The following is a 57,344-nucleotide window of genomic DNA, read 5'->3' on the forward strand; positions in this document are numbered from 1 at the left end:
GCCCGGGGCCGCCGCGGAAGGCCTCAGCTGGCGGTGCGCAGGTTCGCCTCGACCCAGCTCACCACGTCCTGGGTGGGGGTGCCGGGGGTGAAGATGTCGGCGACGCCGAGGGACTTCAGCTCGGCGATGTCGCCGTCCGGGATGATCCCGCCGCAGAAGACCTTGATGTCGGCCGCGTCGCGCTCCTTGAGCAGCTCGATCACCTTGGCGCAGAGCGTCATGTGCGCGCCGGACAGGATGGACAGGCCGATGCCGTCCGCGTCCTCCTGGATCGCCGTGTCGACGATCTGCTCGGGGGTCTGGTGGAGGCCGGTGTAAATGACCTCCATGCCGGCGTCGCGCAGCGCCCGCGCGATGACCTTGGCGCCCCGGTCGTGCCCGTCGAGACCGGGCTTGGCGACCACCACTCGGATCGGCCCTGACACAACCATCACTGCCTCCTGGACCACGTCGTCCACCACCCGGCCGACCTCGTGGCGGGGGCGTGTTAACCACTTTTAACAGATCTGAGGGGAGGGTAGCGGCCCGGCGGGGCCGCCGTCCTTTCCCACCGGCCAAGAAGAAAGGAAAATCACAGCCCACCGGCTCCGTCGGCCTCGCCCGCCGCCGCGCCACGCCCGCTGAAATGCACGCTTTGTCCGCTCTGTCGCCGCCCCGCTACAGTCTCGACCGGTTCTTGCCGTACGTCCCCGAGCCGCCGCGAGGTGACAGCCGTGGTCCCCAGCAGCCGTGCCGCCGCCCGTGCCGAGCGCCGGGCGCGGGCCCGCAGCGCCACCAGGACGGCGGTGCTGGCGGTCGCGCTGCCCTCGGTGGCGGCGCTCGGCGTGTTCGCGGCCGCCGTGGTCACCGTGCACCCGGCGCCGCACCGCCCGGTGGGCGCGGCCCCGCGCCCCGGCGAGCCGACCCTGCGGGGCGCCCCCCGCCCGGGGCCGGAGCACACCGAGCGCGCCGACCGCGCGGAGCGTCAAACCCCTGACGCGGCAGCCGGGTTGGCGATCCGCCAGGCGGCGGAGCGGCGCTTCTCGCTGCCGGTGGCGCGGCCCGGCCTGAGCGCGGTGTTCGGCCAGCCCGGCGCGCACTGGGCGACGCGGCACACCGGCATCGACTTCCCCGTCCCGTCCGGCACCCCGGTGCTGGCGGTCACCGACGGCACCGTCAGCACGCACTGGCACCCGGCGTACGGCCGCATGGCGACGGTCACCGCCCCCGACGGCACCCGCACCGTGTACGGGCACCTGCGCTCGTACCGGACCGTGCACGGGCAGGTCCGGGCCGGCGAGGTGATCGGCTGGTCGGGCAGCACCGGCAACAGCACCGGGCCGCACCTGCACTTCGAGGTGCGGCCCGACGGCGACGTCCCCGTCGACCCGGTGCCGTGGCTGCTCGAACGCGGGCTCGACCCGCGCTGACCGACCGCCGGGGCCCCCGTCGGAGCTTCCCGTCAGAGTGTCAGAGCTTCTCGACGGGGGCGTAGCGCAGCAGCAGTTCCTTGCGCCCGGCGGTGCCGAAGTCGACGGTGGCACGGGCCTTGTCGCCGACGCCCTGGGTGGCGACGACGGTCCCCAGGCCGAAGCTGTCGTGGCTGACCCGGTCGCCGACGGTGAGCGCCACCACCTCCCGGTCCACCACGGTGCGCGCCGACTTGCCCCAGCCCGCCTTCGGCGAGGCACCCGCCGAGAAGCTGCTGCCGCCGCCACTGCTGCGCGCACTCGAGGACGAGGAGAAGCGCGAGGCGGGCACGGCCGCCGCGCCGGTGCGCTTCCACTGGATCAGGTTCTCCGGGATCTCCTCCAGGAACCGGGACGCCGGGTTGTACGACGGCTGCCCCCAGGCGCTGCGCAGCACCGACCTGGTCAGGTAGAGCCGCTGCCGGGCCCGGGTGAGGCCGACGTAGGCGAGCCGCCGTTCCTCCTCCAGTTCCTTGACCTTGTTCAGCGCCCGCATGTGCGGGAAGATCCCGTCCTCCATGCCGGTGAGGAACACCACCGGGAACTCCAGGCCCTTGGCGGTGTGCAGGGTCATCATCGTGATCACCCCGGCGCCGTCCCCCTCCTCGTCGGCATCCGGGATCTGGTCGGAGTCGGCGACCAGCGCGACCCGCTCCAGGAAGTCGGCGAGCGAGCCGACCGGCGGGCCCTCGTCGCCCTCGGGCCGCTCTCCCGGGTCCTTCTCGTACTCCAGCGCCACGGACGCGAGCTCCTGGAGGTTCTCCACCCGGGTCTCGTCCTGCGGATCGGTGGACGCCTGGAGTTCGGCCAGGTACCCGGTCTCCTCCAGGACGGCCTCCAGTACCGCGGCCGGCCCGGCCCCGGACTCGACGACCTGACGCAGCCCGGCCAGCAGATCGTTGAACTTCTTCACCGCGTTGGCGGAGCGCGCGGCCATTCCGTACGCCTCGTCGACCCGGTTCAGCGCCTGCGCGAAGGAGATCCGCTCGCGGGCGGCGAGCGCGTCGATCATCGCCTCGGCGCGTTCGCCGATGCCACGCTTGGGCACGTTGAGGATCCGGCGCAGCGGCACGGTGTCCTCCGGGTTGGACAGCACCCGCAGGTACGCGAGGACGTCCTTGACCTCCTTGCGCTCGTAGAAGCGCACCCCGCCGACCACCTTGTACGGCAGGCCGACCCGGATGAACACCTCCTCGAACACCCGGGACTGCGCGTTGGTGCGGTAGAAGATCGCCACGTCGCCGGGGCGGGCGTGGCCGGCGTCGGTGAGCCGGTCGATCTCGTCGGCGATGAACTGGGCCTCGCCGTGTTCGTCGTCGGCGACGTAGCCGACCACCTGTTCGCCCTGGTCGCCTGCCGTCCACAGGTTCTTCTTGCGGCGGTTGGTGTTCCGTTCGATCACCGAGTTCGCGGCGGTCAGGATGGTCTGCGTGGAGCGGTAGTTCTGCTCCAGCAGGATCGTGGTCGCGTTCGGGTAGTCCTCCTCGAACGCGAGGATGTTGCGGATCGTCGCGCCGCGGAAGGCGTAGATCGACTGGTCGGCGTCACCGACCACGCACAGCTCGGCGGGCGCGATCTGCGCCAGCCTGGCCTCCGTCGGGTCGACGAAGTCGCCGTCCGCGGTCATCCGCGGGGCGTGCGCGGCCGAGCCGCCGGACAGCTCCCGCACCAGCGTGTACTGGGCGTGGTTGGTGTCCTGGTACTCGTCGACCAGGATGTGCCGGAACCTGCGCCGGTAGTGCTCGGCGACCTCCGGGAACGCCTGCAGCAGGTTGACGGTGGTCATGATGATGTCGTCGAAGTCCAGCGCGTTGGCCTCGCGCAGGCGCCGCTGGTACAGGAAGTACGCCTCGGCGAGCTTCTTCTCCATCGGGTTCGCCGCCTGGTCGGCGTACGTCTCCTCGTCGATCAGCTCGTTCTTGAGGTTGCTGACCTTCGCGGTGAACGACTTCGGCGGGAACTGCTTCGGGTCGAGGTCCAGATCCCGGCAGACCAGCGCCATCAGGCGCTGCGAGTCCGCCGAGTCGTAGATCGAGAAGCTGGAGCTCATGTTCAGCAGCTTCGCCTCGCGGCGCAGGATGCGGACGCACGCGCTGTGGAACGTCGACACCCACATCGCCTTGGCGCGCGGGCCGACCAGTGCCTCGACCCGCTCGCGCATCTCGCCGGCGGCCTTGTTGGTGAAGGTGATCGCCAGGATCTCGCCGGGCTGCACGCCGCGCGCGGCCAGCAGGTGGGCGATCCGGTGGGTGAGCACCCGGGTCTTGCCGGAGCCCGCGCCGGCCACGATCAGCAGCGGCGAGCCGTGGTGCAGCACCGCCTCGCGCTGCGGGTCGTTCATGCCCTCCAGCAGCTGCGCCGGGTCGACCACGGTGCGCTCCGCGCCGTTGCGGTACCAGGCGTCACGGGCGCTCTCGGCCGCGTGGTCGGTTTCGAACAGCCCGTCCGGGATGCTCTCCTCCGCGCCGTACCCGGGGTCGTACGGCGGCTCGTCGTACGGCTCCTCGTACGACTCGTCCGCGGGCGGTGCCTCGTCCTCCGGCCACAGCGTCAGGGGCGGCTGCTGCACCGCTTCGGGGCGGCGGCTCGACCCGACGGCAGGACGCTCGAAGCCGGGGAGCGGGAGGTCATCGAAGAGGCTAGTCATGGCCCTTCGAGTCTATGGCTACCCGCCGACATCCCCGGCCGGTCACAGAATTCCGGCCGGGCTCCCGCTCACGGGGAGTTGTTGTAGACGAAGACCACGTACCCGCCGTACAGGGCGGAGCAGACCGCCGCGGCAACGAGCATGCTCGGCACCACTCCCCTGGTCCGTACCCGGACCAGCCCGGTCGCCAGCGGCAGCAGCAGCGCGAACGCGGGGATCAGGAACCGCGCGCGGGAGTTGAAGTACGCGGCGTCGCCGATGGCGAGCAGCAGCATCATCGCGCTGTACGCGACCAGCGCCAGTGGCTGACGCTGCAGCCCGGAAACCATGAACATCAGGATGTAGCCGACCAGGGTGAGGGTCACCACGACGTCGGTGAGCCAGATCGTGTCCGGCACGGTGATCATCTCGCGGATGACGTGTGCGGTGGACCGGCCGAAGTCGAAGTGCGACTGCCAGGCGTCCTGCACCCGGAAGTAGCCGTCCCAGCGGCCCTTCTGCACACCCACCCAGGCGACGAACGACAGGAAGCCGAGCGGGGCCAGCGCGCAGCCGATCAACGGGCGCAGCCACAGCGCACGCCGTTCCCGCACCTCGCCGGCCCGCCTGGCCTGCCGCCACTGGGTGAACGCCGCCCACACCGCCCCGACGCCGACCCCGACCACCACCGCGACGCCGGTCGGCCGGGTCAGGCCGGCGAGTGAGCACAGCACCCCGGCCCACACCCAGCGGCGGGTCACCGCGGCGTACATCGTCCAGGCGGCGAAGGCCGTGAAGACCAGCTCGGAATAGGCCATGCTCTCGACCACCGCGTACGGCAGCACACCCCAGAGCACCGCGGCGATGACGCCCACCCGGCGGCCGTGCAGCCGGGCCGCGACGGCGAAGATCCCCCACGCGGCGGCCAGCGATCCGGCCCAGGCCACCAGCAGCGCGGCGTAGTGCACCGGCAGCGGCAGGATCCACCAGACCGCCCGCAGCAACATCGGGTAGATGGGAAAGAACGCGTACGCCTCGTAGGGCCCGTGCGGGCCGGGCACCGGCTCGGAGCCCGCGTAGCCGTGCACCGCGATGTCCTGGTACCAGTAGGCGTCCCACATGGTGGCAACGCGGTACAGCGCGCTGGTACCGTGCTGTCCCTCCCACAGCATCAGAACGGCGACGCCGAGCGCTCGTACCAGCAGGTAGCCGAGCAGGGCGGGTGTCGCGTATCGTACGGCCGCACGCAGTCGCGGGAGCAGACCACTCAGCCCTGCCGAGCGTCCATGCGGCCGTCCGGCAGGCGTTTCGGCGTCCTCGCGCGGAACCGGGTCACCGGTTCCAAGCCTGACGGTCACTGCTGCTCTCCCCCACGGGCGTCGCGCTTGTGGTGTCATGCACCGGAACGAAGATCACTGCGACCTCACCGTCGCCGGTCTCGTCGCACAAGAAACCGTGGCCCGTCCGGGACTGGTGCCGGGCAACAGTGTAGCCGCGGTCGACCGGCCGGATACGGAGCGCGCGGACGCGTGAGCCGGCCCGGTGGGGGCCGGGCCGGCTCGGCGGGAAGCGGCTGTCAGCGCTCCATCAGGGTGACCACGGTGTTCGGCACCTGGGTGACGGTCTGCTTCGGGAAAGTCTTGACCAGCACGTCCTTCTCCTCCGGCGAGAAGCCCTGGAAGGGGTCGTGCCAGCCGATCGTCACCACCCAGATCCGCTTGGTGTCGCCGATGCAGGCCGCCAGGTCGGGGCACATCTTCGGGTACAGGTCGCCGCGCTCGATCGCGCTCTCCTGGACGAAGACGTCCTTCAGCCGGTCCTCTTCCGGGAGGTAGAAGTCCAGCGCGCTGACCACCCCGCTGAAGATGGCGTTGCCGTTGCGCAGCGGCGCCACCGCGTCGCCCGGCTGGTAGCCGGCGGCGATGACCTTCGCCGCGGCGGCGCCGTCCCAGCCCGCGTGCGAGTAGCGCTGCCGCACCGCGCGCTGGTCCTGGGCGCCCAGCACCAGCACCGCGACCAGGCCGACCACGGTGAGCGCCCGGGGCCGCAGGGCCGCCAGCCCGGCGCCGGCGAGCACCGCCCAGGCGGGCAGCGTGAAGAGCAGGTAGCGGTCCAGGAAGTACGAGGTCTGGCCGTGCGAGATGATCCACAGCAGCGGGATCGGCAGCACGGCGATCATGCCGATCTCCACCGCCGGACGCCGTCCGCGCGACCACGCGAGCGGCAGCACCGCCAGCGCGACCATGCAGAGGCTGATCCAGTTCGAGGCGAACAGGCCGTGCCAGAAACCGTTGGCGACGTACTGCAGGCTCGGCTTGCTCAGCCAGTTCAGCTGTCGGCCGACCTGCCGCTGCCCGAGCAGGATCAGCGGCACCAGCGGCAGCACCCCGGCCACCGCCGCCACCGGGAAGCCGATCAGCACGCCGCGCGAACGGTCGCTCCACCAGCGCCACCCGGCCACCAGGGCGTGCGGCACCAGGAAGACCAGCGAGATCATGTGGAACGCGCCCGCGCCGATCACGGTGAACGCGTAGAGGGCCCAGCGCAGGACGCCCGGCTTCTCCAGCGCCCGCAGCAGCAGGAAGGTCGCCGCCGCGGCGAACATCACCACGAACGCGTAGCCGCGCACCTCCTGCCCGTAGCGGGACACCGAGGGGATGAGCGCGAAAAGCAGGCCCGCGACCAGGCCGGTGGTGGTGTTGAAGAGCTTGCGGCCGATGAGCGTGACGAAGGCCGCTGCGCCGGCCATGGCCAGCACGGACGGCATCCTGATCACCATCAGCGAGTGGCCGAAGGCCTCCGTCCAGAAGTGGATCAGCAGGTAGTAGACGCCGATCACCGCGTCCACGTTCTGCAGCAGGTGGAGGATCTCCCGCGGCGAGCGGTCCACCGCGTTCCAGGTCGCCAGCTCGTCGGCCCACAGCAACGGCCGCCCGGAACCGTACGTGCCGATGCCGAAGGTGAGCAGGGCCGGCCACAGCCAGACGAAGCCGCGCGTCCGCGCCGCGATCGCCCTCAGTCCGCGCCCGCCCCCGGGACCCGACGATGCGGCCGCGTCCGCACCGGATGGTGCGGAGCTACTGGTCGCGCTGACGCTCATATGGGGATGCCTCTCCGATTTCACTCATCGCTGATCGGAGCGAGCCTAGCGGGAACGCGCGAACGGATTGTGACCGGTCGAGCCGCTCCGCCCGCCCGCCCGCGCCCGACCGGTGTCCGGCCCCACCGGCGGGCTCTGCGAAGGAGCGCCCGGACAGTACGCATCGGGACGGGTGTGAGCTAGCCTCATCGGCTGTGACCGCGATTGAACATCAGCCAGCCCCGGCCGCCAGGGGCGCCACCACTGCGGCCGGCGTCGGCAGGCCGCCCATTCGTCTCGGCTGGCTCGACGGCCTGCGCGGGATCGCCGCGCTCCTCGTCGCCGTGCACCACTTCGGACTGCTGAGCTGGTACTCCTGGGGTCCGGCCGTCGAGGAGAAATTCGACCTCGGCATCTTCGCCGTCATGCTGTTCTTCCTGGTCAGCGGATACATCGTGCCCGCCTCCCTGGAACGGCGCGGCGACGTCCGGGGCTTCTGGATCGGCCGGATGTTCCGGATCTACCCGCTGATAATCGTGACCGTGGCGCTCTCGCTGGCGCTGCTGCCGGCGAAGTACTCGGCGGTGCCGGAGGTGGTCACCGACCGGCCGTTCTGGTCGTACCTGGCGAACCTGACACTGCTGCACGAGATGACCAACATCGCGAGCGCGCTCGGCGCGATGTGGACGCTCTGCTACGAGATGATCTTCTACTTCCTGGTCAGCGCGCTGTTCGTGAAGAACTGGCACCGGCAGAGCGCGCCGATCTCGCTGTTCTTCGCCGGCGCCGCGCTGCTGCTCGGCGCCTGGTGGAAGCCTCAGCTGCTGACCCCGAAGGCGGTCTCGGCGGTGCCGACCACCACCCACCACCTGATCATCGCCACCGTGCTGATCATGGCGACCGGCCTGCTGCTGATCCTGATCGGCCGCCCCGAGCTGATCCGGATCGGCGCACTGACGCTCGGCGCGCTCGGTGCGGTGCTGCTGTTCCTGAACGCCCGGTCGATGTTCTTCGAGAGCATGATGATCCTGGCCACGATGTTCGCCGGCACCGCGATCTTCCGCGCCGAGAAGGGGCAGATCGACCGGGCCCTGGCCGCCGTCTGCTGCGCGTTCGTGCTCGCCGCGGGCTTCCTCTCCGGCTACATGTACAACCACGGCCAAGCCGCGCTGGACCGCACCTGGACGAAGAGCTGGGAGGGCTTCTCGCTGCCGTACGCGCTGGCCTGGGTGGTCTTCGGGCTCGGCATGCTGCTGCGCAACCGCCGCTGGCCGCGGGTGCTGACCTGGCTCGGCGCGGTCAGCTACTCGGTGTACGTGGTGCACATCCCGGTGCTGTGGGCCACCTGGTGGTTCAAGGACAACCTGGTCACCTACCCGATCACCGGATGGGGCCGCTGGCTGCTGCCACTGACCTTCTTCGCGGCGGTCCTGATCGCCAGCCAGCTGACCTACAAACTGATCGAGATGCCCGGCCAGAAGCTCGGCAAGAAGGTCGCGAAGGCGCTCGACCGCCGCTCGGCGGCCCGGGCCGCAGCGGCCGCGCCAAAGCCGGAGCGGGAGCCCGCGCCGCTCGGCTGACCCCGTCCCCGTACGCACCTGGGCCCGGCCCCCTCGCGGGGGCCGGGCCCTTCGCATGCGCCCCGGCGCGCGGATCAGACCAGGCGACGGGCCGTGGCCCAGCGGGTCAGCTCGTGCCGGTTGGACAACTGGAGCTTGCGCAGCACCGCGGAGACGTGGCTCTCCACCGTCTTCACCGAGATGAACAGCTGCTTGGCGATCTCCTTGTACGCGTAGCCACGGGCGATCAGCCGCAGCACCTCGCGCTCGCGCTGGGTGAGCCGGTCGAGGTCCTCGTCGACCGGCGGGGTGTCGGTGGCGGCGAACGCGTCGAGCACGAAGCCGGCCAGCCGCGGCGAGAACACCGCGTCGCCGTCGGAGATCCGGAAGATCGCGTTGACCAGGTCGGTGCCGGTGATGGTCTTGGTGACGTAGCCGCGGGCGCCGCCGCGGATCACGCCGATGACGTCCTCGGCGGCGTCGGAGACCGACAGCGCGAGGAAGCGCACCCCCTCCACGCCCGCCGAGCGGCGCAGCACCTCGACGCCGCCGCCGCCGGGCAGGTGGACGTCGAGCAGCACCACATCGGGCCGGGTCTCGGCGACCACCCGGACCGCGGACTCCACGTCGTCGGCCTCGCCGACCACGTCGATGCCGGTCTCCTCGGTGCGCCCGATCTCGGCGCGCACGCCGGTACGGAACATCCGGTGGTCGTCCACCAGGAGCACCCGGGCACGCCTCTCGGGTGCCGCTGCCTCAGTCATCTGCCGCCCTCTCCATCTCCAGCTCGACCTCGGTCCCGCCGTCCGGCGCGGGCCGCACCCGCGCGGTGCCCCCGTTGCGCCGCATCCGGCCGATGATCGATTCGCGTACGCCCATCCGGTCCTCGGGGAGGTCCTCGGGGTCGAAGCCGGGGCCGTGGTCGCGCACGAACACCGACACCGTCCTCCCCTCCACCTCCGCGTAGACCTGGACCGGTCCCCCGCCACCGTACTTGGCGGCATTCACCATGGCTTCCCTGGCCGCCTGCATCTGCGAGGCGATCTTCTCGTCCATCGGGCAGTCGCCGACGCAGACCAGCTCGATGTGGACGCCGTGCCGGTCCTCGACCTCGGCGACGATCGCCCGCAGGTGCTCGGCGAGGGTGTCGGGCGCGGCCTCGGCGGCGGCCTCGGGGCGGTACAGCCACAGGCGCAGTTCGCGTTCCTGGGCGCGGGCCAGGCGCAGCACCTCCTTGGGGTCCTCGGCGCGGCGCTGGATCAGCGTCAGGGTGTGCAGCACCGAGTCGTGGATGTGCGCGGCGATCTCGGCCCGCTCCTGGGCGCGGATGCGGGCGGTGCGCTCGGCGCCGAGGTCCTGCCACATCCGCAGCATGGAGGGGCCGGCCAGCACCAGCACACCGGCCACCACGGCCAGCGAGGACTCGATCACCAGGGCGATCGGCGAGTCGACGCCCTGGGTCACGAAGTAGCCGACGATGCCGGCCACCACCAGCAGCACCCCGGAGGAGACCCGCAGGTAGGCGCCCTTGCGGCTGCCGGGCTCCAGGCCGAACCAGTTCTGCCAGCGCGAGTCGTCGGCCTGCCGCCACACCAGGGCGACACCGACGCCGACCGCGAGCAGCGGCCACACGTACGGCTTGGCGGTCTGGATGCCGAGCGCGGACAGCAGCGCCATCACGCCGATGACCAGGCCGATCAGCGCGAACAGCTGGCCGAGGCTGCCGGCCCGCTGCCCGGCGCCGGCCGGGGCGGTCGCCGGGCGGTCCTGCGGGTCGGCGGGGAAGGTGCCGGGGGCGCCGTCCTCGCCGTGGAAGGTGCGCTCCAGCAGCTCGCGCAGCCGCCCGAACCGGCCGCCCGGCGCGGCGGGCGGGCCGGTGCGGGCGGCGCCGGGGGCGGCCTCGCCGATGCCGAGCGGCACCACCACCCAGAACGCGGCGTACAGCAGGGTGCCGATGCCCTCGGAGAAGAACAGCACGATGAACGCCAGCCGCACCCAGGTGACGGGCACCCCGAGGTGCACCGACAGGCCCTGGCAGACACCGCCGAGGATCCGGCCGTGCGGGCTGCGGTAGAGCCGCCGGTAGGGCGGCGCGCCGGCCGGGGTGTCGGTCGGCGCGGGCGGGGCGGTCTCGGTGGTTCTGGTGTCGGGTGCTGCCACGGCACCGATGGTCGCAGGTGCCCGGTCGGTGGCGCATCAGGGTCCGGCCCGGAGCCCGCCTCAGGGACAGTTCAGGGTCGCTCCGGGGCTCCGGACGGTTGGGCGGGGCCTCGCGGCCCGGAAGGATGGGAGGCATGACGGACGACCAGATCCCGGGAGACGCACCGGACGCCCCCACCGAGCCGCGCCCGGCGCTGACCCGCTCCTCCCGGCACCGGGTGGTGGCGGGCGTGTGCGGCGGGCTCGGCCGCTACCTGGACATCGACCCGGTGGTGTTCCGGGTGGTGATCGCGGTGCTCGGCCTGACCGGCGGGCTCGGGTTGTTCCTGTACGGCCTGGCCTGGCTGGTGGTGCCGCGCGAGGCGACCGACGGCGAGGGCGGCCGCACCGAACTCCAGCGGGTGCTGACCGGCCGGGTGGACGGCCAGTCGATCGGCGCGGTGCTGCTGACGGTGATCGGCACCGGGGTGTTCTTCTCCTCGATGAACGAAGGCGACCAGCTGTTCCCGCTGCTGCTGCTGGCCGCGCTGGTGTTCCTGGCGCTGCGCTACGACCCGGAGCGCCGGCGCCGGTTCAGCGGCGACGAGGCCGCGGGCCCCGAGCGGACCGGCGGCCCGTACGACCGGCTGGACTCCTCCGGCACCTTCGCGGACTGGAAGACCTGGGGCGAGGCGATGAGCCGCGACCTGCGCGGCGAGTGGCAGGCCCGCACCGCCGACCTGCACGAGCGGATCGGTGGCCCGGGCCTGTCGAACGCCGAGCAGGCGGCCGGTGCCGCCCCCGCGGACACGCCCCCGGCCGGCCCGTCCGGCTACCTGTGGGACCCGCGGCACCCGGAGCGCAACCCGTACGGCGCGACGCCGCCGCCCGGCGCGCCCGCCCAGCCCTGGTGGCAGCGCACCGATCTCCCGGAGGGCGACCCGCTGCGCAAGGAGCCCGCCGGGCCGCCGAGCCACCAGGAGCGCATGGAACAGAACATGGCGCGGTACCGGGAGCGGGCCGAGCAGCGCCACCAGGCGCAGCGCGAGGCGATGGAGCGGCACCGGGAGAGCATGGCGCGCCACCGCGAGTGGAAGGCCGCGCGGCGCGCGGAGCGCGGGCGTTCGGTCCTGGGGGCGTCGGCGGTGCTGCTGGCGCTGGGCGCGTCCTGGGCGGTGGCGGTGGACCACCACGGCCACCACCGCTGGTCGGCGGTGCTGGCGGTGGCGCTGCTGCCGCTGGGCCTGGCGATGATCCTCAGCGCCCGCTGGGGGCGCACCCGCGGGCTGACCTTCCTGTCGCTGCTGCTGACGGCGGGCCTGGTGTTCGCGGGCGGCAGCTCGATGACGGTCGCGGACACCGTCGGCGACCGCCACTGGACGGCCACCTCGGACAACCTGCACTCGCGGTACACGGCGGGCGTCGGCGACGTCCGGCTCGACCTGTCGTCGCTGGACCCGAAGGGCGGCACCCTCGGCACCGAGCTGCGGGTCGGCATGGGCACCGCGGTGGTGCAGGTGCCCAGTGGTGTGGAGCTGCGGCTGAAGCTGCGCGACGGGGTGGGCTCGGCGAGCCTGCCGGACGGTCAGGAGTACGGCGGCCCGGTCGTCAACGAGGACGTGGTGATCGAGGTCCCCCAGGGCCGGCCGTCCAAGGGAGTGCTGGAACTGACGGTGACCATGGGCATCGGTGACATCAGGGTGGAACGGTAATGAGGAAGCATCAGTTCGATCTGTACGCGCTGGTCGCGGGCGGCCTGTTCACGGCGCTGGCGGTGCTGTACCTGGTGGCGTCGGTGAACGACCAGGAGGTGAACAGCCGGTTCGTCCTTCCGCTGGCGCTGATCGTGCTCGGCGCGGGCGGCCTCGGCGGCGCGCTGGTGGCGGTCTCCAGGCGCGGCCGGGGCGGGGCCCGCGACGACGATCACACGCTGGGCTAGCCAGGGCCTGTCCGGCCGATCCTGCCGGACAGGCCCTATGCCTGCTGCTGCGGGCCGAGTTCGAGCTGCTCGCCGTTCCTGGTGACGGCGTAGGTGGGCAGCGGCTTGGTGGCCGGCCCGTTCAGCACCGCGCCGGTGGCGGCGTCGAACTTGGAGCCGTGGCAGGGGCAGTACAGCTGGCCGTCCTTGGGCGGGTTGACGGCGCAGCCGGAGTGGGTGCACACCGAGGACAGGCCGGCGTACTTCCCGGCGGTCGGCTGGACGATGTACACGGCGTCGCCGCTGGCCGGGTCCTTGACGGTGGCGCAGCCGCCGACCGGGACCTGCGCGGCGGGGACGCCCACCGCCGGCGCGGCGGACTGCGCTCCCCCGGACTGCGGGTTCGTGGACTGCGGAGCAGCACCGGTGGCGGCGGGCGCGATCTCCTCGCGGCCGAAGGCGGCGGTGAGCGAGCCGGACAGCAGGCCGGCGCCGCCGAGCGCGACGGCCGCGATGCCGCCGTCCAGCAGGGCGCGGCGGCGCACCGCGTCCTCGGCGAGGCCGCGGGCGCGGTCCCGGGCGGCCCGGGCGGCGAGGTAGCCGTCCACCGACAGGTAGGGGGTGCCGGCCAGCAGCAGCGGCGTCCAGGCCATCAGGTAGGCCAGGTCGTTGCCCAGGTAGTACGGGGTGGTGTGGAAGCTGACGGTCAGCCAGAGGGTGGCGCTGAGCAGCGCGCCGCCGGCGGCGGCGACCCGGCCCCACAGGCCGAACAGGGTGCCCAGGCCCACCGCGAGCTCGCCGAAGGCGATCAGCAGGCCGAAGAAGGTGGGCGCGTCCAGGGCCGGGGCGAGCGCCCAGCCGACCGGGCTGCCGGCCTTGGCGGCCTGCGTCTGCGCGTAGAAGGAGGCGGCGTCGCCGGCGCCGGCCAGGTAGTGCGGGTCGGAGAGCTTGTCGAAGGCGGCGTAGACGAAGGTCGCCCCCAGGAACAGTCGCAGCGGCAGCAGGGCGAGGCGCGAGGCGGTCGCCTTCCACTGCCCGGTCCGTGTCTCCGTGCTCCGGCCCTCGTCCAGGCCTGTGCCCGTGCCCGTCGCCATCGCTGTCGCCCTCTCCCTCGCGCCGTCTGCCGACCGCCGGCAGGACCGGGTCCGATTGTGCCGGGTGCCGCCCGGACATGACGGCGCCGCCACTCCCCCGGTCGGGGAGCGGCGGCGCGGTCACACGGTTGCCGGGGGTGGGATCACTCCCACTCGATGGTGCCCGGCGGCTTGGAGGTGACGTCCAGCACGACCCGGTTGACGTCCTTGACCTCGTTGGTGATCCGGGTGGAGATCTTCGCCAGCACCTCGTAGGGCAGGCGCGACCAGTCGGCGGTCATGGCGTCCTCGGAGGAGACCGGGCGCAGCACGATCGGGTGACCGTAGGTGCGGCCGTCGCCCTGCACGCCGACCGAGCGGACGTCGGCCAGCAGCACCACGGGGCACTGCCAGATCTCGCTGTCCAGGCCGGCCAGGGTCAGCTCCTCGCGGGCGATGGCGTCGGCCTCGCGGAGCAGGTCCAGGCGCTCCTTGGTGACGTCGCCGACGATCCGGATGCCGAGGCCGGGGCCGGGGAACGGCTGGCGCTGGACGATCTCGGCGGGCAGGCCGAGCTCCTGGCCGACCATCCGGACCTCGTCCTTGAACAGCTTGCGCAGCGGCTCGACCAGCTGGAACTCGAGGTCCTCGGGCAGGCCGCCGACGTTGTGGTGGGACTTGATGTTGGCGGTGCCGGTGCCGCCGCCGGACTCCACCACGTCCGGGTACAGGGTGCCCTGGACCAGGAACTCCACGGCAGGGCCCTCGTCGGCGATGATGTCGGCCTGGGCCTGCTCGAAGACCCGGATGAACTCGCGGCCGATGATCTTGCGCTTGGTCTCGGGGTCGGAGACGCCCTTCAGCGCGGTCAGGAAGCGCTCCTCGGCGTCGACCACGACCAGCTTGACGCCGGTGGCCGCGACGAAGTCCTTCTCGACCTGCTCGGTCTCGCCCTTGCGCATCAGACCGTGGTCGACGTAGACGCAGGTCAGCCGGTCGCCGATGGCGCGCTGCACCAGGGCGGCGGCGACCGCGGAGTCCACGCCGCCGGACAGGCCGCAGATGGCGCGCTTGTCGCCGACCTGCTCGCGGATCAGCGCGACCTGCTCCTCGACCACGTTGGTGGTGGTCCAGTTCGGGGCGATGCCGGCGCCGCGGTACAGGAAGTGCTCCAGCACCTGCTGGCCGTGCTCGGAGTGCATCACCTCGGGGTGGTACTGCACGCCGTACAGCCTGCGCTCGTCGTTCTCGAACGCGGCGACCGGCACCACGTCGGTGGAGGCGGTGACGGTGAAGCCCTCGGGCGCGGCCGAGCAGGCGTCGCCGTGCGACATCCACACCGCGTGCTTGTCCGGGACGCCCTCGAACAGGGTGGAGCCGGAGCGGGTGACGGTCAGCGGGGTGCGGCCGTACTCACGGGCGCCGCTGTTGTCGACGGTGCCGCCGAGGACGGTGGCCATCAGCTGGAAGCCGTAGCACATGCCGAACACCGGCACCCCGGCCTCGAAGATCGCACGGTCGAGCTGCGGTGCGCCCTCCTCGTACACCGACGACGGACCGCCGGAGAGGATGATCGCCCTGGGGTTCTTGGCGAGCATCTCGGCGACCGGCATGGAGCTCGGCACGATCTCGCTGTAGACCCGCGCCTCACGCACCCGACGGGCGATGAGCTGGGCGTACTGGGCGCCGAAGTCGACGACCAGGACGGTGTCGTTCTCCGGTGGGGACTGGGGGTGTACAGAGGACACGGACGGCCTTCCGGCGGCGGTACAAAAGGGGTGTCGCCACCGAGTCTACCGGGAGCGTTTCACCCGACTGCCAGCCGAGCCGCCCGTGACCGCACCGGGTGGCGAATCGTTGCACCGGGAGACCGTACGAGACGCCGGCATCCTCCAGGTGCGGGCGGCGCGTGCGGTGGACCACGCGTGGATCTTCTCCGGTCCACCGGTGCGCGTGGCGGGCACGGGCCCGCCGTGGGACCGCGCCCCGGTGCCGCGGTCGGGTCAGCAGGGGACAGCGAACCCGTCCGCGACCGGGCGGACCCGGGTGTGGCGGCCGGTACCGGTGCCGGCCGCCGCACATCGGCCGCCCGCTCCGGCGTACGCCCCGGTACGCCCCGCAAGCCAGTATCACGGACAGTCACCATCCGGGCCGGTCGGTTCCGGCGCTCCCCGGCGCCGTGTCCTGTTCCGGCCTCCCCCGAATTTGCGTCGAATCGCTTGCACAGCACGGCCCTCGTCCAGGACGATGACTGCAGGACGGGGGCCACCACACACTCCCGCCGCAGGCTCGGACCGTTGGCGCGAACGGCCCGACTCTCACGCTCCGTGAGGCCCATCGGCCTCGGGGGCGCTCCGAACCATCTCCCCCGACGGCGCTCCTCCCCCGGCGCCGTCACCCAGCACCGGCGCGGCCCTGACGCCGAGTGCTGGCCGACAAAGGGCCCCGTTCCCCCGCGGGGCCCTTTGCCCTGTCCGGTCCCCCGCGGGGCCCTTTGCCCTGTCCGGGCTCAGCCGGCGTCGGGCCGCCGGTAGGCGGCGTGCGAGTCCAGCACGTCGACCCGTCCGGCCGGCGTCCGCTCCTCGGCGACCAGTTCGACCAGCCCGGCGCTCCCCTCGGGCTCCGGCTCGCCCGCCGGTGCGGGCAGCGGGGCGGACACCGGCACCGGCGTGCGGCGCACCGCGTCGAGCGCGGCCGGGACCAGCAGCGCGCCGAACACCGCCCAGGCCGCGGCGGCGATCAGCACCGAGGTCACCGACCAGCCGAGCAGTTCGATCCGGGCCTCGTGGACCTGGCCCTTGATGGTGCTGCTCCCGCTCATCCAGATCGAGGTGCCGAGCACCAGCGCCGCCGTCAGCCCCGCGTACAGCGCGGCCAGCCGGGCCCGGTCCAGCTGGGTCAGCCGCCCCCGGTGCGCGGACCAGCCGAGCGCCAGCGCCGCCAGCAGCACCGGCACCACCGCCAGCCACCACTGGCCGCCGTGCGCGCCCAGGTCGTACAGCGCGAAGGAATCCTCGGGCCCGCCACGCAGACCGCCCACCTCGGCCCGGGCGCCGCTGCCGACGCCGAACAGGTACACGCCGCCGTTGACGGTCAGCGCCCGGAACGTGGACTGCGGGAACGGCTGGTCGACCAGCACCTGCATCACCACCGACACCACGGTGAGCAGCACCAGCAGCCCCCCGACCACCCGCGCCGCGTGCTGCCACGCCAGCAGCCAGCCGCCCAGCCACCGGCGCCGGGCGGCCTCCGCGCGCAGCGCGCCCTGCCCGTCCACGGACAGCACCACCGCGGCCGCGGCCAGGAACCCGGACACCCCGAGCGGCAGCATCGCCGGACCAGTGGTGACCTGCATGCTCAGCGAGAACGATGCCTCGTCGACGTGCGAGCTGCCGGTGGAGAGCCACCCCAGCAGCAGCACCCCGGCCGCCGACAGCGCTCCGGTGCGCAGCGCCTGCGCGCCGGCCGCCAGCCCGGTCGGTTCGGCGGCGCCGGCCGCGGCGCGGGCCCGGGCGGCGAGCCGCTGGCCGAGCCAGAGCAGCGCCAGCCAGCCGAGCGCGATCGCGTACGGCAGCACGTGGACGCCGGAGGTGGAGGCGCCGAAGCTGCTGGAGTTGCTGCTGCGCCAGGGCGCGCCGAACGCGGTCAGCGTCAGCTGGAGCCACATCTGGAAGGTGCGGACGGTCCAGCGCACCGCCGGGTCGTCGTCCACGCCGGCGCCGCCGCGCGCGAGGGTGCTGCCGAGCGCGGCCAGCACCACCAGCAGGGCGGTCGGGGCGAGCAGCACCCGGCCGGCGGTCAGCCAGCCCCGGGACGGCACGGGCCACTGCCGGCCCTGGTGTATCCGGCCGGCGCCCCACGGGGAGGCGCCGGGCGCGGCGGTGTCCTCCGCCACCACTTCCCCGATCGCGGGCGGCGGCACGAGCGGGGGCCCGGTGGGGCGTCCGCAGTTCGCGCAGGTCGCCACGGCACCGGCGACAGCCGCTCCGCAGGACGGGCAGATGGGCATGGCGGTCCCCCCGGGGGTGGTTCGTGGTCGGGTGCCCGTTTATCCCATCGGCTGTCGGGGGATGTCAATCGGCTTCATTCGGCCCTGCGCGGCACCTTCGGCATGGCCAGCAGCGGCAGCCGAAGCGCCCCGAACGCCCCCTCGGGGACCGCGGGCTGAACGGGGGTCACCGCCTGGACGGGCCGGTAGCCGGCGCCCTGTTCGGGGCGCGGGTCGGCCTCGCCGCGGTTGGGCCACATCGACATGGCCCGCTCGGCCTGCGCGGTGATCGTCAGCGACGGGTTGACGCCGAGGTTGGCGGAGACCGCGGAGCCGTCGACCACGCTGATCCCCGGGTAGCCGTACAGCCGGTGGTACGGGTCGACCACGCCGGTCTCGGCGCTGTCGCCGATCGGGCAGCCGCCGAGGAAGTGCGCGGTCAGCGGGATGTCGAAGATCTCGCCGACGGTGGAGCCGGGGAAGCCGTTGATGGACGCGGCCAGCGCCCGCGCCCCCTCCTCCGCGGCCGGGATCCAGCTCGGGTTGGGCGCGCCGTGGCCCTGGCGCGAGGTCAGTTTCCCGTTCTTCAGGGACACCGTCAGCGAGTTGTCCAGCGACTGCATCACCAGGCCGATGATCGTCTTCTCCGACCAGCGGTGCTGGTTCATCGACTGCGCGAAGATCCACGGGTGCCGGCCGACCGACCCGAGGTAGCGCAGCCAGCGCGGCCCGCGCCCGGCCCCGCTGACCTGCTGGATCGACAGCGCGCCCATCGCGTTCGAGCCCCGGCCGTAGCGGACCGGCTCGATGTGGGTGTTCTCGTCGGGGTGCACGGACGAGGTGATGGCCACGCCGCGGGTGAAGTCGGGCCGCTCCCCGTAGCGCCGGTCGGAGGTCTGCGCGCCCACCAGCGCCTCGGAGTTGGTGCGGGTCAGGTGGCCCAGCTTGGCGGAGATCCGGGGCAGCAGCCCGCCCTCGCGCATCCGGTGCAGCAGCGTCTGGGTGCCGTAGGTGCCGGCCGCCATTACCACCCGCTCGGCGGTGATGGTGCGGGCCCCGGCCTTCTTCGCCCGCCGGGTGCGGGCGTCGGTGGGCAGCACGTCCACCGCGTAGCCCTCGCCGTACGGGCGCAGCCGCTTCACGGTGGTCAGCGGCAGGATCTCGGCGCCGGCCCGCTCCGCCAGGTACAGGTAGTTCTCGGTGAGCATGTTCTTCGCGCCGTGCCGGCAGCCCGTCATGCACTCCCCGCACTCGGTGCACGCCTTGCGCTTCGGGCCGGCCCCGCCGAAGTACGGGTCCTCGACCTCGCTGCCGGGCGCGGCCTTGGCCTCGCCGGTGCCGTCCTGGCCGTCGCCGAAGAACACCCCGACGGGCGCCAGGTGGAAGGTGTCGCCGCAGCCCATCGCCTCGGCGGCGGCCTTCAGGTGCACGTCCGAGGGCGTCATGGTCGGGTTGAGCCGGACCCCGAGCATCCGCTGCGCCTGGTCGTAGAACGGGGCGAGTTCGGCCTGCCAGTCGGTGATGTGCCGCCACTGCCGGTCCTCGAAGAACGGCTTCGGCGGCACGTACAGGGTGTTGGCGTAGTTCAGCGAGCCGCCGCCGACGCCCGCCCCGGCCAGGATCAGCACGTTGCGCAGCAGGTGGATGCGCTGGATGCCGTACAGGCCGACGGCGGGTGCCCACAGGTAGTCGCGGGTGTCCCAGGACGTGGTGGGCAGCTCGTCGCGGCCGAACCTGCGCCCGGCCTCCAGGACGGCGACCCGGTACCCCTTCTCGGTCAGCCGCAGCGCGGCGACCGAGCCACCGAAGCCCGAACCGACCACCACGACGTCGTAGTCGAACGACACTGCCCCTCCTCGGCAAGCGACGGCAACTGCCCTGCTACTTCAGGCGGAACGCCTTCATGACCTTCAGGCCGGTGGTGAAGAACTCGGCGAACTTCCGGTCGTCCATGCCCATCGACGGGCCGATCGGCAGCAGCCGCTGCACGGCGATGGTCTGCGCCTCGGTGTAGCGCAGGATGCCTTCCGCGCCGTGCCGCCGGCCGAGCCCCGAATCACCCATGCCGCCCATCGGCGACGCCACCGACCCGTACGCGGCGGCGTACGCCTCGTTCACGTTGACGGTGCCGGTGCGCAGCCGGGCCGCGACCTTGCGGCCCCGGCCGGTGTCCCTGGTCCACACGCTGGAGTTCAGGCCGTACGGGGTGGCGTTGGCGGCGGCGACCGCCTCGTCCTCGGTGTCGAAGCGGTAGACCGACACCACCGGCCCGAAGGTCTCCTCCGCGCACACCGCCATCTCGGGGGTGACGCCGTCCAGGATGGTCGGCTCGAAGAACAGCGGCCCCAGGTCCGGCCTGGCCTGCCCACCGGCCACCACCGTCGCCCCGGCCTTCACCGCCTCCTCGACGTGCCGGGTCACCGTCTCCAGCTGACGGCCCGACACCAGCGAGCCCATGTCCGCGCCGTACGCCAGGCCGCCGCCCAGGCGCAGCGCCGAGGTCTTCTCGGCGAACTTCGCCAGGAACGCGTCCGCCACCGACCGGTGCACGTACAGCCGCTCGATCGAGATGCACAACTGCCCGGCGGAGGAGAAGCAGGCCCGCACCGCGCCCGCCGCCGCCTTGTCCAGGTCGGCGTCGGACAGCACCAGCATGGCGTTCTTGCCGCCCAGCTCCAGCGAGGCGCCGACCAGCCGCTCGGCGGCCCGCCGGGCCACGTCCCGGCCGGTCCGGGTGGAGCCGGTGAACGCCACGTAGTCGGCGCGCTCCACCACCTCAGGCCCCACCACCGGGCCGTCGCCCAGCACGATCTGCCACACCTGCGGCGGCAGCCCCGCCTCGACGAACAGCTCCCGCGCCCACAGCGCGGTCAGCGCGGTCTGGGTGTCCGGCTTGTTCACCACCGCGTTGCCCGCGACCAGCGCCGGCAGCGCGTCGCCGACGGACAGCTCCAGCGGGTAGTTCCACGGCGAGATCTGCCCGACCACACCCTTGGGCCGACGCGCCTCCACGGCACTGGTCAGCCCCGGCACCGCACCGCCACGACGGCGGTCCTTCAGGTACGAGGACGCCGTCCGCCCGTAGTGCCGGGCCGCCGACGCGACCGCCATGACCTCCTCGAAGGCGTGCAGCCGGGCCTTGCCGGTCTCCGCCTGAATGAGGTCCAGCACCTCGTCCTGCCGCCGCAACAACAGATCGTGGAACCGCAGCAGCACACCCGCCCGGTGCCGCACCGACAGCGCCGCCCACCCGGGCTGCGCCCGCCGGGCCTCCCGGAACGCCCGGTCCACATCCGCCGTCCCCGACACCGGCAGCGCCGCCAGCACCTCCCCGGTCAACGGCGCGAGGGTCTGCGCGACGCCCTCCCCGGACGCGGTGACCCCCTTCGCCAGCCGCGCCACCAGCGCCGCCGGCACCGCAGAAGCAACCGTCCGCCCCGCACCCTTGGCCGCAGGATTGCGCCGGCCCTGGCTCGTGCTCTCCGTCATGCGGGCAGCCTAGGCGCTCGACGCCCACTTGTGTACCCGCCAGTAACAGTCATTCGAGAGCGAGCCGCGCCCCGGGAGATGCGCCCCCGGGGGCACGGGGAACCGCGCGAAGCGGGAGATCCCCCTCCGCGAGATCGCGCCACGAGCAGCGACTCGCACGTGGCCGCGACCTCGCCACCGTCTCACTTCGTCGGCGTGAACATGTTGAGCACCGTCGTGAAGCGCCGCAGGCTCTGCGTCCAGTCCTTCTCCGGCCCCGACACGTACACCGAGTACGACGTCCCGTCACTGCGCCGGAACTCCGCCTCCTTCGCGTGCCGGCGGACACCGCTCGGCGAGGTGAAGCTGAACTCCCACACCGCGCCTTCCTGGTCGTTGATCCGCACGGAGGCCAGGCTGCTGGTCTGGAAGTCCTTCTGGCTCTTGCTGAGCGAGGCCTCCAACTGCAGCAGGTGCTCCTGCGGCGACAGCGGCTGACCGACCGTCACCGCGAACTGCAGGTAGTGGTCACGGCCGTCGGGCGAGTAGTAGATCTGGGTGCCCTCCTCGCTGCGCACCCACTGACCGTCGGTGGGCAGCAGGAAGCGGAACCCGGCCGGGTCCTCCTGCCACCTGTAGCCGGTGGGAGGCGGCGACAGCGCGGGGTCGGCGCCGGAGGGCGACACCTCGCCGACCGGACCCCGGTGCCGGTGGTCCAGGTAGTAGTACCCGCCACCTCCGGCTGCGGCCAGCACCAGAACGGCGACCAGCACCGCGAGCACCCGTCGCTTCCGGCCGCCCCGGGCCGCCGCAGCCGGGGCCGCCGCCGGAGCCACGGTCTCCGTCGGCCCTCCCTGCGCCGGCACCCGCCCGGGCTTCTCCGGCTCCGCCACGGCAGGCGTCTCGGCCGGCTCGACCCGGTCCGCCAGCGGCACCGCCTGGGTGGGCTGCCGTTCCTCGCCGGCCTGCGCCGGCACGCGGATGCTGACGGTGTGTCCGGCGGCGACCTCGCGGAGCATCTTCGCGGCCTCGTCGGCGCCGGGCCGCTCCGCCGGGTCCTTGGCCATCAGCGCGGCCAGCACCGGCCCGAGTCCGGCCGCCCGCCGGGACTCCGGCAGCGGCTCGTCGACGACCGCGGCGAGGGTGCCGAGCGGGCTGTCGCGGCGGAACGGCGACTGGCCCTCGACGGCGTGGAACAGCGTCGCGCCGAGCGCCCACAGGTCGGAGGCCGGCCCGGGCCGCTGACCCTGGGCCCGCTCGGGGGCCAGGTAGTCGGGCGAGCCGACCAGGTCGCCGGGGCGGGTGATCTCCATCGCGCCCTCGAACTTGGCGATGCCGAAGTCGGTCAGCACGACCCGTCCGGTGCCGTGTTCGATCAGTACGTTGGCGGGTTTGACGTCCCGGTGCAGCACCCCGAGCTGGTGGCCGCGGTGCAGGGCGGCGAGCACCTGGAGGCCGACCTCGGCGGCCTCACGCGGGGTCAGGGTGCCGTCCTGGCTGATCACTTCGGACAGCGCGCGGCCGTCGACGAGTTCCATCACGATCCACGGCCGCCCGTCCTGTTCGAGCACGTCGTGGATGGTGATGACGCCCGGGTGCTTGATCCGGGCGGCGGCCCGGGCCTCGCGCTTCATCCGGGACTGGAGTATCTCCAGGTCCTCCTCCGAGAGGTGGCTGACCGTCAATTCCTTGACGGCTATCTCCCGGTCCAGCATTTCGTCCCTGGCCCGCCAGACGGTCCCCATCCCGCCCCGCCCCAGGCGCTCGCCGAGCGCGTACCGCCCGGCCAGCAGACGGCCGGTCGACTGGTCCTGTGCGCCCATGACCGTCCCCCCCTTCTGACCCCCCACCGCCGGTCGGACGAGGTCGTGGCACCTCGTGTGCCTGCTCGCACCGACGGTTCGAAGGCAAGCCTAGGCTGCGAGGGGCCGCGCGGGAATCACACCCCGGCCTGCGAATCGCACGGTGACCGACCGCTTTCAGCCTGCGACCAGAACGATCCCGGCGAGCGCCGCGACCATCAGCACCAGCACCGCCACCACCACCAGCGGACCGAGCAGTCGCGCGGGTATCCGCGGCGGACGCCCGGCGGGGGCGGCGCTCTGACGGGCCGTCGGCGGCCGCTTCCCCGGGCGGGCGCCGCGCGGCCGCCGGGCCGCCGGCGGCGCGGTTTCGGTGCGGGGCGCCGGCAGCGGCGGGGCGGGCGGGCCGTCCAGGTACGGCTCGGGCGCGAACACCAGCAGCTCGCGCAACTCCCGCTGGACGGCGGCCGCGTCGGGCCGGGCCGCGGCGTCCGGGCGCAGCAGCCGCTCCACCAGCGACCGCAGCGGGCCGCACCCTTCGGCAGGGTGGTGGCGTCCGTCGCGGACGGCGGCCAGCAGGGTCGGCAGGTCGTGCTCGGGGTACGGGCCGTGGCCGGTGAGCAGGCGGTACAGCAGCACGCCGAGCGCCCAGGTGTCGGCGGGTGCGCCCGCGTCGATCGCCCAGCGCTCGGCGAGCGGTCCGAGCATGAGCGCGCGCGTCTCGTACACCCGGCGCGGCACCTCGCCGCCGAGCGCCGCGCACAGTTCCTCCTCGGCGGCGCCCAGCAGCAGGCCGCCGAGCATCGCCGCGCCGTCCTCGCAGATCAGCACGGTGCGGGCGGTGACGTTGCCGTGGGTGAGCCCGGTGCCGTGCACGGCCCGCAGCGCCCCGGCCAGGTCGGCGCCGATCTCCGCGACCCGGTACGGCGACAGCGGCCCGTCGCCCATCAGCCGCTCCAGCGGCACGCCGGCCACCGACTCCTCGGCGACCCACAGCAGTTCGCCCTCGGGCCCGGCGGCGAGTCCGCGCAGCAGCCGCGGGTGGGTGGGCGCGGCGGCCGCGACCTGCGCCACCCGGGCGGTCAGCTGCGGTCCGTAAGCGGGCGCGGCACCGCCGAGCACCGCCGGCGCGGGCAGTTCCAGGGCGAACAGCCGCACCCGGGCGCCGCTGGGCCCGTCCACCGCGGGCACGCCGACCTCATCGTCCGGACGGTCCGTCACCCGGTACCGCCCGGCCACCACCTGCCCCGGGGCCGTTCGCATGCCTGTTCCTCACGCCGTAGTGCCGCCAGCCTACGGCCCCCGGCCGCGCCCGCCACCTCCCGGTGCGGCCTTTCAACTCCCTTGCGCCCGAATGCCCCAGACGCCCTGTCCGGTCATGGCGCGGGCTGGAAGCTCTCGAAGGAGATCCGCCGGGCCAGCGAGCCGTCCGGCGCGGACCACACGGACTCCGGCATGGTCCAGTAGATCGCGTAGCCGTACTTGCCGTTGCCGGTGACGAAGCCGCGGTTCAGCGAGTGCAGCAGGGTGCCGGTCTTGCCGGTGTACGTCCACTCCCAGTCGGCGGCGTTGCTCCAGCCCCGGTAGGCGACCGACTCGACCCGGATCCGGCGGTAGTCCTTCATCCTGGCGGACTGGTCGGACGCCTGCCAGTCCTTGAGCGCGCTGTCCCCGGCGGGCGACTGCCAGTCGACCACCAGCCGCAGCCCGTTGCCCTCGAACTGCCGGCTGGTGGAGCGGTAGTCCGCACCCTTGTCGGCCATCCACTCCGGCAGCGTGATGCTGAAACCGGACGGGTCCTTGTACACCCGGTACCCGTCCGGCACCTGACCGGGCGTCAGCGTCGGCCCGGGAGACTCGCTCGACTCCGCCGACGCACTGGCACTCGGGCTCGCGCTCGGACTCGCCGACGGCGAAGCACTCGCGGACGGCTGCCCGGCCGCCACCGGAGTGCTCCCGCCGCCGTCCTCGGCGCTCGCCCCGCCGCCCTTCTCGGTGGGCCACAGCACCACCAGCGCGGCGACCAGCGCCAGCACGGCGGCCACCGCGGCGACGGTCAGCAGCGTGCGCCGGCGGGACGCGCCGCCGCGCGCCACCACCGCGGTGTCCGCGCCGGCGGCGGGGTCGGCGGGCAGTGCCCTGGTCGCGGTCTCGGCGGCGACGGGCTCGGCCGGCTTCGCGGCGGCGACGGGCTTCGGCGCGGGCAGCGCCTTCCCGGCGACGATCCGCTCCATCAGCTCGCGGGCGGTGTCCGCGTCCATCCGCTTCGCGGGGTCCTTCTCCAGCAGCCCCTCGATGACCGGCAGCAGCGGCCCGGCGTGCGGGGGCGGCGGCAGTTCCTCGGTCATCACGGCGGTCAGCGTGGCCAGCGCGGAGCCCCGGTCGTACGGCGGGACGCCCTCGACCATCGCGTACAGGGTGCCGCCGAGCGACCACAGGTCGGACGGCGGGCCGGGCCGCTGCCCGCGGGCCCGCTCGGGCGCGATGTAGGAAGGCGCGCCGACCAGCATGCCGGTGGAGGTGATCGAGGTGTCACCCTCGACGCTGGCGATGCCGAAGTCGGTGAGCACGGTCCGCCCGTCCTCGCCGATCAGTACGTTGGACGGCTTCACGTCACGGTGCAGCACGCCCTGGCTGTGCGCGGCGCCGAGCACCCCGAGCAGGTCCAGCCCGATCCGGGCGGCCCGTTCCGGCGTCAGCGTGCCGTCCTCGCGGACCACGTCGGCCAGCGAGCGGCCGTCGACGAGTTCCATCACGATCCACGGCCGCCCGTCCTCCTCGACCACGTCGAAGACGGTGACGGCGGCGGTGTGCCGGATCCGGGCGGTGGCCTTGGCCTCGCGCAGGGTGCGGACGATCAGCCGGTGCTTTTCGGCCTCGTCGACGGCCCCGGTCATCCGGAGCTCCTTCACCGCGACGATCCGGCCGAGCATCTCGTCCTCGGCCCGCCACACGGTGCCCATGCCACCGCGGCCGAGCACCTCGCCGAGCCGGTAGCGGTCCGCCAGCAGTCGGCCGGTCGGTTCCTGCGGCTGCGTCATCGGTGCGCTCTCCCCATGGTGTTGCGGCCCTCGCCGGGCGCCCGGCCGGGACCTGACGGCTTGTCGGACCACCGCGGGCGGCGGCCGCACGCCGGGGCACCATCATCCCCTGTCTCCGCCCTTCCCGACCACCCACCCCCACCAGGCCCGCGCCCCGTGCGCCCCCGGTGTCCCTTCCGCACCACCCCACCGACCGAAAACGATCGCTCCCGCCCGCGAACGACCGGTTCGGACCCCCGCGCAATACCGCTGTCCAACCGTCCTTATGCCCTGCTAACCTCTGCGCGCTCTTCACATCATCACTTCGGGGGACACCGACATGACCACGCCCGACCCGAACAACCCCTACGCCGGCCCGCCGCAGACCCCGCCCGCGCCCAACCCGTACGCCGGCCAGCCGCAGACCCCGGCCACGCCCAACCCGTACGCCGGCCAGCCGCAGACCCCGCCCGGCGCGCCGCTCCCCCCGCCCGCGCCCGGCACGCAGGAGTGGGGCGGCGGCACCGTCGCCCCGCCGGTGGCGCCGAAGGTCCCGGTGGTCAAGAACGTGCCGCTGGCGGTCCTGGCCGGCATCGGTGCGGCACTGGCCGCCGCCCTGCTCTATGGCTTCATCGTCAAGGCCCTGGAGCGCGAGCTCTCCGTCATGGCGATCGGCATCGGTGCCGCGGTCGGCTTCGCGGTCGGCAAGGTCGGCGGCGCGCACCGGGCGCTGCCGCCGGTCGCCGCGGTGATCACCCTGCTCGGCGTGTTCTTCGGCGAGCTGTTCGGTCTCGCGCTGATGGTCCATGAGAAGCTCGGCGCCGACGTCGTCCCGCTCTTCACCGAGCACTTCGACCTGCTGTTCGAGGGCTGGAAGGCCGACTTCGACCTCCTGTCGGTGCTGTTCCTGGGCCTCGGCGCGTTCTTCGGCGCCAGCGCCGCCAAGAAGCTCGGCGAGTCCTGACGGACCATCGGAAAGGGCCCCCGCCGGTACGGCAGGGGCCCTTTCCGATGATCGGGGTCAGCGGGCGGAGTTGACCGTGACCTCGACCCGCTGGAACTCCTTGAGCTCGGTGTAGCCGGTGGTGGCCATCGCCCGGCGCAGCGCACCGAACAGGTTCATGGTGCCGTCGGGGGTGTGCGACGGGCCGGTCAGGATCTGCTCGGTGGAGCCGACGGTGCCCAGGTGCACCCGCTTGCCGCGCGGCAGCTCCTCGTGGACGGCCTCCATGCCCCAGTGGTAGCCCTGGCCGGGCGCGTCGGTGGCGCGGGCCAGCGCGGCACCGATCATCACCGCGTCCGCGCCGCAGGCGACGGCCTTCGGGATGTCGCCGCTGTAGCCGACGCCGCCGTCCGCGATCACGTGCACGTAGCGGCCACCGGACTCGTCCATGTAGTCGCGACGGGCCGCCGCGACGTCGGCCACCGCGGTCGCCATCGGCACCTGGATGCCCAGCACGTTGCGCGTGGTGTGCGCGGCGCCGCCGCCGAAGCCGACCAGCACGCCGGCCGCGCCGGTGCGCATCAGGTGCAGCGCGGCGGTGTAGGTGGCGCAGCCGCCGACGATCACCGGGACGTCCAGCTCGTAGATGAACTGCTTCAGGTTCAGCGGCTCGGCCGCGCCCGACACGTGCTCGGCGGAGACGGTGGTGCCACGGATCACGAACACGTCGACGCCGGCGTCCACCACGGCCTTGGAGAACTCGGCGGTGCGCTGCGGCGAGAGCGCCGCGGCGGTGACCACACCCGAGTCACGGACCTCCTTGATCCGCTCCTTGATCAGCTCGGCCTTGATCGGCGCGGAGTACACCTCCTGCAGGCGCCGGGTCGCGTCCGCCTCGTCGGCGATCGACGCGATCTCCTCCAGCAGCGGCCGCGGGTCCTCGTACCGCGTCCACAGGCCTTCCAGGTTCAGCACGCCCAGGCCGCCCAGCTGACCGATCGCGATGGCCTGCTGCGGCGACACCACGCTGTCCATCGGCGCCGCCAGGAACGGCAGTTCGAACCGGTAGGCGTCGATCTGCCAAGCGATCGAGACCTCCTTCGGGTCACGCGTACGGCGGCTGGGGACGACGGCGATGTCGTCGAAGGAGTACGCCCGGCGGCCGCGCTTGCCTCGCCCGATCTCGATCTCAGTCACTTCGAGCCCTTCTGCTGCTTTCCATCTCCCGACCGGGTCACCCCGGCCGCCCCTCAAGTATCCCGTACCGCCCCTCCGCGCCCCGACAGGGGCGCGCACGCGGGCCGGGAGGTGCCCCCGGACAGCAAGATCCGCCCGAGCCGCAGTCACCTGCGACTCGGGCGGATCTGCCGGAACCCTTACCGGGAGGTGTAGTTCGGCGCCTCGACGGTCATCTGGATGTCGTGCGGGTGGCTCTCCTTGAGGCCCGCCGAGGTGATCCGGACGAACCGGCCCTTGGTCTGCATCTCCTCGACCGACCCGGCACCTACGTAGCCCATGGTCTGCCGCAGGCCGCCGATCAGCTGGAACAGCACCGCGGACAGCGGGCCGCGGTAGGGCACCTGGCCCTCGATGCCCTCGGCGATCAGCTTCTCGTCCGAGGAGACCTCGGCCTGGAAGTAACGGTCCTTGGAGAAGGACTTCGCCTGGCCGCGGGTCTGCATCGCACCCAGCGAACCCATGCCGCGGTAGGACTTGAACTGCTTGCCGTTGATGAACAGCAGCTCGCCCGGCGACTCCTCGCAGCCGGCCAGCAGCGAGCCCAGCATCACGGTGTCGGCGCCGGCGCACAGCGCCTTGCCGATGTCACCGGAGTACTGCAGACCGCCGTCGCCGATGATCGGGACGCCCGCCGCCTGGCAGGCCTGCGCGGCCTCGTAGATCGCGGTGACCTGCGGCACGCCGACGCCGGCGACCACGCGGGTGGTGCAGATCGAGCCGGGGCCGACGCCAACCTTCACGCCGTCCACGCCCGCGTCGATCAGCGCCTGCGCGCCGTCCCGGGTGGCGACGTTGCCGCCGACCACGTCGACCGACACGGCGGACTTGATCTTCGAGATCCAGGCCAGCGCGTTGTGCGAGTGCCCGTGCGAGGTGTCCACCACCAGGAAGTCCACACCCGCGCCGACCAGCGCCTGGGCCCGGTCGAACGCCTCCGCGGACGCGCCGACCGCGGCACCGACCAGCAGCCGGCCCTCGGCGTCCTTCGCGGCGTTCGGGTACTGCTCCGCCTTGACGAAGTCCTTGACGGTGATCAGGCCCTTGATCCGGCCCTCGTCGTCGACCAGCGGCAGCTTCTCGATCTTGTGGCGACGCAGCAGCGCGATCGCGTCCTCGCCGGAGATGCCGACCTTGCCGGTGATCAGCGGCATCGGCGTCATGATCTCGGCGACCTTGCGGCTGCGGTCGGTCTCGAAGGCCATGTCACGGTTGGTGACGATGCCCAGCAGCTTGCCGTCCGGGCTGGCGACCGGGACGCCGGAGATCCGGAACCGGGCACACAGCGCGTCGGCCTCGGCCAGCGTGGCCTCGGGGCCGACGGTGATCGGGTCGGTCACCATGCCGGACTCGGAGCGCTTCACCAGGTCGACCTGGTTGACCTGGTCCTCGATCGACAGGTTGCGGTGCAGGACGCCGACGCCGCCCTGCCGGGCCATCGCGATCGCCATCCGGGACTCGGTGACCTTGTCCATCGCCGCCGACAGCAGCGGGATGTTGACCCGCACGTTCCGGGAGATCCGCGAGGAGGTGTCGACCTGGTTGGGCAGCACCTCGGAGGCCCCGGGCAGCAGCAGGACGTCGTCGTACGTGAGTCCGAGCATCGCGAACTTCTCGGGTACGCCGGCGGCGTTGTAAGACATGGGGAACCTTCCGTGGCGGGCCGTCGTTCTGCGCACGGGCGCCCGGGGTCTTATCGGCCGCCAAGGACGCCCGGCGTTCGGTCGGTCCTCCAACCGAGGACCGCGCACACCGGAGAAACTTTGGCGACCCGACCAGGCGCCGATACCCCATGGTACTGGTGCCGCAGGGTGTGTCGTCGCGCCCTCTTGACAACGCGCGCGCCCCCACGCTTCTTCCCCCCGGATTCCCCCCGGATTCGCCCCGGATTCCCCCGGACGAACCGGCTAACCGGACTCCTCGGCCAGCGCCCGCAGCCGCGACAGCGCCCGGTGCTGAGCCACCCGCACCGCGCCCGGCGACATGCCGAGCACCTCGCCGGTCTCCTCCGCCGACAGCCCGTCCGCCACCCGCAGCAGCACCAGCTCGCGCTGCCGGGCCGGCAGGTTGGACAGCAGCTCCTTGATCCACGCGGCGTCGCTGGACAGCAGCGCCCGCTCCTCCGGGCCGAGCGAGTCGTCCGGCGTCTCCGGCAGGTCGTCCGGCGGGATCACCGTCGAACCGGGCCCGCGCATCGCGGCCCGCTGCAGATCGGCGATCTTGTGCGCGGCGATCCCGTACACGAAGGCCTCGAACGGGCGGCCGGTGTCCCGGTAGCGGGGCAGCGCGCACAGCACCGCGACGCACACCTCCTGCGCCACGTCGTCCACATGATGCCGGGCCCCACCGGGCAGCCGAAGCAGCCGGCCCCGGCAGTAGCGCAGCGCCAGCGGCAGCACGTAGCCCAGCAGTGCCTCGATCGCCGGGCCGTCCCCGCGCACCGCGGCCGCGACCAACTCGGCCTCCTCGGGCGACGTCACCCCCGCCGTCTGCGGACGGCCACCCGCACCCGACACACCGTCGGATCCCGCCGACCGGCCCTCCGGTGCCGACGACGGACTGGCAGCCGCACCCTCGGGGGCGAGCTGCGCCGGATCGGTCCCGGCGGCCTCCTCGTCGTCATGCATCGGTCCATGGTGCCTGGTCGGACCGGAAAACGCGGCACCGCGTCCGGACTTGTGCATCGGAACGTTATGCGTCGCCGGGTGCACCGTGCCGCCTCCCCTGCCTGTCCGCTGGTCCCCGAGGTGCTCCACTACTCCATGGTGCAGCCTCGGGACCACAACGTCACACGTCCGAGCGAGCGCAGTTGTCGCCGCACCCGCTCAGCGAACCAGGCCCCAGCGGAAGCCCAGCGCCACCGCGTGCGCGCGGTCCGAGGCGCCGAGCTTCTTGAACAGCCGCCTGGCGTGCGTCTTCACGGTGTCCTCGGACAGGAACAGCTCGCGGCCGATCTCCGCGTTGCTGCGGCCGTGGCTCATCCCTTCCAGCACCTGGATCTCACGGGCCGTCAAGGTCGGTGCGGCGCCCATGTCCGGGCTGCGCAGCCGACGCGGCGCCAGGCGCCAGGTCGGGTCGGCCAGCGCCTGGGTGACGGTGGCCCGCAGCTCGGCGCGCGAGGCGTCCTTGTGCAGGTAGCCGCGGGCCCCGGCAGCGACCGCGAGGGCCACACCGTCCAGGTCCTCGGCCACGGTGAGCATGATGATCCGGGCACCCGGGTCGGCCGAGAGCAGGCGGCGGACCGTCTCCACCCCGCCGAGTCCGGGCATCCGAACGTCCATCAGAACGAGATCGGAACGGTCGGCCACCCAGCGGCGGAGGACCTCCTCACCGTTCGTCGCAGTGGTCACCCGGTCCACGCCGGGCACGGTCGCCACCGCACGGCGCAGCGCCTCCCGGGCGAGCGGGGAATCGTCGCAGACGAGTACGGATGTCATGACCGTCCTCCGCAGCTGATCCGCGTCACGTTGAGCCTCCTGGCTGGTACGAACCTCTCCGACACGGCCGCTGGGACGGACCCCGTTCCGATCGCCTCGCTCCGCGACCGATCCCGATGTCCCGCGCCTGCTGACCGCCTCCGTACATCCAACGACCGTCACTCGAATGAGTTACGGCTTCAGGTCCATCTCCACCACTGTACGTGGCCAACCCATCACACAAGAGCCACCTCGCGGTGCACACGCCGCACTTTTGTGCAGCTCGCGCGCGGTGCCCGCGCCGCGCGCGCCTTCCGGCCGCGGCCCGCGCCCGGTCGGACATCCGATCGGGGAAGGGTGCGACTTAAAACCTATTGCACCGTTTGTCCGTTTTTATAGCTTCCGTTAGGTCATTGACTGTTGTGTCGGTCTGTGGGTGACTTGTCCGTGTAGTTGGGTGTAAGTCATATTTCCAGGTGTCCGTATCGGTCCCGCGCAGCCTCGCCGGAGCAACCCCGCCCGAGCCGCCAGGTCCCGCGCCCTCGAAGGGAATGAGCCATGGCCGATTTCTCCCGCCTCCCCGGCCCCAACGCAGACCTCTGGGACTGGCAGCTCTCCGCCGCCTGCCGCGGCGTCGACAGCTCGCTGTTCTTCCACCCCGAGGGCGAACGCGGCGCGGCCCGGACCTCCCGTGAGGCGAGCGCCAAGGAGGTCTGCATGCGCTGCCCGGTACGCGCCCAGTGCGCGGCCCACGCCCTGGCCGTCCGCGAGCCCTACGGGGTCTGGGGCGGCATGACGGAGGACGAGCGCGAGGAGCTGCTCGGCCGCTCCCGCAACCGGCTGGTCCAGGTCCCGCTGGCCATGCCGCAGACCGTCCGCCACTGAGCACCCGGTGAGCGGCCGCGTGCACTCCCTGCCGCCGAACCGGCTCTCCGGGTAGCCGGAGAAACGTTTCTTCGTATCGCTGCGGCGCCCCGCCCCAAGGCCGGCGCCGCGTCCCTTCCCGGACCGTCCGCGAACGCCTCAGCGGGCCGCAGCCGCCGCCGCGAGCTGGTCCAGCATCAGCTCCACCGCCGGAACCCCCGCGAGGTCCGGCAGGGTCAGCGCCACCACCTCGCGCCGCGCGGGCTCACCCGACGCCACCCGAACCGGCACCGGCACCACACCCGGATGCCGCACCGACTCCAGCGCCAGCCCCGGCAGCACCGCCACTCCCAGACCCGCGCCCACCAGGCCCACCACCGCCGGATAGTCGTCGGTGGCGAACTCGATCGCCGGAGCGAAGCCCGCGTCCGTGCACAGCTCCACCAGGTGGCCCCGGCACTGCGGACAACCCGCGATCCACTGCTCCTGCGCCAGCTCCGCCAGATCCACCGGCTCGCCCTCGCCCCGGCCCGCCAGCGGATGCCCGGCCGGCACCAGGCCCACCAGCGGATCGTCCAGCAGCGGCCGCACCACCAGCTCCGACCAGTCGTTCGCCGCGGCCGTCGCCGCCGCCTCCAGCGTCGCCTCCGCACGGGCCTCGCGCAGCGTCGCGTGCGGGGACGGCAGGCTCAGGCCGCCCTGCGAGTCCGGGTACCGGAACGCCAGCGCCACCTCGCACTCCCCGCCGCGCAGCATCGCCAGCGCCTGCGGCGGCTCCGCCTCCACCAGCGAGACCCGCACCCCCGGGTGCGCCGACCGCACCTGCGCCACCGACCGCGGCACCAGCGTCGAACTCGCCGTCGGGAACGAGACCAGCCGCACCCGGCCCGCCCGCAGCCCGGCGATCGCCGCGACCTCCTCCTCCGCGGCGGACAGCCCCGCGAGGATCCCGTTCGCATGCTTCAGCAGCACCCGCCCGGCCTCACTCAGCTGCATCTCCCGCCCCGACCGCACCACCAGCGGGGTGTCCACCGCCTTCTCCAGCGCCTTCATCTGCTGACTCACCGCGGGCTGCGTGCACCCCAGCTCCCGCGCCGCAGCAGAGAAGGACCCGGTCCGGGCGACGGCATGCAGAACACGGAGATGGCGGGCTTCAATCACGCCATCAACCTTAGGGGAGGGTGCGAAGACAGGGAGAGCACCACCAGGGGCGCGGGGAACTGCGCGAAGCGGAAGGCCCCAGCCGCAAGATCGCGACGCAGGGCAATGACTTGCACGTGCTCGCGACCTTGCGGACGTGGCCTGCGCTTGTCGCGCAGTTCCCCGCGCCCCTGTTCGTGCGCTCGCCTGCCCACGCGAAAGGGCGCGAGGTCCTGGCGGTCCGAGCCTCGCACTACGGGAGTGCATGGCCGGTCGCGCAGTTCCTCGCGCCCCTTCAGTAGCTAGTGCTCAGCGGCCGAGCGCTTCAGTGGCTGTGGCCGTGCCCGCCGTGCGAGTGGCCGTGGCCCGCGGCCTCTTCCTCTTCCTTCTTCTCCACCACGAGGGTCTCGGTGGTGAGCAGCAGGGAGGCGATGGAGGCGGCGTTCTCCAGGGCGGAGCGGGTGACCTTGACCGGGTCGATGACGCCGGCCTTGACCAGGTCGCCGTACTCGCCGGTGGCGGCGTTGTAGCCCTGGCCCGGCTCCAGCTCGGAGACCTTGGAGGTGATGACGTAGCCCTCCAGGCCGGCGTTCTGGGCGATCCAGCGCAGCGGCTCGACCAGGGCGCGGCGGACGACGGCGACACCGGTCGCTTCGTCACCGGACAGGCCGAGGCCCTCCGCCAGGACCTTCGCGGCGTGCACCAGCGAGGCGCCACCACCGGCGACGATGCCCTCCTCGACCGCGGCGCGGGTCGCGGAGATGGCGTCCTCCAGGCGGTGCTTGCGCTCCTTGAGCTCGACCTCGGTGGCCGCGCCGACCTTGATCACGCAGACGCCGCCGGCCAGCTTGGCCAGGCGCTCCTGGAGCTTCTCGCGGTCCCAGTCGGAGTCGGTGTTGGCGATCTCGGCCTTGATCTGGGCGACCCGGCCGGCGACCGCGTCGGAGGCGCCGGCGCCGTCGACGACGATGGTCTCGTCCTTGGTGACGGTGATGCGGCGGGCGGAGCCCAGCACGTCCAGGCCGACCTGGTCGAGCTTGAGGCCGACCTCCTCGGAGATGACCTGGCCGCCGGTCAGGGTGGCGATGTCGCCGAGGATGGCCTTGCGGCGGTCACCGAAGCCGGGGGCCTTGACCGCGACCGCGTTGAAGGTGCCGCGGATCTTGTTGACCACCAGGGTGGACAGGGCCTCGCCGTCGACGTCCTCGGCGATGATCAGCAGCGGGCGGGAGCCGCCGGCCTGCAGGACCTTCTCCAGCAGCGGCAGGAGCTCCTGGATGGAGGAGATCTTGCCCTGGTTGATCAGGATGTACGGGTCTTCCAGGACGGCTTCCTGGCGCTCCGCGTCGGTGACGAAGTACGGCGACAGGTAGCCCTTGTCGAACTGCATGCCCTCGGTGAACTCGAGCTCGACGCCGAAGGTGTTGGACTCCTCGACGGTGATCACACCGTCCTTGCCGACCTTGTCGATCGCCTCGGCGATCAGCTCGCCGACCTGGGTGTCCTGGGCGGAGAGGGAGGCGACGGCGGCGATGTCGTCCTTGCCCTCGATCTCGCGGGCGACCGACAGCAGGTGCTCGGAGACGGCGGCGACGGCCTTGTCGATGCCCTTCTTCAGGGCGGCCGGGCCGGCACCGGCGGCGACGTTGCGCAGACCCTCGTTGACCAGGGCCTGGGCCAGCACGGTGGCGGTGGTGGTGCCGTCACCCGCGACGTCGTTGGTCTTGGTGGCGACCTCCTTGACCAGCTGCGCGCCGAGGTTCTCGTACGGGTCGTCGAGCTCGACCTCGCGGGCGATGGTCACACCGTCGTTGGTGATGGTGGGGGCGCCGAACTTCTTGTCGATGACGACGTTGCGGCCCTTGGGGCCGATGGTCACCTTGACGGTGTCGGCCAGCTTGTTGACGCCGCGCTCCAGCGAGCGGCGGGCGTCCTCGTTGAACTGCAGGGTCTTCGCCATGATCCCGTTTCCTCAGGGTGTGGTCTGCGTACGTGGAGCAACAACCGCGCCCCGGGCCCCTGTCAGTGCTGACACGGATCCGGGGCGGGCTGGGGACGTCTTACTTCTCGATGATGGCGAGAACGTCGCGAGCCGAGAGGACGAGGTACTCCTCGCCCTGGTACTTCACCTCGGTGCCGCCGTACTTCGAGTACAGGACGATGTCACCGACGGCGACGTCGAGCGGCAGACGCTGGCCGTCCTCGAAGCGGCCCGGGCCGACGGCCAGGACGACGCCCTCCTGGGGCTTCTCCTTGGCGGTGTCCGGGATCACCAGGCCGGAGGCGGTGGTGGTCTCGGCGTCGAGCGGCTGGACCACGATGCGGTCCTCGAGCGGCTTGATGGCAACCTTGCTGCTGGTGGTCACGTCCGAGCTCCCCTTCGGAGATTACGGGGTTGTCTAACAGGTAGGTGGGCGAGGGTGCGCAACTGCCGTCGCGGGGGTCAGACACGCATCTTCGCGTTAGCACTCCCCCTGGGGGGAGTGCCAGGAACGACCTTAGGACGCCGTTAGCACTCAGTCAACCAGAGTGCCAATGACGCCGTGTCGGGTTTCGCCGCGACCCGGGTGGATGCCCGGCCCGGATTGAGTGCGGGCACTCAGGCGGCGGCGCCGGCTCCCGCGCCAGGCTGGGCGCATGACGAAGACTCGACCGTCCGTACGGCGGGATGTGTTGCATGCGCTCTGGTTGACGGCGCTGGAGGTGCCGCTGCTGTGCGCCGTGCCGTACGCGTTCGTGCTGATGGTGTTCGCCCTGGCCGCGGCGTCGGAGCGCGGGGGTGGCGCGGGCGGGGCGGTGGCGTTGTGCGTGCTGGTGATGGCGTTGGCGGTGGCGGTGCCGTTGACGGGGCTGGTGGTGACCTTGCGGCGCGGGTACCGGATCACGCCCGTCGCGCTGGTGATGGCGGGGCCGGCGCTGGCCGCGATCGCGTTCTCGGTGGCCGGCGGGTGAGCCGGCGCTGGTGGCGCGCGTGCTGCGGGTGATCGGCCGGTGGGCGGGGCGAGGACAATGGAGCCGTGGAGATCGAGTCGTTCCGGGCGCTGCTGACCGAGCAGGGGCAGGCGCTGCTGGCGGAGTTGCGGGAGTTCAGGGCGGACCAGGAGCTGGCGCTGGCGACCCGGCTGCGGCGGGAGTACTCGGCGGAGCTGGTGCGGGCCGCGTTCGAGCAGGCGCGGTTGCGGCAGCGGGCGGAGGCGAAGTTCGGGGCGGACGCGTGGTCGATGTACTTCACCCAGAACGGGGTGGAGCAGGCGACCCGGCGCAGTGTGGCCGAGTGGCGGGCGGGGCGGTTCGCGGCGCTCGGGGTGAAGCGGCTGGCCGACCTGTGCTGCGGGATCGGCGGCGACGCGGTCGCGCTGGCCCGGGCCGGGATCGCGGTGCTGGCGGTGGACCGGGACGAGCTGACCTGCGAGGTGGCGCGGGCGAACGCGGCGGCGCTGGGCGTGGCGGAGCTGGTGGAGGTGCGCTGCGCGGACGTCGCGGACATCGACACGGACGGCTTCGACGCGGTGTTCACCGACCCGGCGCGGCGCACCTCGCGCGGGCGGGTGTTCGATCCGGAGGCGTATTCGCCGCCGCTGTCCTGGGCGGTTGAGGCGGCCCGGCGCACCCCGTTCGGCGCGTTGAAGGTGGCCCCGGGGATCCTGCACGAGCTGGTGCCGGAGGGCGCCGAGGCGGAGTGGGTGTCGGACCGGGGCGAGGTGAAGGAGGCGGTGCTGTGGTTCGGCACCGCGGCCGCCGAACCGTACCGGGCGACGGTGCTGCCGGGCCCGCACTCGCTGACGGGCGGCGCGCTGCCGGACCCGCCGGTGGGCGAGGTCGGCCGGTACCTGTACGAGCCGGACGGCGCGGTGATCCGGGGCCGGATGGTCGCCGAGGTGGTGCGGCTGACGAACGGCCGGCTGCTCGACCCGATGATCGCGTACGTCACCTCGGACGAGCTGCACCCGACCCCGTACGCGCACGCCTATGAGCTGACGGACGTACTGCCGTACAACGTCAAGAAGTTGAAGGCGCTGGTGAAGGAGCGCCGGATCGGCACCGTGGTGATCAAGAAGCGGGGGGCGTCGGTGGTGCCGGAGGAGTTGCGGCGGCAGTTGAAGCCGTCCGGGCCGAACACGGTGACGGTGATCATCGCCCGTACCGGGGCCGGCCCGGTGATGATGCTGGGTCAGCCGGTGGGCTTGGCGATGTAGTCGTCGAGGCGGGCGACCGCGAAGCCCTGTTCCTGGATGCGGGCGAGCATCTCACCGAACATCGAGGTCATGCTCTCGCCCTTGAGCTCGGACGGGCCGCGGAAGTGGGCGAGGATGATGTCGCCGTTCTTCAGCTTCTTGTCGGCGGACTGGTACTGCATGTCGTGGATCTGCATGGATTCGCGCCACAGCACGATCGCGCGCGGCCCGCACTCCTGCACCGAGGTGTTCAGGGTGGGGGTGTGGGCGCCGTCGCCGAACGGCGGGCGGAACAGGTAGGGGGCGGTGCCGTACTGCTCGGTGAGGGCGGTCTGGTCGTCGCAGATCTCGGACTTCTGCTTGGCGGCCGGGATCTTGCTCATCACCGGGTGGTCGACGGTGTGGTTCTGAATGGTGTTGCCGAGTGCCTGCAGCGGCTTGAAGTAGGCGTAGTCGTTCTTGACGATGTCCTTGGTCAGGAACATCGTGATCGGCACCTTCAGCTCGGTCAGCATCTGGACGAACTTGGGGTCCTTCTCGGCCCCGTCGTCGATGGTGATGAAGACGACCTTGTCCTGGGTGGGGACTTCGCTGAACACCGGCACCGTCCCGGTCCTGGTCAGCTTGATCGGCTTGTCGGCGGGCGGCGCGGGCGCCTTGGCCATCGGCTTGAGGCCCCACTTCGCCCACGCGGCGTCCCCGGCGGTGTCCTGCGCGGGCGCCGACGCGGGGGCGGACGAGCCGCCCGAGGACGCGGCGGCGGACTGCGCCGGGGCGGCGGACTTGGCGGCGGGCGCGGAGCTGCCGCACCCACTGGCCGCCAGCAGCACGGCGAGCGCGCCCACCCCGTACCCGATCCGGGCCCTGTTCTTCACCGTGTCCCCCGCTTTCCGCTCTACAGGCGTGTCTGTTCTGGACGAACGCTACCGGCTCCGCGGTTGCCTACCCGACGTCCGTCCGGGTGAAGGTCCACCGGTGCACGGGGCGGGAGAGCAGCCCGGCCGGGGGCTCCGGGACGGGCTGCGGCTCGCCCGTCCACAGGGCGATCATCAGCACCCGGTCGCCGGGCGCGGTGAACAGCTCGACCCGCTCCAGGCCGGCCGCGCCGCGCACTGCGGGCAGGGCGAACTCCCGCGCCCAGGCGTGCAGTTCGCTCCCCCGCCCGTCGGCCGCGCGGGCCTCCCACATCGCCGCCAGGGTCACTTCAGCGCCTCGTGGGCGTGCGCGTGGAAGTCGGTGTGCGGGACGTGCGTCTCGGTGACCGGCAGCGAGGAGTCCGCCGACAGGTCGAAGGCCGAGGGAGTGCGGTCGCGCCAGACCATCTCGGCGCCGAGCGCGGCCACCATCGCGCCGTTGTCGGTGCACAGGCCCGGTCGCGGCACCCGCAGCACGATGCCCGCCCGGTCGCAGCGCTGCTGCGCCATCTCGCGCAGCCGGGAGTTCGCGGCCACGCCGCCGCCGATCATCAGGTGGTCGACGTCGTTGTCCTTGCAGGCCCGGATCGCCTTGCGGGTGAGCACGTCGGTGACGGCCTCCTGGAAGGACGCGGCGACGTCCGCCACCGGCACCGGCTCGCCGGCCCGCCGCTTGGCCTCCACCCAGCGCGCCACGGCGGTCTTCAGGCCGGAGAAGGAGAAGTCGTAGGCCGGGTCGCCGGCGTTGTTCAGGCCGCGCGGGAAGGCGATCGCCTTCCCGTCGCCCTCGCGGGCCATCCGGTCCACCACCGGCCCGCCCGGGAAGCCCAGGCCGAGCACCCGGGCCACCTTGTCGAACGCCTCGCCGGCCGCGTCGTCGATGGTCGCGCCGAGCGGCCGCACGTCGGAGGTGATGTCGCCGCTGAGCAGCAGCGAGGAGTGCCCGCCGGAGACCAGCAGCGCCATGGTCGGCTCGGGCAGCCGGCCGTGCTCCAGCTGGTCGACGCAGATGTGCGAGGCCAGGTGGTTCACCCCGTACAGCGGCTTGTCCAGCGCCCACGCGTACGCCTTGGCGGCGCTCACGCCGACCAGCAGCGCGCCGGCCAGGCCGGGCCCGGCGGTGACGGCGATGCCGTCCAGGTCGCTCGCCTTGACGCCGGCGGTGTCCAGCGCGCGCTGGATGGTGGGGACCATCGCCTCCAGGTGCGCCCGGCTGGCGATCTCCGGGACGACGCCACCGAACCGGGCGTGGTCGTTCACCGAGGACGCGACCGCGTCGGCGAGCAGCGTGGTGCCGCGGACGATGCCGACGCCGGTCTCGTCGCAGGAGGTCTCGATTCCGAGGACGAGCGGTTCGTCAGCCATTGTGATGATCCTTCAGATCGCTTGCATCGCTTGCCAGGTGGTCCAGACGCATCACCAGTGCGTCCACGTTGGCGGGCTGGTAGTAGCCCCGCCGGATGCCGACCGGCTCGAACCCGAACCGCTCGTACAGCCGCTGCGCGCGCAGGTTGTCCACCCGCACCTCCAGCAGCAGCTCGGCACAGCCGCGCCGGACCGACTCCTCGATCAGCTCGGTCAGCAGCATCGCCCCGAGGCCCGCCCCCTGGTGCCCGGCCTCCACCGCGATGGTCTGCACGTCGCCGTCCGCCCCGACCGCCATCAGCCCGGCGTAGCCGACCACCGCGTCGTCCTCGTCCACCGCCACCACGTAGTGCCGGCTGCCGCCCGGGTGGGCCTCGGCCAGCTCGGACCAGTACATCCCGCGCGACCAGGCGTCCTCGGGGAACAGCAGGTGCTCCAGGGCCATGACGGGCTCGATGTCCCACCAGCGCATGGGACGCAGCGAGAACCTAGCCACGGGCGGAGACTCCCGTGTGCGTCACGCCGGAAGCACCGCCTTGTAGCCGGCCGGCACCTGCGCGTCCGGGCGCCGCAGGTACAGCGGGGCGTTCGGCAGCAGCTCACGGCCGGCCGCCAGCTCGCGGACCGCGAAGTCGGCCAGCGCGCCGGCCGACACGTGCTCGGGGCCGCTCGCCGCCGGCAGGCCGTACAGCAGCGCGCCCGCGCCGACCGTCCGCCCGCCGGGCTCGATCTCCGCCGGGCGGTCCACCGCGGGCCCGGAGATCCGGGCGCCGGACGCGTCGTAGCAGGCCCAGTAGACCTCCTTGCGGCGCGCGTCGGTGGCCACCGTGAACGCCCCGGCCAGGCCCTCGGTGCGGGCCTGGTGGGCGATCGCGTCGAGGGTGCAGACGCCGTGCACCGGCAGGCCGAGCGCGTCGCCGAGCGCGGCGGCGGTCACCAGGCCGACCCGCAGGCCGGTGTACGGGCCCGGGCCGACGCCGACCGCGAGGTCGGTGAGCTGCCGCTTGTCCACGCCCGCGGTGCGCAGCACGGCGTCGATGGTGGGCAGCAGCAGTTCGCCGTGCCGGCGGGCGTCGACCTCGTAGGACTCGGCGAGCACGCGTTCGCCGTCGTGGACGGCGGCCGTGACGGCGGGGGTGGCGGTGTCGAAGGCGAGGAGGAGCACGCGTTCAAGGTTAGAGGGTCCGGCGAGGGTGCCCGCACCGGCCGGGAACACACGATCGGAAGAGGCCGAAGCGGCAGCGCGGACCTGGCACGATGGGCCTCGGACGTGAGACGGAGCGTTGAGGAGCAGACCGTGGCGAAGCTGGGTCCTGGTGTGGTGGTCGGCGGGCTGACCCTGGGCGCCATGGCGGTGATCGGGCTGCTGGCGTTCCAGGCGAACGGCGCCGCGTCCCGGGCGGTGGCGGCGGCCCCGGCCTCGGCGAGCGCCCCGGCCGCGGCGCCCTCGGCGAGCTCGCCGAGCGAGCGGCCGGCCCCTCCCCCGCTGCCGGCCGACTCCGGGGCGGGCCTGCGGGTGGTGTTCTCGCTGAAGGAACGCCAGGTGTGGCTGGTCGACCCGAAGAAGCCGGAGCAGGTGGTCGGCACGTTCAAGGTGACGCCGGGCAGCGCGCTGCCGAACCCGGGCGCGTACACGGTGTACAGCCGCACCGCGGCGGGCACCGGCACCGACGGCCGGCAGATCGAGCACGTGGTGCGGTTCACCCAGCAGCAGGGCACGGTGTTCGGTTTCAGCGCGCTGGTGGACGAGAACGCCCCCGCGCCGTCACTGGACCCGAAGACCAAGACCGGCGGCATCCGGGCGTCCCGGTCCGACGGCCAGGCGCTGTGGGACTTCGCGCCGAACGGCACCCGGGTGGTCGTGGTCGCCTGACCGCCCGCCCGGGGCGGCGCTACGCGGCGTGGCGCTCCGGCGGGGTGGAGACCGCCTCGGCGGCCCGGCAGGACGCCAGCAGCGCCCACATCGGCACGGGCGCCTGCGGCGCCTCGGTGTGCGAAGCCTCGGTGCGCGGCCGCCCGGCTCTGACTCGTGCCGCCTCGGCCGGTTCGGGACGGCGGTCGGTCCTTGGGGTGGTGCTCGCCATGGGGCGCCTCCCTAGTCAGGTATACCTAACCTGCTGTCGCCATCCCATCACGCCCACCGGCCGGGCCGCAACAGTTTCCCGACGCGCTGTCGGAAACCCGGCTCAGCTGTCACCCAATACGGTGAGGTCCACGTCGTCCCAGCGACCGCCCAGCCCCGTCACGGTGACCCGCCGCCCGTCCGCCTCTCCCTCCTTGCCCGCCGCCGGGCAGGAGGGGCCCACGGCGACGTCCGCCTCCGCACCGCCCAGGGTCCGCTCGATCCGGACCTCCAGCCGGTCCTCGGAGAGCTGCTCGACCTTGCCCTCGCCCCACTCGACGACGATCACCGACTCGGGCAGCGAGACATCCAGGTCGAGGTCCTCCATCTCGTCCAGGCCGCCGCCCAGCCGGTACGCGTCCACGTGCACCAGCGCGGGGCCGCCGGTCAGCGACGGGTGCACCCGGGCGATCACGAAGGTCGGCGAGGTGACGGCGCCGCGCACCCCCAGGCCCTCCCCCAGGCCGCGGGTCAGGGTGGTCTTGCCGGCGCCCAGCTCCCCCGACAGCAGCACCAGGTCGCCCGGGCGCAGCAGGGCGGCGAGCCGCCGGCCGAGGCCGGTCATCCGCTCCGAGGTGGCGACGGTCAGAGTGGTCTGCGAACCCATGGCGTCCTTCTTCGATCGTTGCGGCCACCCCTACGGTGCCACACCGCGCCCGGACGCCCGCTCAGCCCTCCGGCCGCTCGCCCCAGGGCTGGCGCAGCGCGTCCGGCAACGGGCCGGTGCCGGCCCGCTCGGCGGCCCGCTCCAGCAGGGCTACCAGTGCCCCGTCCACCAGCTCGGGACGTTCCAGCATCACCAGGTGGCCGGCGTCCTCCACCAGCACCAGCCGGGAGCCGGGCAGCGCGGCCGCGATCGCCTCGGAGTACTCGGGCGGGGTGATCAGGTCCTTCGCACCGGCCATCACCAGCGTGGGGACGCCGTCCAGCCCGGCCAGTGCGGCCCGCTTGTCGTGCACCGAGAACGCCGGGTAGAACTCGGCGACCACGTCGATCGGGGTGGCGTCCAGCAGCTGTTCGGCGAACCGCACCACCGCCGGGTCGACGTCCTTGCCCCCGAACGAGAACCGCCGGTAGAACACCGCCGTCAGGTCCGCGCCCCAGCGCCGGGTCGCTTCCACCAGCTCGACCTGCCGGCCCAGCAGCCGCACCACCCCGGGTGCGACCTTCTTGACCAGACTCGCCCCGGCGGCAGGCAGGCCCAGCGTCACCGAGTCCCAGCCGCCCGCCAGCGTCCCGATCAGCGCCACCCCCGCCACCCGGCCGCCGGGCCCGAACAGTTCGGGGTGCTGGGCGGCCAGCGCCAGCACCGTCATGCCGCCCATCGAATGCCCGACCAGCACGATCGGCCCGTCCGGCACCACCGCGTCCAGCACCGCCCGCAGGTCGCCGCCGAGCTGGTCGATCGACGCGGGCTCACCGTTCAGGTACGAGCGGGACCGCTCGGAGCGGCCGTGGCTGCGCTGGTCCCAGAACACCGTGCGCAGCGCGCCGCGCAGCGCGGCCCGCTGGAAGTGCCAGCTGTCCTGGTTCAGGCAGTAGCCGTGGCAGAACACCACGGTCGGCCCGGGGCCGTCGGCGGTGTCCACCTCCACGTACAGCTCGGTGCCGTCGTCGGCCCGCACCCGCCTCGGCGTCCCCCGCAACGAGCCGAACGGCGCCGCCGCGTCCAGCTCCTCCCGGGCCCGCCGGCGCATCGCCCGCCCCACCGTCAGCCGCTCCACCGCGACCCCGGCGGCGGCCCCGGCGGCCAGCACCCCGAGCGATATTCCGATCAGGCCGGCGCGGGAGACCCCGGACGACTCAGCCATGGGTGAACCAACCGGCGACAGCCACTACCGCACCCCTCCGACGTACCGCCGGGGCACCCGCCCCCCGATCCGGGTGATGATCTCGTACGCGATCGTCCCGCAGGCCTGCGCCCAGTCCTCCGCCGTCGGCTCGCCCCGGTCGCCGGCGCCGAACAGCAGCGCTTCTTCGCCGACCTCGGGCGTGTCCCCGCCGAGGTCCACCACGAACTGGTCCATCGCGACCCGCCCGGCCACCCGGTAACGGCCGGAGCCGATCTGCACCGGCCCGGTGTTGCTCGCGTGCCGCGGGATGCCGTCCGCGTAGCCGATCGGGATCAGGCCGAGGGTGGTGGCCCCGGGCGTGACGTAGTGGTGGCCGTAGGAGACGCCGTGGCCGCCGGGGACGCGTTTGACCAGGGCGAGCCGGGCGGTCAGCGACATCACCGGCCGCAGGCCGTAATCGGCGGGCGTGCCGAGCTCCGGCACCGGCGACAGGCCGTACATGGCGAGGCCGGGGCGGACCAGGTCGTAGTGCGACTGCGGGAGCAGCAGGGTGGCCGGGGAGTTCGCCAGGTGCCGCACCTCGGGGTCGAGGCCGGCCCGCTCGGCGGACGCCAGGGCCTGCGCGAAGGAGTCCAGCTGGGCCTGGATGGAGGGGTGGCCGGGCTCGTCGGCGGCGGCGAAGTGCGACCACACGCCGGCCACCCGCAGCAGGCCGTCCGCCTGCGCCTTGGCGGCGTTGTCGACCAGGTCGGCCCAGTCGTGCGGCTGGCAGCCGTTGCGGCCGAGGCCGGTGTCGGCCTTGAGGTGGATCCGGGCCGGGATGCCGGTGGCGCGGACGGCGGTGAGGAGTTCGTCCAGCGCCCACTGGCCGCTGATCGAGATGTCGACGGACTCGCGCAGCGCCTGCTCCCAGGGGCCGCCGGGCGTCCACAGCCAGCACAGGATGCGGGCCTGCTCGGGGCGGATGCCGGCGGCGCGCAGCGCGAGCGCCTCCTGCGGGGTGGCGGTGCCGAGCCAGCCGGCGCCGGCGGCGATCGCCTCGCGGGCGCACTGAAGCGCTCCATGGCCGTAGGCGTCGGCCTTGACCACGGCCATCAGCTCGGGGCCGTTGGTGCGGGCGCGCAGGGTGGCCAGGTTGTCGCGCAGGGCGGCCAGGTCGATCGTCGCCTCGGCGCGGACCCCCTCGGTCAGTGCGGGTGTCCCGGTGGTGTTCGCAGTCGTCATCGCGTATCAGTCTCCCAGACCCCCGCCGGTCCCCTCATCAGGGGCGCGGCCGACCGGGAGTGCCGTCACCCGTCCACCCGTACGCCCTTTCCCTTCCGCTGTGTTCACGCGGTGGGGCGCGTTCCGGTTCCGTGCGGGGCGTCACCTGGGCCGAAACCGGTGACCGGGGCGCCCGCACCGGCCGTCAGCCGGTCAGCGACTGCCACACGGGATGCAGCGCGTCCGCAAGGTCGAGGGCCGTGATCGGGGCCCCCGTTCCAGTGGCGTGACGGCCTGCCAGGCCGTGCAGGTAGGCGGCGGCGGAGGCGGCGTCGAGTGGGGTGAGGCCGGTCGCGAGCAGGGAGCCGGTCAGGCCGGACAGGACGTCGCCGCTGCCGGCGGTGCCGAGCCAGCCGGTGCCGGTGGTGTTGACCCGGGCGGTGCCCTCGGGGTCGGCGACGACGGTGGTGGAGCCCTTGAGCAGCACGGTCGCGCCGTAGCGGGCGGCGAGCAGCCGGGCGACCGCCAGCCGGCGGGCGGCGACGGTGTCGGCGTCCGCGCGCTCACCGACGCCGGCCAGCAGGCGGGCGGCCTCGCCGGCGTGCGGGGTGAGCAGGGTGGGGGCGGACCGGCCGGCCAGCAGGCCGGGGCCGAGGCGGGCGAGTTCGGTGAGCGCGTCGGCGTCGGCGAGCACCGGCACGTCGGTGTCGAGGGCCTCGCGCAGGGCGCGATCGGCGCCGTCGCCGCCACCGGGGCCGACCACCCAGGCCTGGACGCGTCCGGCGTGCGCCGGGCCGGTCTCGCTGACCAGCGTCTCCGGGTGGCGGCGGACCACCTCCGCGGCGGCGTACCCGGCGTAGCGCACCGCGCCCGCGCCGCCGCGCAGCGCCCCCGCGACGGCAAGCAGCGCCGCGCCCGGGTAGCGGGAGGAGCCGGCGGCCACGCCGACCACGCCGCGCCGGTACTTGTCGCTCTCCGTGCCGGGGACGGGCAGCAGCGCGGCCACGTCGGCGTGCTGGAGGGCCTCGACGGGGGCGGGCGGCAGGTCGAGGCCGATCTTCACCAGGTGGACGACGCCCGCGTACCCGGCGCCGGGGTCGATCAGCAGGCCCGGCTTGTGGGTGCCGAAGCAGACGGTGACGTCGGCACGCAGCGCGGGGCCGGTCACCTCGCCGGTGTCGGGGGCGACGCCGGACGGCACGTCCACGGCGACCACGGGGCCCCGACGCGCCATGGTGGCGAAGGGGGCCGCGGCGGGGCGCAGCGGGCCGCGGCCGCCGATGCCGACGATGCCGTCCAGCACCAGGTCGGCGCGGCCGAACGCGCCGGGGTCGTCGGTGACCCGGCCTCCGGCGGCGAGCAGCTCCGCGAGGCCGGCGGCGTGCACCTTGGCGGGGTCGAGCAGCAGGGCTTCGGCGCGGGCTCCGCGACGGGCGAGACGGGCGGCGGCGTACAGCGCGTCACCGCCGTTGTCGCCGGAGCCGGCCAGGACGAGGACGCGGCTGCCGTAGACCCGGGGCAGCAGTCCGGCGCAGGTCGCGGCGAGGCCGGCCGCGGCGCGTTGCATCAGGGTGCCTTCGGGGAGGGTGGCCATCAACGCGGCCTCGGCGGTGCGGACTTGGTCTACACGATGAGCGTGGCGCATGTGGGACTCCTTCGGGGCCGGTGGTGGACGCACAGCGACGGCGCCAACACGTGCAAGTCATTTTGCGCGGCGCGATCTCACACACGTGCTTCTTCCGCTTCGCGCAGTTCCTCGCGCCCCTGGCTTCCCGTCTCAGCCTTCGGCGATCACCACCGCCGAGGCGACGCCCGCGTCGTGGCTGAGCGAGACGTGCCAGCCCGTCACTCCGAGCGCGGCGGCGCGGGCTTCGACGGTGCCGGTGACGTGCAGGACGGGTCGGCCGGACTCCTCGACGCGGACTTCGGCGTCCTCCCAGCGCAGGCCCGGGGGTGCGCCGAGGGCCTTGGCGAGGGCCTCTTTCGCGGCGAACCGGGCGGCCAGCGAGGCGGTGCCCCGGCGCTGTCCGGACGGGAGGGTCAGCTCGCCTGCGGTGAAGAGTCGCTCGGCGAGTCCGGGGGTGCGTTCCAGGGATTCCCCGAACCGTCCGATGTCCGCCACGTCGATGCCGACCCCGATGATCACGTCTGTTCCTCCGTCCATGCCTGCGCAGTGCCGCGCAGGCATGGACGATACGCGGGCTACTCGACCGTGACGGACTTGGCGAGGTTGCGCGGCTGGTCGACCTCGTGGCCCTTGGCGGTGGCCAGTTCGCAGGCGAACACCTGGAGCGGGACGGTGGACACCAGCGGCTGGAGCAGGGTCGGGGTGGCCGGGATGCGGATCAGGTGGTCGGCGTAGGGGACGACGGCCTCGTCGCCCTCCTCGGCGATCACGATGGTCCTGGCGCCGCGGGCCCGGATCTCCTGGATGTTGGAGACGATCTTGTCGTGCAGGACCGAGCGGCCGCGCGGCGAGGGCACCACCACGACGACCGGCAGGTCCTTCTCGATGAGGGCGATCGGGCCGTGCTTGAGCTCGCCGGCGGCGAAGCCCTCGGCGTGCATGTAGGCGAGTTCCTTGAGCTTGAGCGCGCCTTCGAGGGCCACCGGGTGGCCGACGTGCCGACCGAGGAAGAGCACCGCGGGGGCGTCGGCCAGCGAGCGGGCCAGCGCGCGGACCGGCTCCATGGTGCCGAGCACCTGCTCGACCTGCCGGGGGGCGTCGCCGAGTTCGCGGATCACCGAGGAGATCTCGTCGCCCCACTTGGTGCCCCGGACCTGGCCCAGGTACAGGGCGACCAGGTAGCAGGCGACCAGCTGGGTCAGGAAGGCCTTGGTGGAGGCGACGGCGACCTCGGGGCCGGCGTGGGTGTACAGCACCGCGTCGGACTCGCGCGGGATGGTCGAGCCGTTGGTGTTGCAGATCGCCAGGACCTTGGCGCCCTGCTCGCGGGCGTGGCGCAGCGCCATCAGGGTGTCCATGGTCTCGCCGGACTGCGAGATGGCGATCACCAGGGTGCGGTCGTCCATGATCGGGTCGCGGTAGCGGAACTCGCTGGCCACCTCGACCTCGCACGGGATCCGGGTCCAGTGCTCGATCGCGTACTTGGCGATCATGCCGGCGTGGAACGCGGTGCCGCAGGCGACGATCACCACCTTGTCGACCTCGCGCAGCACCTGGTCGGGGATGCGCAGTTCGTCGAGGGTGAGCCGGCCGTCGGTGCCGATCCGGCCGAGGAGGGTGTCGGCGACGGCCTTGGGCTGCTCGGCGATCTCCTTGAGCATGAAGTAGTCGTAGCCGCCCTTCTCGGCGGCCGAGGCGTCCCAGTCGACGTGGTACTCGCGGACCTCGGCGGGCGTCCCGTCGAAGTTGGTCACCGTCACGCCCTCGCGGCGCAGTTCGACGACCTGGTCCTGGCCGAGCTCGATCGCCTCACGGGTGTGCGCGATGAACGCGGCGACGTCGGAGGCGAGGAAGTTCTCGCCGTCGCCGACGCCGACCACCAGCGGCGAGTTGCGGCGGGCGCCGACCACCACGTCGGGGGCGTCGGCGTGCACCGCGACCAGGGTGAACGCGCCGTCCAGCTGCCGGCACACGAGGCGCATGGCCTCGGCGAGGTCGCCCTCGTAGGCCTCGGACAGCAGGTGGGCGACCACCTCGGTGTCGGTCTCCGAGCGCAGCGTGTGGCCGCGGTCGGCGAGTTCGGCGCGCAGCAGGGCGAAGTTCTCGATGATGCCGTTGTGGACGACCGCGACCTTGCGGTGGTCGTCCAGGTGGGGGTGGGCGTTGGCGTCGTTGGGCGCGCCGTGGGTGGCCCACCGGGTGTGGCCGATGCCCGTGGTGCCGGCCGGCAGCGGGGTTTCGGCCAGCGACTTCTCCAGATTGACGAGCTTTCCGGCCCGCTTGTCGGTCGCCAGGAGCCGCTGCCCGTCGGCTCCTTGGGTCTGCACTGCGACGCCGGCCGAGTCGTAACCCCGGTACTCCAGCCGCCGCAGACCGGCGATCACTACGTCGAGGGCCTGCTGGGGGCCCGTATATCCAACAATTCCGCACATATGCGCCAGCATAGGTGGCGGTGTTCGAGCCCCGTTGGGTCGGATGACCACACCGGGTGACCGACACCACAACACCCGGCGGCCCGGACACGGCTCACAATGGACCCTGTGCTGACCGAACTCTGTACGAGGGGCGCGCCCGCCGCACCCACCCCCTCCCCGTACGTGGATCTGGACCGCGCCGAGTGGAGCGCGCTGCGCGAGCGCACGCCGCTGCCGCTCACCGCCGAGGAGGTCGAGCGCCTGCGCGGCCTCGGCACCGCGCTGGACCTGGACGAGGTCCGCGACGTCTACCTGCCGCTGTCGCGCCTGCTGAACCTGTACATCCACGCCACGCACGAGCTGCGCGGCGCCCTGGGCACGTTCCTGGACACCCCCGACACCGAGCGGGTGCGCACCCCGTTCATCATCGGCGTGGCCGGGTCGGTGGCGGTCGGCAAGTCCACCACCGCCCGCCTGCTGAAGGCCCTGCTCGCCCGCTGGCCCGAGCACCCGCGGGTCGAGCTGGTCACCACCGACGGCTTCCTGCTGCCCAACGCGGAACTGCGCCGGCGCGGCCTGATGGCCCGCAAGGGCTTCCCGGAGTCCTACGACCGGCGGGCGCTGATGCGCTTCGTCGCGGACGTGAAGGCCGGCAAGGAGCGGGTCACCGCGCCCGTCTACTCGCACCTGGTGTACGACATCGTGCCGGACGAGCAGCTGGTGGTGGAGCGCCCCGACATCCTGATCGTCGAGGGCCTGAACGTGCTCCAGCCGGCCCTGCCCGGCACCGACGGGCGGACCAGGATGGCGGTCGCCGACTACTTCGACTTCTCGATCTACGTCGATGCCCGCACCGACGACATCGAGGCCTGGTACCTGAACCGGTTCCGCAAGCTGCGCGAGACCGCCTTCCAGGACCCGAACTCCTATTTCCGGCGCTTCACCGAGGTGCCCGAGGAGGAGGCGATGGACTACGGCCGCCAGGTCTGGCGGACCATCAACCGGCCGAACCTGCTGGAGAACGTCCTGCCCACCCGGGGCCGCGCCACCCTGATCCTGCAGAAGGGCCCGGACCACAAGGTCCGCCGGGCGCTGCTGCGCAAGCTCTGACGCCGCACCCCGGACGGGGTGTCAGGACGGTCGCTGCGCCACCGGCCAGGAGCGCAGCGACAGGGTCGCCAGGCCGTCCGCGAACGCCTTGCGGGTGGCCGGGTCGGCGGCGAAGCGGTAGTCGTACCGGCCGCCTTCCTCGACGCTGTGCTCGAACCAGACGAAGCCGGGCACCTTCGGGTGCTCGGCGATCCACTCGAACATGTCGGTGATCCAGTTGGCCTTGTTCGGGTCCGGCATCGCCCCGGTCTCCGAGATGAACACCGGCTTGTCGGCGATCTCCCGCAGCCGGATGTAGGTCGGGTCGAGAACCTCGGAGGCGGTGCTCTCGCCCAGGCCGTAGGCGTCCATGCCCAGCCAGTCGACGTACGCGTCGCCCGGGTAGAGCTTCTTCAGGTCGCCGGAGGCGCCGCGCAGCACGTTCGGGCTCCACAGCCAGATGACGTTGTCGACGTGCTCGGCCGCGAATATGTCGTGCACGTGCCGCCAGGCCGCCGCGTAGTCGCCCGGCTTGTTGCCGTTGGCGTTCGCCGACCACGGGTACCAGTCGCCGTTCATCTCGTGCGCGAACCGCAGCACCACCGGCCAGCGCTGGTCCCGCACCGCGCGGGCGAAGCGGGTGACGTAGGCGTCGAACGCGCCGTCGGCTATCCGGCGGCTCGCGTACCACGGCTGGTCGGCCTCGAACGGGGCGTCGCCGGGCTCCCAGGTGAGCATCGGCACCGCACCCTGCCGGTAGATCTCCTGGACCGTCGCCGGGTCGAACTCCTTGCGCCAGTCCAGGAAGTACTGCAGCATCGTGGGCCGCTTCCCGGCCGCCGCGGCGAGCGCGTCGGTCTCGGCCGCCGACGGCGTCCGGTAGGTGCTCGCCCCGAAGTACACGCCGGAGGCCGCCAGCAGCTCGGCCTTGGTCGGCGGGGCGGCCTGCCCCGGGGCGGAGGGGGACGGCACCTCGCTGTCCGGCTGCGCACCGAACATCGCACCGGCCGGGCCGGTGCCGTCGGACGCCGCGCCCGAACAGGACACGCCGGCCGCCATCAGGATCAGCGCGGCGGCACCACGGCACCAGGACCGGCGGTTCATCCGTCCATCCCCCCCTCAGTCCCGATCGGTCGTCAGGACCCCTTGGTCAGCAACTGGTCGAAGTAGCTGTCCAGTTCCTTGCTCGCACTCTGCGCCACCGGGTCCTGGGCGCCCGCACCGCCGCTGATCGGGCCGGCCACCGTGAACAGCACGTAGCGGCCCTCGACCCGGTTGCTCAGCGAGCAGGCCACGTCGCGGCAGAACTCGCCCACGTTGTCCTTGCCGAACAGCGGCTGGATCTGGCCCTTCATGCCGGCGCCGACCTTGGCCGCGTCGGACTCGCTCTTGAACACCGCGACGCCCACCGTCACCGCCGTGTTGCCGGTGAAGTAGGTGGCGCGCATCAGCTGGCTGCAGTTCGCGTTGGAGAGGACGTCGCCGAGGCCGGCGCCGGTTGCCTTCCAGCACGGGTTGTCGGTGGTGGTGGACTTGCGGACGTAGTTGTGCCCGCCGATGTTGAGCGACTGATCGGCGAACAGGGCCTCGGCGGTGATCGCCGGCGGGAGCTGCTTGGTGGTCGGGGAACCGCTCCCCGACGGCTTGGCACTGCCGCTGGGCGACACCTGGGTGGAGGCCGACGGGGAGGCCACCGGATCGTTACTGGGCTTGTCGTCCTGGCTGAGCACCGCGATGGCGGCCGCGCCCGCACCGAGCACCACCACGCCGATGCCGATGCCCAGACCCGTCATCAGGCGCTTGCGGCGCACCTGCGCCTCGCGCTGGTCGGCCAGTTGCTGCCAGTCCGGCTCGACCGGCTGCTGGATCGGCGGCGGCCCCGGATAGGGGTACTGTGTCTGCTGCTGCCACGGTTGAGGCTGCTGCGGGAACGGCGGCGCACCGTGGACCGGCGGCTGACCAGGCATCTGCTGGGGCCCGCCGAAAGGCTGTTGCGGCTGCCCACCCGGAGTGTTCGGACTCTGCGGTACACCCATCCCATCGCTCATGTGCGTGAATGCTAGGGCATCTGGGGGCTTTCGGTGATGCCGCCTCCACACCCAACCGAAATGTCCCGCTTTCCACCGGGCGCCGCCGTCCACCGTGATGCAAACGTCATTACGCGGCCCTGGGACGGCAAAGCCCGTCGGATAAACTCGTCCGGCCGCCGGTTCGCGCCAATCGCCGTACAGGCAGGCCGAGTCAAGTCCAAAGCACGGCCACGGGGGCTCTCTTGTCCAGCAATACCGAGTCGACGAGTCGCACTCAGCGCCGCGGCCCCGTCCCCGCTCAGCGCCGGCGGAAGCCCGCGGCGGCGCCGCCGCAACTCGGGCTGCTTCCCAAACCGCCGGACGACAGCGAGAAGTTCGCCTACGCCAAGCGCCATCTGTGGATCCTGACGCTCAGTTCGCTGATCAGTTTCGGCTGCCTGACCGCCAGTCAGATCACTTTGGTGGCCAGCGCCCCGTGGCTGTGGATCTACTCGCCGTTCCTGCTGTTCACCCTGATCTACTACCTGATCTCGCTCCGGGTCACCGGCCTCAACGGCGACTTCGACGTCAAGGGCCACCGTCAACTGGTGCGCTCCTGGCGGCCGGAGGAGTACCCGACCGTCGACGTCTTCCTGCCGGTGTGCGGCGAACCGATCGAGATCCTGCACAACACCTGGAAGCACGTCCGGGAGATGGCCGACAACTACCCCGGCCTGTGCATGCCGTACGTGCTCGACGACTCGGGCAGCCCCGAACTCGAAGCCATGGCCCTCGACTTCGGCTTCCGCTACGGCACCCGGCCGAACCGCGGCTGGTTCAAGAAGGCCGGCAACCTGCACTTCGGCTTCGGCAACTCCGACGGTGAGTTCATCCTCATCCTGGACGCCGACTTCACGCCGCGCTCCGACCTGCTGGCCGAACTCCTCCCGCACATGGACGCCGACCCGAAGCTCGGCATCGTGCAGTCCCCGCAGTTCTTCCGGGTACTGGACTCGCAGAGCTGGGTGGAGCGCGGCGCCGGCGCCGTCCAGGAGCTGTTCTACCGCTCCGTGCAGGTCTCCCGGCAGGCCCGGGACGGCGCGATCTGCGTCGGCAGCTGCGCCATCTACCGGCGGGCCGCGCTGGAGGAGAACGGCGGCACCACGCTGATCGAGCACTCCGAGGACGTGCACACCGGCTTCGACCTGCGCCGCCTCGGCTGGGGCCTGAAGTACGTGCCGCTGGCGCTGGCCACCGGCGTCTGCCCGGACACCGCGGGCGCGTTCTACAACCAGCAGTACCGCTGGTGCTCCGGTTCGATGAGCCTGCTCGGCAGCCGCAAGTTCTGGGACACCAAGCTCCGTTGGAGCAGCCGGCTCTGCTACATGTCCGGGTTCTTCTACTACATCCACACCGCGATCTTCATCTTCCTGTCGCCGGTGATCCCGCTCGCGCTGCTGATCTGGCACCCGGAGATGTTCCTGGTCGAGCGGCTCTGGCTGGTGCTGCCCAGCCTGGTCTACACCACAGTGATCTTCCCGCTCTGGCACCGCGTCCCGTACCGCCTGGAAGCCTGGTCCTGCCGGATGATGTACGGCTGGGCGCACTTCTTCGCGATCTGGGACATCCTGCGCCGCAAGCGGATGGCCTGGCAGCCGACCGGCTCCAGCACCGCGAAGAAGAACCGCACCCGCCGACTGTGGCTCGGCCTGTCCATCTGGGGCGGCGGCACCGCGCTCGCCTGGGTGGGCATCGCCGTGTGGCGCATCCTCACCGGGTACCCGCCGGACTACGCCCTGGTGCTCGCCTCCGGGCTGTTCTACGCCCTGGTGGTCGGCCGCACCCTCCTCCAGCCCCGAAGCGAGAAGGCCGCGTGAAGCCGATCCACCGAGCCAGAACTGCCGCCTGCCTGCTGCTTGCGGGCCTGCTCACCCTGCTGCCCGGATGCACCCGCCCCGGCTCGTCCGGCGGCCACGACGCGTTCGGCCCCGGCGACACCCAGGTCGCCTCCGCCGACCCCAGCCAGGCCCCGGCCGACACCACCCCGCTGCTGCAGCCCGCGAAGAAGTACCTCGGCGTCGCCCTGGACGGCGCCCCGGCGTCCATGGACCCGGTGCAGAAGTACAGCGAGATGATCGGCAAGCAGCCCAACGTCATCGAGAACTACGCCAGTTGGGGCGACCAGTTCGACTCCACCGGCGTCCGGCTCAGCTGGCAGAACGGCGCCCTGCCGTACATCGCCTGGGAGCCCTACAAGACCCCGCTGGCCGACATCGCCAAGGGCACCTCGGACGCCTACATCAAGACCTTCGCCACCGCGGTGCAGAAGACCAACGTCCCGGTGGCGATCAGCTTCGCCCACGAGATGAACGGCCACTGGTACGACTGGGGCACCAAGACCAACAGTGCCGAGGACTTCGTCGGGGCGTGGCGCCGGATCCACGACATCTTCCAGGACCGCGGCGCGTCCAACGTCATCTGGGTGTGGAGCCCGAACATCGTCAACCCGGTGAAGAGCATCGCCCTCCAGCCGTACTACCCCGGCGACGGCTACATCGACTGGGTCGGCATGGTCGGCTACTGGACCGAGTGCTGCGACAAGAACTTCGATCAGGTCTACGGACCGACCATGGATCAGATCCGCGGCTTCAGCGGCAAGCCGTTCATCATCAGCGAGACCGCCGCCGAACCCGGAAAGAAGGCGTCCTCCTTCGTCGAGGAGCTGTTCACCGGCGTGGAGAAGCACCCGGACGTCCTGGGCTTCATCTGGTTCAACATCAGCAAGCGCGCCGACTGGCGGCTCGAGAAGACGCCCAGTTCGCTGGCCGCCTTCAAGCAGCACGCCGCCGACCCGCAGTACGGCTTCGATCCGAGAAAACCCTGATGACGCAGCAGCGCGACGACGCACTCACCCCGCAGGCCCCGGACGACCAGGAGAACCGCTACCACGAGGAGCGGAACTTCGGCTGGTTCGTCGAGGACCACCCGGCCGAACCGCAGCAGCCGCACGAGCAGCATGCGCCGCACGAGCAGCAGGCGCCCGAACCCGGCTACACCCTGCCCGACGTCCCCGACGTCGGCTGGGACCCGCTGCCCAGCAGCCGCCGTACCTGGGTCAGCCGCCTGGTCCTGCTCGGCATCCTGCTCGCCCAGGCCCTGCTGACGCTCCGTCTGAGCAACAGCGCCTTCGAGGACGAGGCGCTGTACCTGTACGCCGGCCACCTGCAGCTGGACCACCTGAACGGCGGCGCCCCGCTGCCGGACTCGTTCGCCGCGTACTTCTCCGGCTCTCCGCTGCTGTACCCGCCGCTGGCCGCCGCGTTCGACGGCTGGTTCGGCCTGGCCGGCGCCCGCGGTCTGTCGCTGGCGTTCATGCTGGGCACCACCGCCCTGCTGTACATGATGACCCGTCGGCTGTTCAACGAACGGGTCGCGCTGGTCGCGGCGGCCTGCTTCGCGGTCACCCAGTCCACCCTGTTCATGGGCGCGCTGGCCACCTACGACGCGGCCGCGCTGTTCCTGATCGCGGTCGGTGCCTGGCTCGCGGTGCGCACCGCCCGGCGCGGCTGGTGGCTGAGCGCCCTGACCATCCCGCCGGTCCTGGTGCTGGCCGTCGCCGTCAAGTACGCCGCGCTGATGTACGCGCCGATCGTGGTGGCGCTGGCCTGCCTGGCCGCCGTGCCGTACCACGCCTGGCGGTCGCTGCTGCGGGCGTTCCTGATCCCGGCCGTCGCGGTCGGCGGCGCCTACACCGCGCTGCGGCTGACCGGCTCGGACATCCTCAAGGGCCTGCAGTCCACCACCACCGGCCGCGCCACCGGCCACGGCGTCCGGCTGGACATGCTCCGCGATTGCGCCGAGTGGGGCGGTCTGCTGTTCGCCCTGGCGCTGCTCGGCACCGTGCTGTACGCCCTCAAGGGCCGTATGAACGAGGCCCCGACCATGCACGCCGTCCGGGTGCCGCGCCGGCTGTGGCGGGTCCTGATGGGCCTGCTGCTGACCGGCACCGCGGTGCTCGCACCCGCCTACCAGATCTGGATCCACGAGAGCGTCTCGCTGCACAAGCACATCGGCTACGGCCTGTTCTTCGCCGCGCCGATGGCCGCCCTGGGCATCACCCGTGTGGTCGGCTCGCACTTCCGGCACCCGCAGCTGGGGATCCTCGCCTGGGTCGTCCTGCTGGTGCTCGGCATGGTGCAGTCCAACAGCCTGTACCACGCCTGGCCGAACTCCAGCCAGCTGATCGCCACCCTGAACCGGCAGCTGGTGCCGAACGGCCACTACCTGGTCGAGGCGAACTCGGTGCCGCGCTACTACCTGCAGGACAAGGTCGACTTCGGCCAGTGGACGTCGACGTACACCATCAGCTACCAGACCAAGGACAAGAAGGTCCTCACCGGTGAAGCGGGCTTCAAGGCCGCCCTCACCGACGGCTACTTCGACGTCGTGGTGTTCGACAAGACGGTCACCGGCGCGCTCGACGAGAAGCTCGTCAAGCAGCTGCGCTCCGAGGGCAAGTACCGCCTGCTGGTCAGCATCCCGTACCACAACACCTACGGCAGCGGCTTCTACCAGGTGTGGATCCCGGTGAAGAAGAACCCCGCCGCGCAGCAGCAGCAGTAGGCGCAGCGGTCGGGGGCCGGTCCGGGACCGGCCCCCGACGCTCCGTCAGCCCAGGTGCAGGCGAACCGATTCGGCAAGGCGCTCGCAGACCGACTGGGCCTGCTCGTGGCCGACGGCCTCGACCATCACCCGGACCAGCGGCTCGGTGCCCGACTTGCGCAGCAGCACCCGCCCGGTGGTGCCGAGCTCGGCCACCGCCTCGGCGACCGCGGCCTGCAGTTCGAGGCAGGACTCGACCCGGTCCTTGTCGACACCCTTGACGTTGATCAGCACCTGCGGCAGCCGGGTCAT

The 57,344-nt window shown here is 72.5% G+C and carries 49 protein-coding genes and 1 pseudogene (1 of these 50 running past the window's edge); 13 read left to right on the forward strand and 37 right to left on the reverse strand.

From position 1 onward, the window contains the following. Positions 1–23: 23 nt before the first annotated feature. Positions 24–431, reverse strand: coding sequence for a cobalamin B12-binding domain-containing protein (locus ACFV18_RS24600; RefSeq protein ID WP_380486634.1), 408 nt, complete (start codon positions 429–431; stop codon positions 24–26). Between the two features lie 282 nt (positions 432–713). Between ACFV18_RS24600 and ACFV18_RS24605 the strand changes: the two genes are divergently transcribed. Then, on the forward strand, positions 714–1,409 hold the full coding sequence (locus tag ACFV18_RS24605; protein ID WP_380486636.1) for a M23 family metallopeptidase: 696 nt from the start codon (positions 714–716) through the stop codon (positions 1,407–1,409). A gap of 40 nt (positions 1,410–1,449) precedes the next feature. On the opposite strand, the gene pcrA is transcribed toward ACFV18_RS24605, so the two are convergent. The 3 genes from pcrA to ACFV18_RS24620 form a co-directional block, all read right to left on the reverse strand. Further along, a complete protein-coding gene (gene pcrA / locus ACFV18_RS24610) occupies positions 1,450–4,095 on the reverse strand; it encodes a DNA helicase PcrA (protein WP_380486638.1) in 2,646 nt (881 codons plus the stop codon). A 68-nt stretch (positions 4,096–4,163) separates the two neighbouring features. Then, positions 4,164–5,246 carry a hypothetical protein gene (locus tag ACFV18_RS24615; protein ID WP_380486640.1) on the reverse strand — a complete coding sequence of 361 codons (1,083 nt, stop codon included), beginning with the start codon at positions 5,244–5,246 and terminating at the stop codon, positions 4,164–4,166. Positions 5,247–5,650: 404 nt separating this feature from the next. Then, positions 5,651–7,174 (reverse strand): glycosyltransferase family 39 protein, encoded by a 1,524-nt coding sequence (locus tag ACFV18_RS24620; protein WP_380486641.1) that lies wholly within the window; start codon positions 7,172–7,174, stop codon positions 5,651–5,653. 194 nt (positions 7,175–7,368) lie between these two features. Between ACFV18_RS24620 and ACFV18_RS24625 the strand changes: the two genes are divergently transcribed. Further along, entirely contained in the window at positions 7,369–8,733 is a 1,365-nt protein-coding gene (locus ACFV18_RS24625; protein ID WP_380486643.1) for an acyltransferase family protein, read from the forward strand. Positions 8,734–8,807: 74 nt separating this feature from the next. On the opposite strand, the gene ACFV18_RS24630 is transcribed toward ACFV18_RS24625, so the two are convergent. Together ACFV18_RS24630 and ACFV18_RS24635 are read right to left on the reverse strand one after the other, a co-directional pair. Then, positions 8,808–9,476: a LuxR C-terminal-related transcriptional regulator gene (locus ACFV18_RS24630; protein WP_380486645.1), complete on the reverse strand. Its 669-nt coding sequence runs from the start codon at positions 9,474–9,476 to the stop codon at positions 8,808–8,810. After that, entirely contained in the window at positions 9,469–10,872 is a 1,404-nt protein-coding gene (locus ACFV18_RS24635; RefSeq protein WP_380486647.1) for a PspC domain-containing protein, read from the reverse strand. Before ACFV18_RS24635 ends, ACFV18_RS24630 begins: the two co-directional genes overlap by 8 nt. 134 nt (positions 10,873–11,006) lie before the next feature. Here ACFV18_RS24635 and ACFV18_RS24640 point away from each other — a divergent pair, with 134 nt between their 5' ends. Both ACFV18_RS24640 and ACFV18_RS24645 read left to right on the forward strand, forming a co-directional pair. Next, positions 11,007–12,563, forward strand: a complete 1,557-nt coding sequence (locus ACFV18_RS24640; protein ID WP_380486649.1) for a PspC domain-containing protein — start codon at positions 11,007–11,009, stop codon at positions 12,561–12,563. Then, positions 12,563–12,790 (forward strand): hypothetical protein, encoded by a 228-nt coding sequence (locus ACFV18_RS24645; RefSeq protein ID WP_380486650.1) that lies wholly within the window; start codon positions 12,563–12,565, stop codon positions 12,788–12,790. Before ACFV18_RS24640 ends, ACFV18_RS24645 begins: the two co-directional genes overlap by 1 nt. Before the next feature lie 35 nt (positions 12,791–12,825). Here ACFV18_RS24645 and ACFV18_RS24650 read toward each other — a convergent pair whose 3' ends face one another. The 9 genes and pseudogenes from ACFV18_RS24650 to ACFV18_RS24690 form a co-directional block, all read right to left on the reverse strand. Next, the gene (locus ACFV18_RS24650; RefSeq protein WP_380486818.1) at positions 12,826–13,377 is read right to left on the reverse strand and encodes a ubiquinol-cytochrome c reductase iron-sulfur subunit; all 552 of its coding nucleotides are present in this window, start codon (positions 13,375–13,377) and stop codon (positions 12,826–12,828) included. Continuing rightward, positions 13,354–13,863, reverse strand: a pseudogene (locus ACFV18_RS24655) (DoxX family membrane protein); the annotation flags it as partial. The gene ACFV18_RS24650 and the pseudogene ACFV18_RS24655, both read right to left, overlap by 24 nt. Positions 13,864–14,006: 143 nt before the next feature. Continuing rightward, positions 14,007–15,590 (reverse strand): glutamine-hydrolyzing GMP synthase, encoded by a 1,584-nt coding sequence (guaA, locus tag ACFV18_RS24660; RefSeq protein WP_380486652.1) that lies wholly within the window; start codon positions 15,588–15,590, stop codon positions 14,007–14,009. 761 nt (positions 15,591–16,351) lie between these two features. Beyond that, the gene (locus tag ACFV18_RS24665) at positions 16,352–17,737 is read right to left on the reverse strand and encodes a hypothetical protein (RefSeq protein ID WP_380486654.1); all 1,386 of its coding nucleotides are present in this window, start codon (positions 17,735–17,737) and stop codon (positions 16,352–16,354) included. Between the two features lie 188 nt (positions 17,738–17,925). Further along, positions 17,926–19,677 (reverse strand): GMC oxidoreductase, encoded by a 1,752-nt coding sequence (locus tag ACFV18_RS24670; protein WP_380486656.1) that lies wholly within the window; start codon positions 19,675–19,677, stop codon positions 17,926–17,928. Positions 19,678–19,711: 34 nt separating this feature from the next. Beyond that, complete coding sequence (locus ACFV18_RS24675; protein ID WP_380486658.1) at positions 19,712–21,319, reverse strand: succinic semialdehyde dehydrogenase; 1,608 nt, start codon at positions 21,317–21,319, stop codon at positions 19,712–19,714. Between the two features lie 182 nt (positions 21,320–21,501). Beyond that, complete coding sequence (locus ACFV18_RS24680; protein ID WP_380486661.1) at positions 21,502–23,121, reverse strand: serine/threonine-protein kinase; 1,620 nt, start codon at positions 23,119–23,121, stop codon at positions 21,502–21,504. Between the two features lie 156 nt (positions 23,122–23,277). After that, a complete protein-coding gene (locus tag ACFV18_RS24685) occupies positions 23,278–24,363 on the reverse strand; it encodes a protein kinase (protein WP_380486663.1) in 1,086 nt (361 codons plus the stop codon). A gap of 113 nt (positions 24,364–24,476) precedes the next feature. Beyond that, a complete protein-coding gene (locus ACFV18_RS24690) occupies positions 24,477–26,141 on the reverse strand; it encodes a serine/threonine-protein kinase (protein ID WP_380486665.1) in 1,665 nt (554 codons plus the stop codon). A gap of 319 nt (positions 26,142–26,460) precedes the next feature. On the opposite strand from ACFV18_RS24690, the gene ACFV18_RS24695 reads away from it, so the two are divergent. Then, positions 26,461–27,084: a hypothetical protein gene (locus tag ACFV18_RS24695; protein ID WP_380486667.1), complete on the forward strand. Its 624-nt coding sequence runs from the start codon at positions 26,461–26,463 to the stop codon at positions 27,082–27,084. 57 nt (positions 27,085–27,141) lie between these two features. On the opposite strand, the gene ACFV18_RS24700 is transcribed toward ACFV18_RS24695, so the two are convergent. The 4 genes from ACFV18_RS24700 to ACFV18_RS24715 all read right to left on the reverse strand — a co-directional run bounded on the left by ACFV18_RS24700 (position 27,142) and on the right by ACFV18_RS24715 (position 31,736). Then, the gene (locus tag ACFV18_RS24700) at positions 27,142–28,260 is read right to left on the reverse strand and encodes a GuaB3 family IMP dehydrogenase-related protein (RefSeq protein ID WP_380486669.1); all 1,119 of its coding nucleotides are present in this window, start codon (positions 28,258–28,260) and stop codon (positions 27,142–27,144) included. A gap of 179 nt (positions 28,261–28,439) precedes the next feature. Continuing rightward, entirely contained in the window at positions 28,440–29,942 is a 1,503-nt protein-coding gene (gene guaB, locus ACFV18_RS24705) for an IMP dehydrogenase (RefSeq protein ID WP_380486671.1), read from the reverse strand. A 264-nt stretch (positions 29,943–30,206) separates the two neighbouring features. After that, positions 30,207–30,926: an RNA polymerase sigma factor ShbA gene (gene shbA / locus ACFV18_RS24710; protein ID WP_380486673.1), complete on the reverse strand. Its 720-nt coding sequence runs from the start codon at positions 30,924–30,926 to the stop codon at positions 30,207–30,209. Positions 30,927–31,124: 198 nt separating this feature from the next. Then, positions 31,125–31,736 carry a response regulator transcription factor gene (locus ACFV18_RS24715; protein WP_014136228.1) on the reverse strand — a complete coding sequence of 204 codons (612 nt, stop codon included), beginning with the start codon at positions 31,734–31,736 and terminating at the stop codon, positions 31,125–31,127. 537 nt (positions 31,737–32,273) lie between these two features. Here ACFV18_RS24715 and ACFV18_RS24720 point away from each other — a divergent pair. Next, positions 32,274–32,600, forward strand: coding sequence for a WhiB family transcriptional regulator (locus ACFV18_RS24720; RefSeq protein WP_100587200.1), 327 nt, complete (start codon positions 32,274–32,276; stop codon positions 32,598–32,600). Positions 32,601–32,738: 138 nt separating this feature from the next. Here the strand turns inward: ACFV18_RS24720 and ACFV18_RS24725 are convergent, their stop codons facing one another. The 3 genes from ACFV18_RS24725 to groES form a co-directional block, all read right to left on the reverse strand. Continuing rightward, positions 32,739–33,740 carry a LysR family transcriptional regulator gene (locus tag ACFV18_RS24725; protein WP_380486675.1) on the reverse strand — a complete coding sequence of 334 codons (1,002 nt, stop codon included), beginning with the start codon at positions 33,738–33,740 and terminating at the stop codon, positions 32,739–32,741. Between the two features lie 304 nt (positions 33,741–34,044). After that, positions 34,045–35,679 carry a chaperonin GroEL gene (gene groL, locus ACFV18_RS24730; protein ID WP_380486677.1) on the reverse strand — a complete coding sequence of 545 codons (1,635 nt, stop codon included), beginning with the start codon at positions 35,677–35,679 and terminating at the stop codon, positions 34,045–34,047. 100 nt (positions 35,680–35,779) lie between these two features. Beyond that, positions 35,780–36,085, reverse strand: coding sequence for a co-chaperone GroES (groES, locus tag ACFV18_RS24735; RefSeq protein WP_014136232.1), 306 nt, complete (start codon positions 36,083–36,085; stop codon positions 35,780–35,782). A gap of 271 nt (positions 36,086–36,356) precedes the next feature. Here groES and ACFV18_RS24740 point away from each other — a divergent pair, with 271 nt between their 5' ends. Next, the gene (locus ACFV18_RS24740) at positions 36,357–36,671 is read left to right on the forward strand and encodes a hypothetical protein (RefSeq protein ID WP_380486679.1); all 315 of its coding nucleotides are present in this window, start codon (positions 36,357–36,359) and stop codon (positions 36,669–36,671) included. A 65-nt stretch (positions 36,672–36,736) separates the two neighbouring features. Beyond that, positions 36,737–37,915, forward strand: coding sequence for a methyltransferase domain-containing protein (locus tag ACFV18_RS24745; RefSeq protein ID WP_380486681.1), 1,179 nt, complete (start codon positions 36,737–36,739; stop codon positions 37,913–37,915). Here the strand turns inward: ACFV18_RS24745 and ACFV18_RS24750 are convergent. The 5 genes from ACFV18_RS24750 to tsaB all read right to left on the reverse strand — a co-directional run bounded on the left by ACFV18_RS24750 (position 37,891) and on the right by tsaB (position 41,338). Then, positions 37,891–38,769: a polysaccharide deacetylase family protein gene (locus ACFV18_RS24750; protein WP_380486684.1), complete on the reverse strand. Its 879-nt coding sequence runs from the start codon at positions 38,767–38,769 to the stop codon at positions 37,891–37,893. The two genes, ACFV18_RS24745 and ACFV18_RS24750, sit on opposite strands and share 25 nt — an antisense overlap. A gap of 67 nt (positions 38,770–38,836) precedes the next feature. Beyond that, positions 38,837–39,082, reverse strand: a complete 246-nt coding sequence (locus ACFV18_RS24755) for a hypothetical protein (RefSeq protein ID WP_380486686.1) — start codon at positions 39,080–39,082, stop codon at positions 38,837–38,839. Between the two features lie 11 nt (positions 39,083–39,093). Continuing rightward, positions 39,094–40,173 carry a tRNA (adenosine(37)-N6)-threonylcarbamoyltransferase complex transferase subunit TsaD gene (gene tsaD, locus ACFV18_RS24760; protein WP_380486688.1) on the reverse strand — a complete coding sequence of 360 codons (1,080 nt, stop codon included), beginning with the start codon at positions 40,171–40,173 and terminating at the stop codon, positions 39,094–39,096. Beyond that, positions 40,166–40,669, reverse strand: a complete 504-nt coding sequence (gene rimI, locus ACFV18_RS24765) for a ribosomal protein S18-alanine N-acetyltransferase (protein ID WP_380486690.1) — start codon at positions 40,667–40,669, stop codon at positions 40,166–40,168. The genes tsaD and rimI overlap by 8 nt, the downstream gene beginning before the upstream one ends. A gap of 21 nt (positions 40,670–40,690) precedes the next feature. Then, a complete protein-coding gene (gene tsaB, locus ACFV18_RS24770) occupies positions 40,691–41,338 on the reverse strand; it encodes a tRNA (adenosine(37)-N6)-threonylcarbamoyltransferase complex dimerization subunit type 1 TsaB (RefSeq protein ID WP_380486692.1) in 648 nt (215 codons plus the stop codon). A 132-nt stretch (positions 41,339–41,470) separates the two neighbouring features. Here tsaB and ACFV18_RS24775 point away from each other — a divergent pair, with 132 nt between their 5' ends. Further along, positions 41,471–42,046, forward strand: coding sequence for a L,D-transpeptidase (locus ACFV18_RS24775; protein ID WP_380486693.1), 576 nt, complete (start codon positions 41,471–41,473; stop codon positions 42,044–42,046). 19 nt (positions 42,047–42,065) lie between these two features. Here the strand turns inward: ACFV18_RS24775 and ACFV18_RS24780 are convergent, their stop codons facing one another. The 7 genes from ACFV18_RS24780 to glmS all read right to left on the reverse strand — a co-directional run bounded on the left by ACFV18_RS24780 (position 42,066) and on the right by glmS (position 49,350). Next, positions 42,066–42,257 carry a hypothetical protein gene (locus ACFV18_RS24780; RefSeq protein ID WP_380486696.1) on the reverse strand — a complete coding sequence of 64 codons (192 nt, stop codon included), beginning with the start codon at positions 42,255–42,257 and terminating at the stop codon, positions 42,066–42,068. Positions 42,258–42,359: 102 nt separating this feature from the next. Continuing rightward, complete coding sequence (gene tsaE / locus ACFV18_RS24785; RefSeq protein ID WP_380486698.1) at positions 42,360–42,902, reverse strand: tRNA (adenosine(37)-N6)-threonylcarbamoyltransferase complex ATPase subunit type 1 TsaE; 543 nt, start codon at positions 42,900–42,902, stop codon at positions 42,360–42,362. A gap of 61 nt (positions 42,903–42,963) precedes the next feature. Beyond that, a complete protein-coding gene (locus ACFV18_RS24790; RefSeq protein WP_380486700.1) occupies positions 42,964–44,106 on the reverse strand; it encodes an alpha/beta fold hydrolase in 1,143 nt (380 codons plus the stop codon). A 24-nt stretch (positions 44,107–44,130) separates the two neighbouring features. Next, complete coding sequence (alr, locus tag ACFV18_RS24795; RefSeq protein WP_380486702.1) at positions 44,131–45,312, reverse strand: alanine racemase; 1,182 nt, start codon at positions 45,310–45,312, stop codon at positions 44,131–44,133. 184 nt (positions 45,313–45,496) lie between these two features. Further along, positions 45,497–46,936, reverse strand: a complete 1,440-nt coding sequence (locus ACFV18_RS24800; RefSeq protein WP_380486704.1) for an NAD(P)H-hydrate dehydratase — start codon at positions 46,934–46,936, stop codon at positions 45,497–45,499. Between the two features lie 132 nt (positions 46,937–47,068). Then, positions 47,069–47,437 carry a holo-ACP synthase gene (locus ACFV18_RS24805; protein WP_380486706.1) on the reverse strand — a complete coding sequence of 123 codons (369 nt, stop codon included), beginning with the start codon at positions 47,435–47,437 and terminating at the stop codon, positions 47,069–47,071. 56 nt (positions 47,438–47,493) lie between these two features. Then, the gene (gene glmS, locus ACFV18_RS24810; protein ID WP_380486708.1) at positions 47,494–49,350 is read right to left on the reverse strand and encodes a glutamine--fructose-6-phosphate transaminase (isomerizing); all 1,857 of its coding nucleotides are present in this window, start codon (positions 49,348–49,350) and stop codon (positions 47,494–47,496) included. 99 nt (positions 49,351–49,449) lie between these two features. Here glmS and coaA point away from each other — a divergent pair, with 99 nt between their 5' ends. Further along, on the forward strand, positions 49,450–50,442 hold the full coding sequence (coaA, locus tag ACFV18_RS24815; protein WP_380486710.1) for a type I pantothenate kinase: 993 nt from the start codon (positions 49,450–49,452) through the stop codon (positions 50,440–50,442). Positions 50,443–50,463: 21 nt separating this feature from the next. Here the strand turns inward: coaA and ACFV18_RS24820 are convergent, their stop codons facing one another. Continuing rightward, on the reverse strand, positions 50,464–51,525 hold the full coding sequence (locus ACFV18_RS24820; protein WP_380486712.1) for a glycoside hydrolase family 26 protein: 1,062 nt from the start codon (positions 51,523–51,525) through the stop codon (positions 50,464–50,466). A gap of 32 nt (positions 51,526–51,557) precedes the next feature. After that, entirely contained in the window at positions 51,558–52,388 is an 831-nt protein-coding gene (locus ACFV18_RS24825) for a hypothetical protein (RefSeq protein ID WP_380486714.1), read from the reverse strand. A 458-nt stretch (positions 52,389–52,846) separates the two neighbouring features. Between ACFV18_RS24825 and ACFV18_RS24830 the strand changes: the two genes are divergently transcribed. From ACFV18_RS24830 to ACFV18_RS24840, 3 genes are read left to right on the forward strand one after another with little or no spacing between them, the layout of a single operon-like run. Beyond that, a complete protein-coding gene (locus ACFV18_RS24830; protein ID WP_380486820.1) occupies positions 52,847–54,307 on the forward strand; it encodes a glycosyltransferase family 2 protein in 1,461 nt (486 codons plus the stop codon). Beyond that, on the forward strand, positions 54,304–55,314 hold the full coding sequence (locus ACFV18_RS24835; RefSeq protein ID WP_380486716.1) for a glycoside hydrolase family 26 protein: 1,011 nt from the start codon (positions 54,304–54,306) through the stop codon (positions 55,312–55,314). The genes ACFV18_RS24830 and ACFV18_RS24835 overlap by 4 nt, the downstream gene beginning before the upstream one ends. Beyond that, entirely contained in the window at positions 55,314–57,053 is a 1,740-nt protein-coding gene (locus ACFV18_RS24840; protein ID WP_380486718.1) for an ArnT family glycosyltransferase, read from the forward strand. Before ACFV18_RS24835 ends, ACFV18_RS24840 begins: the two co-directional genes overlap by 1 nt. A 45-nt stretch (positions 57,054–57,098) precedes the next feature. Here the strand turns inward: ACFV18_RS24840 and glmM are convergent, their stop codons facing one another. Beyond that, a protein-coding gene (gene glmM / locus ACFV18_RS24845) for a phosphoglucosamine mutase (RefSeq protein WP_380486721.1) crosses the window boundary here: on the reverse strand, positions 57,099–57,344 show its 3' end. 1,119 nt of this gene lie beyond the right edge of the window; 246 of the gene's 1,365 nt are visible here — the last part of the coding sequence; its start codon lies beyond the right edge, outside the window; it ends in the stop codon at positions 57,099–57,101.

This window comes from Kitasatospora sp. NPDC059673, assembly GCF_042734215.1.
Taxonomy (GTDB): Bacteria; Actinomycetota; Actinomycetes; order Streptomycetales; family Streptomycetaceae; genus Kitasatospora.

Bases quoted from the DNA above. Each gene is read 5' to 3' on its own strand.
- ACFV18_RS24755 (WP_380486686.1), bottom strand. From the start codon at position 39,082: ATGTGGGAGGCCCGCGCGGCCGACGGGCGGGGGAGCGAACTGCACGCC.
- ACFV18_RS24640 (WP_380486649.1), top strand. From the start codon at position 11,007: ATGACGGACGACCAGATCCCGGGAGACGCACCGGACGCCCCCACCGAG.
- ACFV18_RS24825 (WP_380486714.1), bottom strand. From the start codon at position 52,388: ATGCCTGGTCAGCCGCCGGTCCACGGTGCGCCGCCGTTCCCGCAGCAG.
- ACFV18_RS24820 (WP_380486712.1), bottom strand. From the start codon at position 51,525: ATGAACCGCCGGTCCTGGTGCCGTGGTGCCGCCGCGCTGATCCTGATG.
- ACFV18_RS24630 (WP_380486645.1), bottom strand. From the start codon at position 9,476: ATGACTGAGGCAGCGGCACCCGAGAGGCGTGCCCGGGTGCTCCTGGTG.
- ACFV18_RS24740 (WP_380486679.1), top strand. From the start codon at position 36,357: ATGACGAAGACTCGACCGTCCGTACGGCGGGATGTGTTGCATGCGCTC.
- ACFV18_RS24615 (WP_380486640.1), bottom strand. From the start codon at position 5,246: ATGCTGTGGGAGGGACAGCACGGTACCAGCGCGCTGTACCGCGTTGCC.
- ACFV18_RS24680 (WP_380486661.1), bottom strand. From the start codon at position 23,121: ATGGGCGCACAGGACCAGTCGACCGGCCGTCTGCTGGCCGGGCGGTAC.
- ACFV18_RS24780 (WP_380486696.1), bottom strand. From the start codon at position 42,257: ATGGCGAGCACCACCCCAAGGACCGACCGCCGTCCCGAACCGGCCGAG.
- ACFV18_RS24720 (WP_100587200.1), top strand. From the start codon at position 32,274: ATGGCCGATTTCTCCCGCCTCCCCGGCCCCAACGCAGACCTCTGGGAC.
- shbA (WP_380486673.1), bottom strand. From the start codon at position 30,926: ATGCATGACGACGAGGAGGCCGCCGGGACCGATCCGGCGCAGCTCGCC.
- ACFV18_RS24790 (WP_380486700.1), bottom strand. From the start codon at position 44,106: ATGGCTGAGTCGTCCGGGGTCTCCCGCGCCGGCCTGATCGGAATATCG.
- guaB (WP_380486671.1), bottom strand. From the start codon at position 29,942: ATGTCTTACAACGCCGCCGGCGTACCCGAGAAGTTCGCGATGCTCGGA.
- ACFV18_RS24645 (WP_380486650.1), top strand. From the start codon at position 12,563: ATGAGGAAGCATCAGTTCGATCTGTACGCGCTGGTCGCGGGCGGCCTG.
- ACFV18_RS24685 (WP_380486663.1), bottom strand. From the start codon at position 24,363: ATGCGAACGGCCCCGGGGCAGGTGGTGGCCGGGCGGTACCGGGTGACG.
- ACFV18_RS24800 (WP_380486704.1), bottom strand. From the start codon at position 46,936: ATGCGCCACGCTCATCGTGTAGACCAAGTCCGCACCGCCGAGGCCGCG.
- ACFV18_RS24620 (WP_380486641.1), bottom strand. From the start codon at position 7,174: ATGAGCGTCAGCGCGACCAGTAGCTCCGCACCATCCGGTGCGGACGCG.
- alr (WP_380486702.1), bottom strand. From the start codon at position 45,312: ATGACGACTGCGAACACCACCGGGACACCCGCACTGACCGAGGGGGTC.
- groL (WP_380486677.1), bottom strand. From the start codon at position 35,679: ATGGCGAAGACCCTGCAGTTCAACGAGGACGCCCGCCGCTCGCTGGAG.
- ACFV18_RS24675 (WP_380486658.1), bottom strand. From the start codon at position 21,319: ATGACGGAGAGCACGAGCCAGGGCCGGCGCAATCCTGCGGCCAAGGGT.
- ACFV18_RS24695 (WP_380486667.1), top strand. From the start codon at position 26,461: ATGACCACGCCCGACCCGAACAACCCCTACGCCGGCCCGCCGCAGACC.
- glmS (WP_380486708.1), bottom strand. From the start codon at position 49,350: ATGTGCGGAATTGTTGGATATACGGGCCCCCAGCAGGCCCTCGACGTA.
- pcrA (WP_380486638.1), bottom strand. From the start codon at position 4,095: ATGACTAGCCTCTTCGATGACCTCCCGCTCCCCGGCTTCGAGCGTCCT.
- tsaD (WP_380486688.1), bottom strand. From the start codon at position 40,173: ATGGCTGACGAACCGCTCGTCCTCGGAATCGAGACCTCCTGCGACGAG.
- tsaE (WP_380486698.1), bottom strand. From the start codon at position 42,902: ATGGGTTCGCAGACCACTCTGACCGTCGCCACCTCGGAGCGGATGACC.
- ACFV18_RS24840 (WP_380486718.1), top strand. From the start codon at position 55,314: ATGACGCAGCAGCGCGACGACGCACTCACCCCGCAGGCCCCGGACGAC.
- ACFV18_RS24715 (WP_014136228.1), bottom strand. From the start codon at position 31,736: ATGACATCCGTACTCGTCTGCGACGATTCCCCGCTCGCCCGGGAGGCG.
- coaA (WP_380486710.1), top strand. From the start codon at position 49,450: ATGGACCCTGTGCTGACCGAACTCTGTACGAGGGGCGCGCCCGCCGCA.
- ACFV18_RS24600 (WP_380486634.1), bottom strand. From the start codon at position 431: ATGGTTGTGTCAGGGCCGATCCGAGTGGTGGTCGCCAAGCCCGGTCTC.
- ACFV18_RS24690 (WP_380486665.1), bottom strand. From the start codon at position 26,141: ATGACGCAGCCGCAGGAACCGACCGGCCGACTGCTGGCGGACCGCTAC.